Here is a 57,671-nt window from a genome sequence, read left to right on the forward strand (position 1 = left end):
CCCCCCCCCTTGACCCAGAATCACTATCAGCAGATTCATTAGACAGATTCTCCGAAGTCGTGTTTTGCTGAGGGTCATTATTCACTATTACGTCAGCAAATACGCTCGTAGGAATCGTATTAAACACGAACAAAAAAGAGACGAGCCAAACGAGAGCTCGCCTGCAGCGTGGCAATCTCACAAACCGCCCTTTCTACTCAACTGACATGAACCGGTAAAGGGCGACAAAATACCCAGAGGCAAAGGCATATATTTCACTCTTACTGAATGTACTGTCTGGCACATTGGTTTTAGTTTAATACCAGTGTTTTGTCTGACAAGAGAACGCGTTTATTGCCATGAAATAGAAACGACCAAAAATTAGTGTCACGACCAGCCAGAATTGATCGATGTGCATTAATTTCCTAAGACCTAATGAACAAACAATGAACAAACTCCACACCATAGCCATGGGGAAACTAGGAATTCGCCCGGAGAAGACGTTCGGCTTTTTTATTAATAATTTAATAGATTTCTAATTATCTCTTTAGATGTTCTTATATGCCGGTATAGCCCGTTACTTCGGGCTTTTCCGGCACTTTTCATATCGGAAGAACTTCACAAATCTTTTTATTACCCCTCATGTTTTCACTCTCAAAAGTAGTAAAAGTAGTAGTAAATTCTGCGTACTACTTATGCCGCCTTGGTTTCCTCGGCGTTTTCCGCCGCAGTTTCCGGCTTGGCCTCTGTGGTGGTTTTTGCCTTGGCTTGCAGCCGTTCCATTTCCTCCTGTGCGGAATGGAAAGTAGCGTGGGCGTAATAGTTCAGCGTCATTACAATGTTGGCGTGTCCCATGATGTACTGCAATGCTTTGGGGTTCATGCCCGCGTTTGCCATTCTGGTACAGAATGTATGCCGCATGGTGTGCGGCGTCATCACATCGGGCAGCGGCTCCTTGTGGCACTTGTTGTACTTCTTGGCAAGGCACTTGAACATGGCGTCATAGTTGACGGCGGTTTTGGGCAGGCCATCCCGGTTCAGGAACAGGAAGTCCTTATAACCATCAACCTTAATGCACCTGCCGTCCCTGCGCTTCTTCAACACGCGCTCAAACGCTTCATAGGCGGCTGCGCTCATCGGCACTTGACGGAATCCGCTTTCTGTTTTTGGCGCTTCGATATAGTAGCCGTCCTCGGTGCTTCTCAAAAGCTGGTGGTCTACATTCACAAAGCGCTTCTCAAAATTCAGGTCGGCTGGCGTCAGGCCGCAGAGTTCGGAAATACGAAGCCCGGTTTCCAGCAGGATCACCACCTCGTCATAATACTTGGCATAGACAGGATCGTTCTGCATGAAGTCCAAAAGCTCGTTTTCCTGTGTAGGGGTAAGCGGCACCTTTGGTACGGTATCGTCGTTGATAACCTCATTGATCTGGAAGTCAAAAGGATTCTTGCGGAGGCAATCGTCCTGTACGGCCATATAAAAGATGGCTTTTAAGGAACGCTTGCTGTTGCAGATGGTGTTGTAGGCAACGCCCTTTTCCTGCATACGCAAGGCCCATTCTTTTGCGTCGGACAGCTTCACGCTGTCAATGCTGGCCGCGCCCAGCTTATCTTCGGACAGAAGTTTCATTAACTGCTGGCGGCTCTTTTGGGTTCCTTTCCGCACATTCCCGCGCTGCCGGGTGTACTTTTCATAAAGCTGGCACACGGTCATTTTCTTGCCGATGGTGTCTATCCCGTCGTCAAGGTCTTTCTGTATCTGCTTGATCTTCTCGCGCAGGGAAAGACAGGGCCGTTTCCCGGCAGGTACTTTGTCGGTAGGTACTAACTTCCATGAGTAAACAAACTGGGTTTCTCCAAAGGTGTCAATGTATTTGTAAGCGTATCTTCCATCTGATCGCTGGCTCTCTCCAGACTTCAAAAGGCGGCCTTTGTTGTCCCGTCTTTTTTCATCTCGTTCTTTTCTTGGCATTTCGTCATGCTCCTTTCCATGACGGAAAGAGCCTTGACACGCTTATAACCTATTATAACACGAGCAAGGCCCTTTTTCACTATATTGTGTCAAGGGAATCAATAATTTTTTCAAACTGCTTCCGTTTGATCTGGATGCGGTTGCCGTTCAGGATCACCCAGCCAGCGGTGGGGTTTTCCTCGGCAAGCCGACGCAGTTTGTTTTCCCCGATCCGAAAATATTTAGACGCTTCCTCAATGGTGAGCGTGTATTTTTCCCAAATAGGCACATCGTTATTACTCATAACATGGCCCCCTTTCTTTTCAAAACAAAGGTTATTGTTGTGAAAGTGGGCAGAAAGTAACGGACGGCTGCTGGCACAGCTCCACGGGAATCTCACCCCTGCGTGGTTCTCACGCGGCCCTGCTCGTTGCCTGCGACGCTTCAAACGCTCGGACTACGACGGCAAGGGAGTATCATTGTCCTGTCTGCGCGTCGTCGCCCGCAGGCTGCCACACCTGCTTTACGGCCCGGTAAAATCGCTCCGCTTATCCCAATGAGGGAAAACCTCTTGGCGCACCTGCCGCCCGGCTCGGCGCAGACAGAATGTATCCGTCTGCCCTATGACGCGCCGCCATTGTCCTGCGGGCGTATTTGTCAAGGAGCAAAGGGGCCGCCGGGAAAACAGGCAGGCGGGGAAAGGGAAAGCCGCCTGTCTATGGCCGGGGCCTTAACCGTCAGTCGCCAATGGGACTAACGATGGAATGGATCAGCTTGATTTGCAATCGGCGCTTCATATACTCGTCAATGCAGATATGAGGCTGACCGCTGCCGTCATAGAGCGTCCGGGTACACAGCTTATTGATATAGCCGTCATAATGCTGCAAGACACGCTCCACGGCTTCGGCGTTACCGGCGCAGGCCGCGTCGATCACAAAATCAGGCAGAGGGCTTTTGCCCTTGTAACTGGATTGCTTCATCCGCGTTTAACCTCCCTCCGGCATGAACGCCATCAATTTTACACGCAGGTCTTTTAAGGTGCTTGTCCTGTGGCGCTGTACTGCGCTGCGGGACATTCCCATCAGGCGGCCAATTTCTTCGTCAGTCAAATCCAGAACAAAGCGGAGAATCAAAATACTCTGCTCGTCTTTTGGCAGGCTGGCAAACGCTTCGGCCACAAGCTCGTTGTCGATATGTAGGTCATAGCCATGCGAACTGAATGTAAAGCTGTCGCAGGAATACCGATCTACGGTCGAGAGCTTGTCCCAATCAGCCGGGGAAAGAGCGTCCAGCGACACTTCACGGTCGCGGCGGCACTTCATTTCCCGCAGATAATCTATCGCCTCATGGTACAGAACCAGCTTGCAGTAGCGGTCAAACTGGCCCCATTCACCGTATTTGTGGGGGATCGCTTCCATCTTCTCACCCCCTTTCTATGGGGGATGTGGTGGTTCTCTCCCTTTCCGCCAATAGAGCGAATGGAATCTCTCTGGCTGCCCGCTAAACGCCTCCTTTTTTCACTTTTTTGAAATTTCTTTTTGCGCCGGATAGCAGACCGCAGGAAATAACAAAATTCGCCCGGCAGATCAAAGACCCGCTGGGCGAAACAAAAAGCAATATGTTCTTTTCCTACATAGTATAGTACATACGCACAGCCGCTTGTCCCCGCTGCCGGGGGACGGCTTTTTTTGACAGGCTAACCCCTGTCGGAATTTGTCGAAGTAGTTTTCGTTGCATGGCGGCTCCCTCCTAAAGCCGCCATGCCAGAACACGGTGCAGGGGTCGTCGAAGCAAAAAGAAACGGCGGCCTTGATCTACTCAAAACCGCCGTATCCGTCAGTGATACAGGAAAGCGCACGAAATCCTCTGCCCGTCAGCGGTTTTTTTCTTTTCCCCGCTGTGGAGGCAGATGTTTGAATATGCAGGCATGTTTCATGCCGCAAAGGCCACAAAACATACCATGTTAGTCATTCAATTTGAATTAGAGTTCAATTCTTGCTTTCGATGGCTTATCTTCACAATAGATAACTTTAATCGTTGTTCCCTTGTCAGGGACTTTGTTTCCTGCGCCAATCCATTTTCGGCAGATGTAATCTTTGCCGTCTATCGTATATTTGACCTTGATAGTATGCGGAAAGGCTGCGCCATCCATCGCATGAACGCGGGCAGGTTTACGATTCACTTTTAACCACCATTGTTTTATAACTGAAATTACAGTTCCCATTGTTTCTTTTTCCATAAGTTATACCTCCAATGATATTTTTGATTGATGATACCTATTTTCTATTCAGCCTTTTCTTTGTTTGTAGTAAAAGCGGAACGCTGCTGCGCCGGTGGCCGCCAACTGTACCAGAATCAGCACAGCAAACAGACCGAAGCTCTCATAGTAGAACAGTTCATCCCAAAAATATAGTCTGTTCAAATGATGCCATTTATTGTATTCTAAATTTGTAGGTAAGCTGAACGGGTAACTTACCAAGGGATAGCGGCAACAGATGTCTATCTAACCATACTACCATTGAGATCGAAAAGTATGAATTGAAGAGTACAATAATAGGGTTGATTGAGGATCAACTTTTATTTTTTGTACCTTCATGTTAGAAGCCGTTGTGGACTATTACCTAAAAATAATAGATATAACACAAAGAGAATTATTCAATCTGTCCAAGCATAACAGGAAGGAAAAGATTGAAATTCCATAGGTAGTGGCTTCGTTGACGCGACTAAGTTCAATACGGAAAAATCGGTCTGCAGGTGTGTCAAACAGAAGACACTATTTTTTTATATCTGAGACCGATTGTTTCCGATACAATTTATGGAACATTCAGCACATCATGGACAAACCAAGTCTGAGCCGTGACCATAATGGCAAATGTGCAAATAGCAAAGAGAAGTACTTCAGCCACAGCATTGACACGGCTGGATTGAAGTTGCTTTTTCAGATTGGCAGGCAAGATTCTTGACAGCAGACAATAAACTAAAAATCCAATACAGGCTCCAGCGGTATTTGTCATCAAGTCATTGATGTCGGAAGAACCCCAGCCAAACATCTGGACAATTTCAACAGCCAAAGAAAACAGAAAGCCAGTCAATGCAACCGTCTTCATGTGATGATATTTCTTGTACAGCAGCGGCAGGAAAAATCCCAACGGGACAAACAGAATAATATTCAGAATGGTATCAATTGGCCCAGTTATCATACCGATAAATGGAGTCCAAGAAATGTTCGGGCGAAAGGTCATTGTGCTTGTAAAGCCGATGCCTGTGACGGTCAAAAGTCCGAATAAATAATAACCAAAAACAAACACTGCAGCGGTATGGAGAAAACTTTGTGTTCTCCCCAATTTTTTGAGCCACAAGAAATACAGTACGAAGACTGGAACCATAAACACATACCCACTAATTGAGCGGATGAGAATATCAGAAATTGGTATCATTATTATCTCCTTGTCAAATTCAAATTTATTGCCCATTCCAGCATTGAGCATTTTCTCATAAAGCAAACAGAATACTGTCATTAGTAACGACGGTATTCCCATAATGCTAATCGTAAGTCTAATTGTTCAATGTCGATTAGACATTCACTTTTACATTTTGGACAATAGTTAAAACGCTTCAGTTTATTGAAGCGTTTTAGTGTGCCTTTTACAGGAATCTTACCACTCACCGAATTATTTATTGCTATCATGCAAGACGTAGGGTAAATCTCCGATCGCAAGGAGACACAAATGGTGAAAAAGTCACCGGAAAACACTACTCCCGCAATTGTGGACAACGTAGAGGCGCTTGAGGCTAAGCTCGCTCAGATGCGAGAGGCCCAGGCGCTTTTTGCTACGTACACGCAGGAGCAGGTCGACAAGATCTTCTATGAGGCCGCCATGGCCGCCAACAAGGCTCGTATCCCGTTGGCGAAGATGGCCATCGAGGAGACCGGCCGCGGCGTTCTTGAGGACAAGGTCATCAAGAACCACTACGCCGCAGAGTACATCTACAACGCTTACAAGAACACCAAGACCTGTGGTGTCCTGGAGCGCGACGAGGCCTACGGCATCACCAAGATCGCCGAGCCCATCGGCATCGTGGGCGCCGTCATCCCGACGACCAACCCCACCTCCACTGCGATCTTCAAGACGCTGATCAGCCTGAAGACCCGCAACGCCATCATCATCTCCCCGCACCCGGCTGCCGCCAAGTGCACCATCGCCGCCGCTAAGCTCGTGCTTGACGCCGCCGTCAAGGCCGGCGCCCCCGAGGGCATCATCGGCTGGGTCGATGTCCCCTCCATCGAGCTGACCAACATGGTCATGCGCGACGTCGACATCATCCTCGCCACCGGTGGCCCGGGCATGGTCAAGGCCGCCTACTCCTCGGGCAAGCCCGCCCTGGGCGTTGGCGCCGGTAACACCCCGGTCGTCATCGACGACACCGCCGACGTGCTGCTCGCCGTCAACTCCATCATTCACTCCAAGACCTTCGACAACGGCATGATCTGCGCTTCCGAGCAGTCCGTGACCGTCATCGACACCATCTATGACCAGGTCAAGGCCGAGTTCCAGAAGCGCGGCTGCTACTTCGTCAAGCAGGGTGCCGAGATGGAGGCCCTGCGTGCCGCCATGTTCAAGAACGGCGCCCTCGATCACCGCATCCCCGGCATGGCTGCCGCCAAGATCGCCGAGCTCGCCGGCATCGAGGTTCCCGCCAAGACCAAGATCCTGATCGCCGAGGTCACCTCCACCGACCCCGCCAAGGAGGAGTTCTCCCACGAGAAGCTCTCCCCGGTCCTGGCCATGTACCACGCCAAGGACTTCCAGGAGGCCGTCGACAAGGCCGAGCACCTGGTGCTCGCCGGTGGCCCGGGCCACACCGCCTCTCTGTACGTGCACCCCGCCCAGGCCGAGAAGATCAGCCTGTTCGAGCACGTCATGAAGGCCTGCCGTATCGTCATCAACACCCCGTCTTCGCACGGCGGCATCGGTGACCTGTACAACTTTGGCATGAAGCCGTCTCTGACCCTGGGCTGCGGCTCCTGGGGCGGCAACTCCGTCTCCGAGAACGTTGGGGTGAAGCACTTGATCAACGTTAAGACTGTGGCCGAGCGCCGTGAGAACATGCTGTGGTTCCGCGCTCCCGAGAAGGTCTACTTCAAGAAGGGTTCCACGCCCGTCGCCCTCGACGAGCTTGGCAACGTCATGGGCAAGAAGCGCGCCTTCATCGTCACCGACCAGTTCCTCTTCAAGAATGGCAACACCCGCGCCATCGAGGCCAAGCTCGACGAGATGGGCATCGCCCACGACTGCTTCTACGACGTCGAGCCCGATCCGTCGCTGCAGTGCGCACGTCGCGGCGCCAAGCAGATGGCTCTCTTTGAGCCGGACGTCATCATCGCCGTCGGCGGTGGCTCCGCTATGGACGCCGGCAAGATCATGTGGATGATGTACGAGCACCCCGAGTGCAAGTTTGAGGACATGGCCATGGACTTCATGGACATCCGCAAGCGCATCTTCACCTTCCCCGAGATGGGCAAGAAGGCCTACTTCGTCGCCGTCCCGACCTCCTCGGGTACCGGCTCCGAGTGCACGCCGTTCGCCATCATCACGGACAAGGAGACCGGCATCAAGTGGCCGCTCGCCGACTACGCGCTGCTCCCCAACATGGCTATCGTCGACGCCGACAACTGCATGACCGCCCCGCGCGGCCTGACCGCCGCCTCCGGCATCGACGTCATGACCCACGCCATCGAGTCCTACGTCTCCATCATGGCTTCCGACTACACCAAGGGCCTCTCCGAGCGCGCTGCTAAGCTCGTCTTTGAGAACCTGCCCTCCAGCTTCACGAACGGCGCCAAGGACCCGCACGCCCGCGAGGAGATGCACAACGCCTCCTGCATGGCCGGTATGGCCTTCGCCAACGCCTTCCTGGGCCTCAACCACTCCATGGCCCACAAGCTCGGCGCTTTCCATCACCTGCCCCACGGCATCGCCAACGCCGTCATCCTGACCCGCGTTATGCGCTACAACGCCGCCGAGGCTCCCGTCAAGATGGGTACCTTCTCTCAGTATCCTTACCCCAACGCGCTGCACAACTACGCCGAGATGGCCAAGTACTGCGGCATCGAGGGCAAGGACGACAAGGAGGTCTTCGAGAACTTCATCACGAAGCTTGAGGAGCTCAAGGACTTCATCGGCGTCAAGAAGACCATCGCCGACTACGGTGTCGACGAGCAGTACTTCCTCGACACCCTCGACGAGATGACCGAGCAGGCATTCAACGACCAGTGCACCGGCGCTAACCCGCGCTACCCGCTCATGAGCGAGATCAAGGAGCTCTACCTGGACGCCTACTACGGCCGCGAGCCTCAGGATTACGCCGTCTGCTAGTTCTAGCACGGTTTTTAACGGCGGGGGTGCACGGGTGTTTCACACACCCCCGCCGTCGCTTCTATCGCATCGTTGAAAGGATGCAACCATGCTGCTACCCGATTCCAAGACCGAACTCGTCCGCCGTGGCAACAAGGTCGTTTACGACCTGGGCGACAAGATCGTCAAGGTCTTTAACGAGACCAAGCCCGTCTCCGACGTGTTCAACGAGGCTTTGAATCTTGCCCGCATCAATGAGTGCGGCATCCGCAGCCCCAAGGCTCTCGAGGTTTCCCAGCTCGAGAACGCCAACGGCTGGGCGCTCGTGACCGAGAAGGTCCCGGGTACCACCCTTGCCGAGAAGATGACTGCCGAGCCCCAGCGCTTCGGTGAGTACCTCGAGATGTTCGTCGACCTCCAGATCGAGATTCACGGCTACACCTCCCCGCTGCTCAACCGTCAGCGCGACAAGTTCGCCCGCATGATCGACAGCCTTGATCAGCTCAATGCCACCACGCGCTACAACCTTCAGGAGCGTCTGGACGGCATGACCAAGGAGTTCAAGGTCTGCCACGGCGACTTCAACCCCTCCAACGTCATCGTCGGCGACGACGGCCAGCTCTATGTGTGCGACTGGGCACACGCCGCCCAGGGCTCCCCTGCTGCCGACGTTGCCACCACCTACCTGCTCTTCGCCCTCAACAGCAAGGACCAGGCTGAGGCCTACCTGGAGCTCTACTGCGACCGCGCCGACATGCCCATGCAGGTCGTGCGTCAGTGGACGAGCATCGTCGCCGCTTCCGAGCTCGCTCGTAAGCGCAACGTGAACGATGAGTTCCTGAAGAACTGGATCGACGTCGTCGATTATCAGTAATATCTGAGCGATTTATTTCGCATCGGAGGCACAAGAAAACCCCGCAACTCATATGGGCTGTGGGGTTTTTCTTTCAGATATCGAGGATGCCACAAGATAAAAGGACGGCCCCACATCTCCCCGATCTGGAGAAATGCGGGGCCGTCCCGTATATCGAACTACAAGCGAAATCGTCGATTAACGGCGGGCCGCCTTAACAAGCTCAGCAACCTTGGCGACGACCTCGTCGATCGCCACGTCCTCACGCTCGCCCGTGGCACGGTCCTTGAGCTCCACAGTACCATTCTTGAGGCCACGCTTACCCAGAACGACCTGATACGGGAAGCCCATGAGGTCGTTATCGGCAAACTTAAAGCCGGGACGCTCGTCACGGTCATCGACGACAACCTCGATACCATCGGCGCACAGGCCCTCGACGATTTGGTCGCAAACGTTAGCGCACTCCTCCTTCTTGGGATCGAGCGGAATCACCGCGACCTCGTACGGGGCAACGGAGACCGGCCAGACGATGCCGTGTTCGTCGTTGTGCTGCTCCACGACGGCAGCAAGCGAGCGGGACACACCAACGCCGTAGCAACCCATGATGAGCGGCTTCTCCTTGCCGTCCTCGTCCATAAAGGTGGCACCCATGGCCTCGGAATACTTGGTGCCCAGCTGGAAGACCTGGGAGACCTCGATACCGCGAGCAGCAGAGAGCGGCTTGCCGCAGTGCGGGCAGGGATCGCCGGCAACGACGGTAACCAGATCGACCCACTCGTCAACGGTAAAGTCACGCTCGGGGCAGGCGCCGGTAAAGTGATAGTCAACCTCGTTGGCGCCGCAGGCCCACTGCTTAGACTCACGCAGGCTTTCGTCGCACACCAGACGGATGCCGTCGGGCAAGTAAACCGGTCCGATAAAGCCCTTATGCAGACCGTAGGTCTGGAGCTCCTCGTCGGTCATCATGCGATAACCCTTGCCAAAGACATGCTCGGCCTTGCAATCGTTGAGCTCGTGGTCGCCCGGGACAATAGCCACGACCGGCTTGCCCTCGGCGTCGATGAGCGCCAGCGACTTTCGCGTACCATTCTCGGGGAAACCGAAGAACTTGGCGACGGCCTCAATGGTGCCCATGCCCGGAGTCTCGACCTTGGTGAGCGTACCGTCGCCGGGGCCCTCAGTCACGACGACCTTGGTGCTTGCCGCCTCGTCATCGGCAGCAAAGCCGCAATCGTCGCAGTAGACCAGTGAAGCCTCACCAGCGTCAGCAAGAGCCATGTACTCGACGGAGGTGTCGCCGCCGATCTCGCCGGAGTCGGCGACAACGGGCAGAGCCTTGATGTAGCAGCGCTCGCAGATGTTGGCGTAGGCCTGCTTCATCTTGTCGTACTCCTCCTGCAGACTCTCCTGCGTGGCAGAGAAGCTGTAGGCGTCCTTCATGATGAACTCGCGGCCGCGCATCAGGCCAAAGCGGGGACGGAACTCGTCGCGGAACTTGTCCTGAATGTGGTACAGGTTGACGGGCAGCTGTTTGTAGGAGCGCAGCTCGTTGCGCACCAGGGCCGTGACGGTCTCCTCGTGCGTGGGGCCCAGGACGAACTCGCGACCGTGACGGTCGTCAAAGCGCACAAGCTCCTTGCCATAGGCGTCGATGCGGCCGGACTCACGCCACAGCTCGGCATCGACCATGATGGGCATCATAAGCTCCTGGGCGCCAGCGGCGTCCATCTCGTCTCGCACGATATTCTCGATCTTGCGAATCGAGCGCCAAGCAAGCGGCAGGTAGGAATAGAGACCGGCGGCCTCCTTGCGGATCATACCGGCACGAAGCAGCAGACGATGGCTTGCAAGCTCGGCGTCGGCCGGATCCTCTTTGAGCGTCGGCGCATAGAGCTTAGACATATACATTGCTCGGGTCATTTATTTCTCCTCTATTAGTTTGTCGACCTCGGCCATAAGCGCGTCGACAATTTGATCCTCAGCTACTTTACCAATGATCTTGCCATGCGAAAAGAGCAGGCCCTGACCACGTCCGCAGGCAACACCCAGGTCGGCGTCAGATGCCTCTCCGGGGCCGTTGACCGCACATCCCATCACGGCGATCGAAAGCGGCGCGGAATAGTTCTTAAGCCGCTCGGTGACCTCCTCGGCGATGGGAATCAGGTTAACCTGGCAGCGGGCGCACGTGGGGCACGAGACAATCTCGGGACCACGGCGACGCAGGCCCAGCGACTGTAGAATTCCCCAGGCGACCGGCGGCTCCTCAACCGGATCGGCCGTGAGCGACACACGCATGGTGTCACCGATGCCTTCGGAAAGCAAGATACCCAAGCCTACAGAGCTCTTGATGGTGCCCTGAAGCTTGGTCCCCGCCTCCGTCACGCCCAGGTGGAGCGGAACATGCGGTATCTCGCGCGACAGGGCGCGATAGGTATCAAGTGTCGTCTGTACGCTATGGGCCTTGGCGGATAGCACGATGTTGGTAAACCCACGGTCCTCAAAGTGCCGCACAAAGCGTTCGCTCGACATCACGAGCTTTTCGGGCTGCGTGAGGTCGTCGCGCTCGGCAATATCTTGCTCAAGCGAGCCCGCGTTCACGCCAATGCGAATCGCGCAGCCCGCGGCACCCGCGGCATCGATGACGGCATCGACCTTAGCCCAATCGCCGATATTGCCGGGGTTGATGCGCAGCTTAGAGGCGCCAGCCTCGACAGCGCCAATGGCAAGCTTATGGTTAAAATGGATATCGGCGACGATTGGCACCGGAGACTCGGCACAAATCGTGCGAAAGCCCTCGAGCGCAGCCTCGGTAGGCACGCTCACGCGCACGATATCGCAGCCAGCCTGCGCCAACGCGCACACTTGCGCAAGCGTTGCCTGGGCATCAGCAGTATCGGTGCAGGTCATAGACTGAACCACGACCGGAGCGCCACCACCGATCTGTACGCCGCCCACATGCACGGGGCGCGTCAACTCGCGAGGCAAAGGATGGGATAAAGACAATCCAAACACTCCCCTACAGAATAAATCGAAGGATGTCGGAACGAAGCATATAGACAAACAGCAGTGCAAAGAGCGCGATGCCGACATAGCTGACGATTGTCTGCACTTTGAGCGGCAGCTCGCGGCCCGCAATCTTTTGAATGATCTCGATGACCAGCTTGCCGCCATCGAGCGGTGGGATGGGCAGCAGGTTCATAAAGCCAAGCGAGAACGAAATGAGGGCGGCAAAGGAAAGGAACGTGGCAGGGCCGGCAGCAGCGGCCTGTGAGGACATAACGCTAATACCCACGATCGAAGAAGACTGATCGAGAATCTCCATCGTATGCTGCGGCTGGAGCAGGCGCATCACGCCATCCGCTGTCTGCACGACATAGGAGAACGACAGGCGAGCCGACGTGATGGGGTCTAAACGGACCACCTGCGTAGAGGCATACACACCTAGGCGCTCGTCCTCTTTGAGCGCAACCGTGGTCGAATGCTGCTTGCCGTCACGCTCGTACTCGATGGCGATATCGTCCTTACCGGCAGCCTTGCCGATGGCATCGTAGACATCCATCCAAGTGGAACATGAGACACCGTCAACCGAAAGGATCGCGTCACCGCCCTCGATACCCGCCTTGGCGGCAATAGACCCCTCGTCAACCTGACCGATCACGTTGGTATCCATCGGCACGGTGACACCCGCAATGGAATAGATGCTCATAAGGAGCAAAAAACCCGTCAAGATATTGACGATAATGCCCGCGAGCAGCATAAAGGCGCGCTTGAGAAAGCCTTGGCCAAGATAGGTGTGCGAGCGCTCTTGCGCAAGGAACTCGGCCTCGCCGCACGGCAGCTCCCACACATCGCCCTCGGCAGTCGCATGTTCGCGATCGAAACGGCGACCATCAAAGGTGGTATAGCCTGCCTTGTCTCGCGGCAACGTCTGATATTTGGTGGGATAGTAGCTCGGCGAGGGCTTCTCCCCTTCCTCATACCAGGGCGCGATGGAGCCCCAGCCCAGCAAAAGGGCGCATGCCTCGAGCACATCCTCCTCGGAAAGCTCGAGCTCGACAGCAAGGTCGGCCACGGTCACGCGACCATGACGATAGATAGCCGCGAGCACGCAGTCGGCGCACGAAACATCGGTCGGATCCATACCGCAGATGGCAGCGTAGCCACCCAGCAGCAGCGGGGTCACGCCAAACTTGGTTCCAATGCGACGCGACGTGTAATGGATGTCAAAGCGGCACGGCAGACCCAAAAAGAACTCGGTCACACGGACGCCGCAGGCGCGCGCCGCCAAAAAGTGGCCGCCCTCGTGCAAAAACACGAGGACGGAAAGCATCAGCAGGCCCCAAAAGACCGATGAGAGAACGCTCAGAACAGTATCCATAAAACGAAAAAGCAATCCTTATGGGTTAGGAACGGGTTGCGGCGAGCACCTGCGCAGCCTTTTCACGCGCCCACGCATCGATGTCGCGAAGCTGCTCAAACGAATCGACCACCTGCATATCGTGGGCGTCCATGCAGGATTCCACAATGCGATCGATATCGGTAAAGCTGCAGCCATCGTGCAGGAAGGCATCGACGGCGACCTCGTTGGCGGCATTGAGCACGCACGGCATGGTGCCACCCGTCTTGCCGGCACGCTCGGCCAGTGCCAGACAGCGGAAGGTATCCATGTCGGCAGCATCAAACGTGAGCTGCCCCAGCTCGCGGAAATCGATACGAGGCGCCGGAGTATCCCAACGCTCGGGATACGAGAACGCGAACTGGATGGGAATACGCATGTCGGATGCACCGAGATGCGCCATCACGGAGCCGTCGGCGAACTCGACCATAGAGTGAATCTTGGACTGACGCTGCACGACCACGTTAATGAAATCGAGGTCGCAGTTAAACAGATGCATGGCCTCAATGCGCTCCAGGCCCTTGTTCATGAGGGTGGCGGAGTCAATGGTGATCTTGGCACCCATGGCCCACGTGGGATGCGCGAGGGCATCGGCACGCGTCACGCGATCGAGCTCGTCGCGCGTGCAGCCAAAGAACGGACCGCCCGAGCAGGTGAGCCAAATGCAGTGGGCCTCGCGCGGGTTCTCCCCCAGATAGCACTGGTAGATGGCGGAATGCTCAGAGTCGACCGGAATAAGCTGGCCCGGTTGCGCCAACGGCATAAGCAAGTCGCCACCGACGACGAGGGACTCCTTGTTGGCAAGGGCAAGGCGCTTATTCGAGGTCAAGGCCGCATGGCTCGCCTCGAGACCGGCGGCGCCCACAATAGCGACGAGCACGCAGTCGACATCGTCGCGACGCGCGAGCTCGCAAACCGCCTGCGCGCCAACGCCGAGCTGTGTGCCCTCGGGCAACTCCTGCAGCACGGCGTCATCGCCATGAGCGACATCGGCAACGGCAACCGCCGGAACCGAGAACTCGCGGGCAGCGGCAACGAGCTCCGAGGTGCTGGAATTAACGGACAGCGCCGTCACCTGCAGGCGATCGGCATGCTGGCGGCACACATCGAGCGCCTGGGTGCCGATAGAGCCCGTACAACCCAGGATGGCAACGCGAAGGCGTCCATCGGGGCCATACGTCGTCTGGAAGGACATTACAGCACGCCTCCAATCATCAGCAACAGCTGTGCGGTGATGCAACCGAAGATAAGCGAATCGCTACGATCGAGCATTCCGCCGTGGCCCGGGATAAGGTTGCCGGAATCCTTGACGCCCACACCGCGCTTGATGCGCGACTCGATAAGGTCGCCGATAACGCCCAGAATGGACACGACCACGCCGCACAGCAGCGCATAGGGCAGGCTGAGCTTGTAGAAGTGCGTCGCCCACAGGATGAGCCAAATCAAAACCGAGCCCAAGATGCCGCCGGCAAACCCCTCCCAGCTCTTTTTGGGGGAGATCTTGGGAACCATCTTGTGCTTGCCGATACGGCTGCCCACGATGTAGGCAAACGAATCGGAGACCCAAAGGGACGCGCAAACGCCCACTGAAAGCAGGGCGCCGGCAAAACCGGGCACGGCATCGCGCAGCAGCACGATAGCCGACAGCATAAAGCCAGTGTAGATGGGACCCATGAGCGTCACGGCCACATCAGAGATGCGGGTACGCGGCGACCAGACATACCAAATGCCCACCGCGAGCATCAAGGCAAAAAGCAGGGCATTCAGCAACATCGAATCGCCCAACGCCGACAGCGGAAAGAGTACAGCGGCAGCGATACCCATGCGCTCGTTAGCCATCTTGCCATCGAGCCTTGTCATACGGAAAAACTCATAGCAGCACAGACCGCTCATGACAGAAACAAAGATGGCCGTGGGCACGATACCCAAAACCAGGCACAGGATAAAGACAACGGCGTAGACGATACCGGCGGCGGCACGGGTAATAAAGCCCGCCAGCCACGAACCGGTGCCGCTCTTCGCTGCAGGCGCTCCCGCAGTGGCAGCCTTGCGCGCAGGCGCCGCGGAAACTGGCGTCTTGGGAGCAGATGCCTTGGGACGATCGGACACGATTAAGCCTCCTCGGTCTTGCTCAGTCCACCAAACCTACGGTCACGGCCCTGATAGGCCAAAATGGCGTCGACAAGGCCCCAACGATCAAAGTCGGGCCAATAGGTATCGGTGACGTAGAATTCGGAATAAGCCACCTGCCACAGCAGATAGTTCGAAAGGCGCAGCTCACCAGAGGTGCGAATCACAAGTTCGGGATCGGGAAGACCGGCGGTATAGAGGTGGGAAGCCACCATGTCGTCATCAATTGCGGCAGGATCGATCTTACCGGCGGCAGCGTCGGATGCGATCTGACGGACAGCGCGGGTAATCTCGGCACGCGCGCCGTAGTTGACGGCAAGCGCCAGCGTCATACCGGTGTGATCGGCGCACTCGGCAAGACCGCGCTCAAAAACGTCGCGAGTCTTCTTGGGCAGCGCGGAAATGTCACCCAAAAAGACTACGCGCACATTTTCGCGCTTCAGAAGCGGCAGCTCGTCGATAAACGTCTTGGCAAACAGGTGCATCAGAACGTTGACTTCGTGCTGCGGTCGATTCCAGTTTTCAGTCGAAAATGCATAGGCCGAAAGCACGTCGACGCCCAGGCGCACGCAGGCGGTAATGATCTCGCGCAGCGAGACGATACCCGCCTTGTGGCCCTCGGTGCGTGCAAGACCGCGCGACGTGGCCCAACGACCGTTGCCGTCCATGATGCACGAGATATGGTGCGGAATGTTATTGAGGTCAAGGTCGGAAAAACCGACGCCCGCAGGGGCGTCGGCAAAGTACTCGACCAGTTTATGCTCGTCGTATTGCACCTTAGATCTCCATGACCTCGGCTTCTTTTTCCTTCAGAAGCTCCTCGACCTTGGCGACATACTCATCGGTATGCTTCTGGACCTTGGCCTGCTCGCGACGTACGTCGTCCTCGGTGAGCTCCTCATCGCGCTCGAGCTTGTTGTTGAAGTCGCGACGGATGTTACGGATAGACACCTTGGCCTGCTCGGCGTACTCGCGGCACTCCTTGACGAGCTCGCGACGGCGCTCCTCAGTGGGAGCCGGGAACGGAAGACGAACGACGGTGCCATCGGAGTTGGGGGTAATACCCAGATCGGAAGCGCCGATGGCCTTGACGATAGCATTGATGAGCGCCTTATCCCACGGCTCGATGAGCAGCATGTGAGCCTCGGGGGTCTTGACGGCGGCAACCTGCGTGACCGGCGTGGGGACACCGTAATAATCGACGGTGATGTCGGACAGAATGTTTGCGTTGGCACGACCGGTACGGACCTTGGAGAAGTTATGCTTGAGGGACTCGAGCGACTTGTCCATATGGGCGGTGATGTTCTCTGCCATGCTTAATCCTCCTGATAGACGAGCGTGCCGACGGGCTCACCCGCGAGCGCGCGCTTGACGGTGTCCTCGCCATCGATGTTGAGGACCAAAATAGGCATACGGTTATCCTGGCACAGTGCCGTAGCCGTGGAATCCATAACCTGCAGACCGCGGACGAGAACCTCGTGATAGGTAATCTTGTCAAAACGGACGGCATCGGCGCACTTGACGGGATCCTTGTCGTAGATGCCGTCAACCTTGGTGGCCTTAATCAGAATCTCCGCACCGATCTCGCAGGCGCGAAGGGCCGCGGCGGTGTCAGTCGTAAAGTACGGATTGCCCGAGCCGGCGGCGAAGATAACGACATTACCCTTGGACAGGTGGTTGATAGCACGACGACGAATATAGGGCTCGCAGATCTCGTTCATCTGGATAGCGCTCATCACGCGGCAGGGAACATCGTTATGCTCGAAGGCATCCTGCAGGGCGAGCGCGTTCATAACGGTTGCCAGCATGCCCATGTAGTCGGCCTGAGCACGCTCCATGCCACCGGCAGCGCCGGCCATGCCACGGAAAATATTGCCGCCGCCGACAACGACGCCGACCTCATGGCCAACGGCGAGCAGCTCCTTGACCTGCTTGGCAAGATGGTCGGTAACCTTGGGGTCAATGCCATATTGGCCGTCGCCCATCAGTGCTTCGCCGGAAAGCTTAAGAAGCACGCGTTTATATCGGATGTCGGACAAAGCGATCCTCCTTTAATTAGACTCTCAATATGATATCAAAGGCTCTGATAAGAGCCATGAAAAAGCAGGCTGTGAGTAAAACCCACAGCCTGCTCATTACCAGCTACAAGAGCTTATTTACTCGCCACGGACCAGACGGTCAAAGGCAACGACGGTAATGGTGTCGCCGAGCTCCTTGGAGACCTGCTCAGCGTACTTCTTGATGGTGAGGGAGCTGTCCTTGATGAACTCCTGCTCGGTGAGCACGGACTGCTTGTAGAACTTCTCCAGACGACCAACAGCCATCTTCTCCTGGATAGCCTCGGGCTTGCCGGACTCGGCAGCCTGGGCCATGTAGATCTGCTTCTCGTGCTCGACGGTCTCGGCCGGAACCTGATCGCGGGTGGCGCAGATCGGTGCGACGGCGGCAACCTGAAGGGCAACGTCGTGAGCGAAGGTCTTGAAGGACTCAGCCTGAGCGGTCTCGGCCTTCTCGAAGGCGAACTCGACGAGGACGCCGATCTTACCACCCATGTGGATGTAAGAAGCGAGCGCGCCGTTCTCGGCCTTGCGGGCAGCGAAGCGGGAGATCTTCATGTTCTCGCCCATGATGTGAATCATCTCGGTGAGCTCGGAGGAAACGGTCTCCTCGCCCATCGGCTTCTCGAGCAGAGCGTCGACGTCAGCAGGCTCGGTGGTAGCGACAACCTCAGCGACCTTGGAAGCAAAGCCAGTGAACTTGGCGTTGGAGCCAACGAAGTCGGTCTCGCAGGAGAGCTCGAGCAGAGCGCCGGTCTTGCCATCCTCGGAGACGAACGCGGCGACAGCGCCCTCGTTGGTCTCACGGCCAGCCTTCTTGGCAGCCTTGGCAAGGCCGTTCTTACGCAGAACGTCGACAGCGGCGTCCATGTCGCCGTCAGCCTCGACGAGAGCCTTCTTGCACTCCATCATCGGGGAGTCGGTCATCTCGCGGAGCTGCTTGACCATAGCGGCGGTAATCTGGGCCATTGTGGTTCCTTTCAAAGAGATGAAAAAGAATTAACTAAGACTGATTTACTCGGCCTTGGGCTCAGCGGCCATCTCGGCCTCGGAGACCTGCTCCTTGCCGGAGCCAGCGAGGCAGGCGTCAGCCATGAGCTCGCACATAAGGGTGACAGCAGAGATAGCGTCATCGTTGCAGGGGATGCCGTACTCGACCTCGTCGGGATCGGAGTTGGTGTCGATCAGAGCGACGACGGGGATGTTCAGGCGCTGAGCCTCCTTGATGGCGTTCTCCTCGCGCTTGGTGTCGATGACGAAGAGAGCCTGGGGCAGACCCTTCATGTCGCGGGCACCACCGAGGTTGGTCTGGAGCTTGGTGAGCTCCTTGCCGAGAACAGCCTGCTCCTTCTTGGGGAGCACTGCCATGCGGCCGTCCTCGACCATGGCCTCGAGCTCCTCCATGCGGTTGATGCGGGAGCGGATGGTGACGAAGTTGGTCAGCATGCCGCCGAGCCAACGCTGGTTGATGTAAGGCATGTTGGCGCGCTCAGCAGCGTTCTTGACGGCCTCCTGAGCCTGCTTCTTGGTGCCGACGAACAGCACATTGCCGCCCTTGGCGACGTTCTTGACGAAGGTGTAGGCCTGATCGGCGTCGAGGATGGTCTGCTTGAGGTCGAGGATGTAGATGCCGTTGCGCTCACCGAAGATGAACGGCTTCATCTTGGGGTTCCAGCGACGGGTCTGGTGACCGAAGTGGCAGCCGGCCTCGAGCAGGGTGCGGATATTAATCTTGGTAGCCATGTTAAACCTCCTGTGGTTTGCCTCCGCGCGGGGTCATCCTCCAAAACCAACCCGGACATGTGCTACCAAAGCCCGGGCACCACGGTATGAAGTAGCCGCGCGTGCGTGATAAAAACCTGTTGCCGTGAAGCAACCCGATGAATGATAGCAGGAATGCATCTTCCTGCCAACCCGCAATCAAAACCACACACCTGAGCGCGGCGCGGGACGTCCCAGCCACTATTCGCCGCGGGGATGGGCTTGAGCCACAGCCCGCTTAAGCCGATCGGGTGTGAGATGCGTGTAGATCTGCGTCGTGGACAGGCTCGCATGACCCAGCAGCTCTTGAACCGAGCGCAGGTCCGCGCCGCCCTCGAGCAAGTCGGTCGCAAAGGTATGGCGCATCGCATGCGGGGCGATGTCGGCCGGAATGCCGGCGAGCGTCGCCAGCGTATGGAACCGCCGCCTGAGCATGGCTGCACTCATGCGATTACCGCGCGCCGATATAAGCAGCGGATGCGGCCCGGTAGCGGGGTCACGACGCTTTGCCTGAGCGAGCAACTTCGGCCTCCCCTCCTCAATATAGAGACGCGTCGCCTCGAGCGCACGACGATACAGGGGGACGATACGTTCTTTGCTCCCCTTGCCCCACAGGCGCAGCGTGCGTTCGGACCACGCAATGGACTCCACATTGAGTGCTGCGAGCTCTGAGATACGGGCGCCCGAGGCATAGAGCAGCTCGAGCATCGCCGCATCGCGCAGTCCCGCGGGTGTTGAGGTATCAGGCGTCTTGAGCAGCGCATCGACCTGCTTGATCGTAAGGACGCCCGGCAGGTCACGCGGCAGCTTGGGCGATGCGATCGCCGAGACTGCATCGCCCTCGACAATCCCCTCGGCAGCCATCCAGCGATAGAGCGATCGGATAGCCGAAAGGTGCGCCGCAAGCGTTCGGGGAGCCACCTGTTCACGCGAAAGCTCGGCAAGATAGCGACGAATGGTGCGCACGTCGGCAGCGAAGGCATCGATATCCTCGCGCTCGCACCAGGCAGCAAAGCGCTCCAGCCTCGAGCCATAGGCCGTCACCGTGTTGGGAGAAAGTCCCTCGACACGTGCGATATAGGCGATAAACGAGTCGACGGCATCGTACAGGTCAAAGGCTATGACCGGTCGCCTCCAAACAGATCGGGGCGAGTGGCCAGATAGGCATCAAGAGCCTCGAGCGCACGGTCCGCATACGCCTGGTAGCGGTCGCGCTTGCTGCGACGCTTACCGTCCTCGAGCGGCGGCACCAGGCCAAAGTTGACATGCATGGGCTGGTAGCCCACGGTGGCAGGATCGGTCGCATAGCCCACGAGCGCGCCCAGGGCGCCCACGCGGGGCAACTCGACGCCCGCGGCGCCGATAGCCTCGGCATAGGTGTTGAGCGCCGCGAGCAGACCGGTCGCCACGGCTTCCATGTACCCCTCGGTGCCGGTGATCTGACCGGCCAGGCGCACGCCGGTACCAGGCACGGCAAAGGTGCCATCGAGCACGTGCGGGGCGTCGACAAAGGTATTACGGTGCATGACACCGTAGCGGAAGAACTCAGCGTTCTCCAGGCCCGGCACCATATGGAAGACGCGCTTCTGCTCGCCAAAGGTCAGGTTGGTCTGGAAGCCCACCAGGTTATAGGCGGTCTTCTCCTTATTCTCGGCACGCAGCTGAATCGCCGCCCAGGGACGACGACCGGTTCGCGGGTCGGTGAGGCCGACGGGCTTCATGGCGCCAAAGCGAATGGCGTCCTTGCCGGTGCGCGCAACTTCCTCGGCAGGCTGGCAGGCCTGGAACAGATCGCCGCCCTCAAAGTCCTTGAGCACCACGCGGTCTGCCGTGGTAAGCGCCTCGATAAAGGCCTCGTACTCCTCCTTGTTGAGCGGAGCGTTGAGATAGTCGCCGCTCCCCTGCTCCTCGTAGCGCGACTGCGAGAACAGCACGTCCATATCGAGCGTGGAGGCATCGACGATCGGCGCCGCGGCATCGAAGAACGCAAGGGCGTCGCCACCGACGAGCTTCATGACCTCTTCGCTCAGCGCCGGCGAGCACAAGGGGCCGGCGGCAATGACCACGTGACCTTCGGGAATCTGCGTGACCTCGCCGTGAATGATCTCGATATTGGGACGGGCGGCAACCTCGGCCTCGACAAGCTCGGAAAACTTGACGCGGTCGACCGCCAAGGCGCCACCGGCGGGAACAGCCGCGCGATGGGCGCAATCGAGCAGGACTGAACCCATGCGCTCAAGCTCGGCCTTTAACAAGCCCGCCGCAGAGTCCGGACGGGTCGATTTAAACGAATTGGAACAGACGAGCTCTGCCAGGTGATCGGTATGGTGGGCCGGGGAGCTCACCTGGGGGCGCATCTCGCGCAGCTTTACGGCAAACCCGCGGTCTGCCAGCTGAATCGCGCACTCCGAACCCGCCAGACCGCCACCGACAACCGTCACCTGATCAAACAGCATCTGCAAACACCTTTCTAATTGACATGTTTTCCATTGTGACCGAAGGGTGTCTGGGCGTGAAGAGCAAACTTGGAGGGCGCATACCTTCCATCCATCATGCGCTCGATAAGGCCCTCGAGCTCAAGCGAACCCAGGAGTTTAAGTACGCCGACGGCATCGAGCGAGACGAGCGCCGCGATGTCGTCGACTTTGAGCGGAGAGGCGATGAGCGCATGCATCACGGTCTGCTGCGTTGGATCCAGGTCGGCAATGCCGGGAGCATCGGGGCGCGAGTAGCGCAGGGTGCCGTAGATGCGTGAGATAGCTATCTCGATAGATTCCTCGTCGATGATGCAGCAGGCACCGTTCGCAATGAGGTAATTCGTGCCACGCGACTCGGGCGATAGGATCGACCCCGGCACGGCAAGAAGTTCTCGCCCCAAATCCATAGCAGCCTCGGCTGTAGAAAACGTCCCGGAAGGCATACCCGCCTCGGATACAAAGAGGGCTTGCGACAGGGCCGCGATCACGCGATTGCGGCGCGGAAAGGCAAACTTGCGCGGACCCATGCCCCACGGGGAGATCGACACGACCGCGCCGCCCGTATCGAGTGTGCGCGTGATGAGGCCAGCACTCGAGCGCGGATAGACCACGTCGGCGCCCGTCCCCAGCACCACGACGTGTTTGCCGCCGGCATTGACCGCAGCCCAACCCGAGGCCTGGTCACAACCGACCGCGCCGCCCGAAACTACCGTCACGCCCGCCTCGACCGCAACCTTTGCCGCAAGCTCTGCCACGGCAAGACCATACGGAGAGGCCTTGCGCGCGCCGATGATGGAGAGCGCGGGCGTCGAAAGCACCTCGGGGTTGCCGCGCACATAGAGTGTCTGGGGCACATCAGAAAGCTCCAAAACGGTCTCGGGATACAACGCGTCACCTGGATGCAGCTCGAAGGTCCCCTCGGCCATCATTGGTCCCTCCTTCCCTGGTACATCGCTGCCTCGAGCACGTGGTCCTGCGTCACTTGCTCGCTCTCGGCGACGTCAGCGATTGTACGCGCGATACGCACCAGGCGCACGATGCCGCGGCCCGTGAGATGCGTGCGCTTCGACAGGCCGAGCACACACTTCTCCGCCGCATCATCGAGCTCAAAGGTCGAAACGACGCCGTCAATGGACCGTGTCTCGTCATCCTCGGCCTCGGCATCCGCATCGTCCATACGGGATTCGCGCCAAGCGCGAAAAGCGCGACCGCGCACAACGTAGTCACGTAACTCAGCTGACGACATACCCTCCGCGCCCTCGATAATCACCTGAGGGTCGGGACGGGTCACATCGATCATCATGTCGATACGGTCGGCCAAAGGACCGCGCAGTTTAGACCGATAGCGCTCGACCATCGCCGCCGAGCAGCGACACGGTACCTCACGATCGCCCAAAAAGCCGCAGGGGCAGGGATTGCTCGCAGCCAGCAGCTGAAAGCGCGACGGGAAGGTAAAAGCCCCGTCGACGCGTACGATCCTGACGTAGCCGCGTTCGATGGGCTGACGCAGCGTCTGCAGCACACCCGTGGGAAACTCGGCAAGCTCGTCCAAAAAGAGCACGCCGCCATGAGCAAGGCTGATCTCACCCGGGTGCACCGGGCGCCCACCGCCAATGAGGCCAGCCGTTGATATGCTGTGATGGGGACTTCGAAATGGCCGATGACCTGCCAATAAGCCATCGATGTTCTCGCCCAAGACCGAATGGATGCACAGCGCCTCCTGCTGGTCCTCAACGGAAAGCTCGGGCAGGATGCCGGTCATACGACGGGCGAGCATCGTCTTGCCCGATCCCGGGGACCCGACCATAAGCAAACCGAGCTCACCCGCTGCCGCCAGCGCCATGCCGCGTTTGGCGACTTCCTGCCCCAGTACGTCGGCATAGTCGAGTTCGGGCTCAAAGGTCGCCTCGAGCACTTCAGAATCCAAGTAGTGCCGCGCGGCATCGCCCATGCCATGGGCAAGCTGAGACAAATGATCGATGAATCCACAATCCACGCCCGCGAGTGGCACATGCTGGTCTGACCTGCCGGCGATAAAAGACAGCCCCATGTCGCGAGCCAGCAGCTGAAACGCCACCTCGCCCTTGACGGGAAGCACCGTACCGTCCAAGCCGAGCTCGCCGGCGATAAGGCAGCGATCGAGGTTGTCACGGGGAATCTGCCCATCGGCCGCCAGAACCGCGATGGCGATGGGCAGATCAAAGCCGCTACCGGTCTTGCGAATATCGCCGGGCGCCAGATTGACCGTAATGCCCGAGCGCGGAATCTCGAACCCGGCGGAGCGCATCGCACAGCGAATACGACCGCGTGACTCCATCACCTCCATACTCGGGATGCCGAGCATCTGAATGCCCGGAACGCCACCGGCAAGCGAGACCTCGACCGTGACGTGAATCGCCTCGACGCCGCGGATGCAGGCCGCGTGAACGGCAAACGTCTCGAACGCCATCACGACACCTGCCAATCGAACGCGTTGTACTGATGCTCGATCTCGGCGATATGCCCGCCGCGAATGGTGACACCCACGGCATCGAAGCGAATCGCCTTGAGCGGATAATGCTCCATGAGATAGCAACTTGCGATGCGGCGGTAGCGGCGTTGCTTCTGGACGTCCACGGCCTCCTCGGGAAAGACCCGCGTGCTGCAATCCAGTGCGACGCGTCTGGTCTTGACCTCGGCCATCACCACGACATCGTCGAGCTCATCGAGCAGCACCAGATCGGCCTCGCCCTCGGTGCAACGATAACCCTGCTCCAGCAATGTGTAGCCGCGCTCGTTAAAGTAGTCGATGGTGATCAGCTCGCCCAGCATGCCCAGCTCGCGGGGACTGAGTCCCTTGATAAAGTCGGGCGTCATCGCCCCGCAGTCGAGCTCGCCGTTTTCCCAACGCTCCTTGAGTTGCTGCGTCTTGCTCTTTTTGCTTGCGGCACTCATGGGGTCTCCTTTCCCGCACACTGCATTGCCCCGATGATGAGGGCACCTTTCGTGCGGGTAAGTACCGGAAGCAAACCAAAAGCTGACCAAATGCCGTCAAAAAACGGGCCGTACACAGCAATGGTGTTGCATACGGCCCGCTACCAGCAGGTTTATAAAACCCCAAAGGTCCCTGTCTCCACAATTGACCTAGAAAAGGCGCTCAGTCTGCAGAAAGTTTCCGCAAAAGCTCACGCGGTGCAGTGGGCAAAGTCCATGTTTGCGAATGGCCTCGATGTGCTCGGGGCTCGCGTAGCCCTTCGACTCGGCCAGATGGTACTCGGGATACTCGGCGTCGTACTCGACCATCATCTCGTCACGCGTGACCTTGGCCATGATGGACGCCGCGGCGATGCAGGCAATTTTGGCATCACCCTTCACCACATCGCGCTCGTTAGGAACGGCGCCCAAGGGGTTGCCATCCATGAGGACGCAGTCGGGCTCAAGTCCCGTATCGGCCACGGCGCCCGCAACGGCGGTACGGATAGCACGGGCCATGCCCATTTCATCGATATCCTTCGGCGCGATATGGCAAAAACCGATTGCCGTCGCCACCTCGGCAATCTTCACCGAGAGCAACTCGCGGCGCGCGGGCGTGAGCTTTTTGGAATCATTGATGCCCCAGACGCGCGGCTCCATAGGAAGACAGACGGCGCATACTGTCAAAGGGCCGGCCACCGATCCGCGACCCACCTCGTCGACACCAACGACCACCCCATCGCCGCCAAGCTCGTGCATAAGCTCGTACATGTCATTGACGCGCTCGCGCTCGGCAAGCTCTTTGGCATGGCGTTTAAGGGCACGCTCGCAAGCCTTGATCACCTGCTGGCGCGGATCCTCGCGATAATGCTCCACGAGGGCAGGAATCTCCTCAAACGTAGCGCTCGCCAACTCACCGGCAACCTGCGATGCCGAAACCGAGCTCGTCATGTTGGCCATACCAGACCCTCCTTGCATGCAAATCAGATAAAAAGAAGGGCCACCCGAAGGTGACCCTTGTGTCCAAACGAGTGGACAGACGCTGCGATCTTCTTAGCGCTTCTCGGGGATGCGAGCAGCCTTGCCCACCTTGTCGCGGAGGTAGTACAGCTTGGCGCGACGGACGCGACCATGACGGACGACCTCGAGCTTGGCGATCTTGGGGCTGTGAAGCGGGAAGGTACGCTCAACACCGACACCGAAGGACATCTTGCGGACGGTGAAGGTCTCGCGGGCACCGGCGCCGGCCATGCGGATGACGTCGCCCTGGAAGACCTGGATGCGCTCGCGGTCGCCTTCCTTAATGCGGTAGTGAACCTTGACGTTGTCGGCGACGCGAACCTGAGGAATGTCCTCGCGGATCTGCTGACGCTCGATTGCGCGGATGTAATCCATGTGCAATTCCTTACTCTTCTAGAGGTGCCGTACCACCTTGGCCGGCACGTAGTTGAACAAACGCATTCGAGTATACACGCGCGGGTTTCTGCTGCAAGAACATTTTTTCACGCAGACAAAAAGACAAAACCCGCACATGATAACCGCCCGTCTCACGAATGAGACGGGCGGCATGAAGGGGGCTGCGCTAGGCGTCTAAACCCAAAACGTTAGGCGGAACGCTTGGCCTCGAGCTTGGCCTGAGCGGCAGCCAGGCGCGCGAGGGGCACGCGATAGGGCGAGCAGGACACGTAGTCCACGTCGGCCACGTTAAACAGGCCCTTGATGGACTTGGGGTCGCCGCCGTGCTCGCCGCACACGCCAAAGTGCATGTCGGGATTGGTGGCGCGGCCCTTCTCGACGGCCAAGCGCACGAGCTCCAGCACTGCCGCGTCGATGGTCTCGAAGGGGTTGTCTTTCAGGATCTTTTTATGCATGTACAGCGGGATGAACTTGGCCTCGGCGTCATCGCGCGAGAAGCCAAAGGTCGTCTGGGTGAGGTCGTTGGTGCCAAAGCAGAAGAAGTCGGCATGATGGGCGATCTCGTCAGCGACCATGCAGGCACGCGGCAGCTCGAGCATCGTGCCCACGGGAATATTGAGCTCGACGCCTTCCTCGGCGGAAACCTCGGCGATCACGCGCTCGATAACCTCGCGGGTCTGGACATGCTCGGCCGTGATGGAAACGAGCGGAACCATGATCTCGGGGCGCGGGTCGACACCCTCCTTGATAAGGCGGGCAGCGGCCGTGGCGACGGCGCGAACCTGCATGAGCGGCAGATCGCCAAAGACGACGGACAGGCGCACGCCGCGCAAGCCCAGCATGGGGTTGGACTCGACCATGCCGTCAATGCGACGCAGGCGGGCGCGCAGGGCAGTGAGCTCCTCCTCGGGAGCGCCGGCGGCCTCCTTCTTGGTGATGGCGACCTCGAGCTCGCGAGGATTATCCAGGAACTCATGAAGCGGCGGATCGAGCAGGCGGACGACCACATCGCGACCGGACATGGTCTTGAACATCGCCAGGAAGTCCTCGGTCTGAACCTTGAGCAAGTCGGTCAGGGCCTGCTGCTTCACGGCCTCATCGTCAGACAGGATAAAGCTCTGGATGATGTTCTTGCGATCGCCCAGGAACATGTGCTCGGTGCGGCACAGACCGATGGCCTCGGCGCCAAACTCGAGCGCGAGCTCGGCATCCTCGGGGTTGTCGGCGTTGACGCGCACGTGGTTGGCGTGACCGTCGGTCTCGTCCAAACGGATCTCATCGGCCCAAGACAGGATGGTGTCCAGGTCGCCGGTGAGCTCTGCAGAGACCAGGTCGACCGCGCCGTCGACGACGATACCCTGGGTGCCGTCGATGGAGATGACATCGCCCTCGCGCAGCACGCGGTCGCTGCCCTCGATGCGCACGACCTTCTCTGCCGCGTCAATGTGGAAGCGCTCAACGCCGCAAACGCAGGGCGTACCCATGCCGCGGGCGATAACGGCGGCATGGCTCGTCTTGCCACCGTGGCTGGTCAGGATGCCCTCGGCGGCGACCATGCCCTTCAGGTCGTCGGGGTTGGTCTCCCAGCGGACCAGAATGACCTTGTGGCCCTCGTTGGCGCGCGCGACGGCGTCATCACTCGAGAACACGACCTCGCCCACGGCGGCACCAGGGCTGGCGTTAAGGCCGCTGGCCAGGGCCTCGTACTTCTTGGAGGCGTCGAACTGCGGGTGCAGGAGCTGGTCGAGCTGCGCGGGATCGATGCGGCTCACAGCCTCCTCGCGGGTGATGAGGCCCTCCTCGACCATTTCGATGGCGATGCGCAGGGCGGCGGTGGCGGTACGCTTGCCCACGCGGGTCTGGAGCATCCAGAGCTTACCCTGCTCGATGGTGAACTCGATGTCGCACATGTCGCGGTAGTGGTCCTCAAGCGTCAGGAAGACACGCTCAAGCTCCTCACCTGCTGACTCGAGGCCCGGGGTGGTCTTGAGATCGGCGATGGGCTCGGTGTTGCGGATGCCGGCGACGACGTCCTCGCCTTGGGCGTTGACCAGAAAGTCACCGTAGAACTCCTTGGTTCCGTCGGCCGGGTTGCGCGTAAAGGCGACGCCAGTCGACGAGGTCTCGCCCTTATTGCCAAACGCCATAGCCTGGACGTTGACGGCGGTTCCAAGGTCATCGGAAATGCCATGCTGCTTGCGGTAGATGCAGGCGCGCTCGTTCATCCAGCTGCCAAAGACGGCCTGGATAGCAAGGCGCAGCTGAAGCTCCGGATCGTGCGGGAAGATGGGCTTGCCGTCCGCGACCTCGAGCTCGGGGTACAGGGCGGCCTCGACGTTATCGGAGAAAATGCCCTTAAAAGTCTCGACGAGCTCCTGCAGGTCCTCGGCCGAAAGATCGGAATCGACGCGAACGCCGGCGACCAGGCGTGCCTGGGTCAGGGCGTTCTCGAACAGGTCGGCATCGACACCCATGACGACATTGGAGAACATCTGGATAAAGCGGCGGTAGCTATCCCAGGCAAAGCGCGGGTTCTGCGTCTGGGCGATAAGGCCCTGGACGGAGTCGTCGTTGAGGCCCAGGTTGAGGACCGTGTCCATCATGCCGGGCATGGAAAACGGAGCACCCGAGCGCACCGAGACGAGCAGCGGATCGGAGGCATCGCCGAGCTTCTTGCCGCAACGAGCCTCGAGATCGGCCTCGGCGGCAACGATTTCGTCGAGCGCGCCCTCCGGCCACACGTTGCCGGCACCAGAGTACTCGACGCAGGTCTGGCAGGTAATGGTAAAGCCACCGGGAACCGGCAGGCCGATACGACTCATCTCGGCAAGGTTAGCGCCTTTGCCGCCAAGCACGAAGTTCATGGACTTGTCGCCCTCGGTGACACAAGTGCCCTGGGCATCGGTTCCAAAATGGTAAACCCTCTTGCAATCGCTCACGATACTTCCCCTTCCATGCGATCTCGCGCACGACCGTGGTAACGAATCGACCCGCCGGATGCGGGCCGTGAGGGAACTATACGGCGGGATTTGAACGGGCTTGAGCAGAGGATACGCGGTTTGGTAAACGTGCTAAAACTTGCGGTAAACGGTAGGTAAAGGTGGTTACCTTATGAAGATACCAATAGAATAAATTGGCAGGTTAAATGCAGGTTTCTTGCTAAATCGCTTTATCAATATCAAGCATATTTAGCTGGCCCAATGAGCTAACTTTGTTGGGCGCGACGGGCGGCACGACGGACCCTGGCTTCCTTGATCTCTTCGAGGTGGGCAATGATCTCGGAGGCACTCTCCTCGATCGCCTTGCCGTCGGTACGCACCACAAAGCAACCCAGGCGTTTCATGAGGGCACGAGCCTCCTCGAGCTCACTGCGTACACTCTCGGGCTCGGCATAGGAGCCGGCAACGGCACGGGCGTAGTCGTCGCCCAGGCGGCTATCGCGAATCTCGGAAATCACATCGACGGTCGAAATCAGACCGAAGAGACGCATCGGATCGACCTCGTAAATCGACTTGGGCGGCTCCATACCGTGCGCCAGCGGAACGTTGGCAACCTTGTAGCCCTGATAGGCCAAATACATCGAAAGCGGCGTCTTGGATGTGCGCGACACGCCCAACAGCACGATATCGGCACCCGACAGATCATCGCAGCCGCGCCCGTCATCGTGCTCGACGAAGTACTCCATGGCCTCGATGCGGTGGAAATACCGGTCATCGGTCTTATGGATCACACCCGCCACTCCTTTTGGTGGCACGCCAATAAGCGACGACAGGACTGCAAGCGTCGGGCCGATCAGGTCGACCGATCGAATGTGCAGCATACCCAAGTAGTCGAGCACGCGAGCACGAAGCGCCGGATCGACGATGGTATGGAACACGGCGATATCACGATGGTCGGCATCGACGCGCGGGCCCACAAACGATTTGACCTGCTCCACCGAGGTCACCTTAGGCAGACGTAAAACACGAAAAGCCCCTTCATCAAATTGCCCGGACGCCGCAAGCACCACCTCACAAGCGGTATCACCGAGCGAGTCGGAGATAACGATAACGGTGGAACGAGCGGTGACCGGGCAATCCATGCGGGGCTCCTTTTGCGCTTATGCGCAGGCTAGCTTACTTTTTGCGGGCAAGCTCACCAATGTTAGCGATGCCGGAGAAAACGGCCTCGAAGCGATTGAGCAGCTTAAGGCGATTATCGCGGAGCTGCTCGTCCTTGTCCATGACCATAACCTCGTCGAAGAAGCGGTCGATGGGCGCGCGCAGGGCGGCGAGCGCGGCAAACGCGGCAGGATAATCCTCGGCGGCAAGAGCGCCATCGACGGCGGTCTGAGCGGCCTCGGAGGCGTCGGCAAGCGCAAGCTCGACCTCGCCCATCAGGGCACGATCGTACTCCGCACCAAGCTCGGGCTTGGAGATATGCGCGGCGCGGGCGTAGGCAGTCGCCAGGTTGTCGAAGGTCTCGGCGTCGTTCTTGCGAGCCTCGTCGAGGGCAGCGCAGCGGGCGAAGAAGACCGACGGGGCAATGATGTGCACCGCGGAAACGGCGGCAACGGTGTCGGCCGGGATCTTCTCGTCGCGGGCCATACTCACCAAACGACCGTGGAAGAAGTCGCGTACCTGCTGGGTGACCTCGGCGGCGTCGAACTCAATACCCTGCTCGCTATAGAGCTGGAGGGCAAAGTCGATGAGCGACGTGGGGTCGATCGGCAGGCGGTCGCGCAGGATGTTGATGATGCCGATGGCGGCACGACGCAGCGCGTACGGGTCGGAAGAGCCGGTCGGGGGCTCGCCGATGGCAAAGATGCCGGCAATGGTATCGAGCTTATCGGCGCAGGCCACGATGCAGCCAGCGGTGCCCTCGGGCAGCTCGTCGCCGGCAAAGCGGGGACGATAGTGATCGCGGATAGCATGAGCGACCTCGTCGTTCTCCCCCATCGCGATGGCGTAGTAACCGCCCATCACGCCCTGCTGGCTCGTGAACTCGACGACGGCGTTGGACACCAGGTCGGCCTTGCACAGATGCGCGGCACGGCCGGCATCGGCGGCAAGGTGGGCACCCAGGTGAGCCTCGCGGGCAATAGCGAGCGCGAGCTGCTCAATACGCTCGGACTTGGCGAGCACGCTGCCGAGCTTCTCCTGGAAAGCGACCTTGGCCAGGCGCTCACGAAACTCGTCGAGAGAGATCTTCAGATCCTCCTCGTAGAAGAACTTGGCGTCATCCAGGCGTGCGCGCACGACGCGCTCGTTGCCGTCGATCACGCGCTCGGCATTCTCGGGCTTGCTGTTGGAGACGACCACGAACTCACGCGTAAGCTTGCCCTCGCCGTCATAGATCGGGAAGTAGCGCTGGTTGGTGAGCATGGACTCGCAGATGATCTCGTGCGGGACCTTGAGGAACTCCTCGTCGAAGGTACCGACGAGCACCGTCGGCCACTCGCAGAGGTTAATGACCTCCTCAAAGACCTTCTTGGGCGTGTCGACATGGCAGCCGGGGCGAGCGGCCTCGACCTCGGCGATACCGGCAAGGATGGCCTCACGACGACGCTCGGCAGAAAGCACGCCGGCGTCCTCGAGCACCTGCTCGTAGACGGCGGGGCTGGCAACAACGTGGTCACCGGGGCCAAGCACGCGATGGCCACGCGTGGTGTTGCCGCTCGTCACGTCGGCAAACGACACAGGCACAATATCCTCGCCCAGAAGGCAGCAAATCCAGCGGACCGGACGCACGAACGTCGCGTGCTCGTGCCCCCAGCGCTGGCTGCGGTAGTTGGGCCACTGCAGGCCGGCGATAGTCTTCTCGCACAGGGCCGTCAGGATCGGGGTAGCCGGTGCGGAGGGAATGTTCTTCTCGGCGAACACATACTCGCGGCCGTCGGTGTCCTCACGACGGACCAAGTCCTCGGCAGCCACACCGAACTTACGGGCGAAGCCCTGTGCGGCCTTGGTGGCGTTGCCGTCGGCATCAAAGGCAATGTTTGCCGCGGGGCCGCGCTTGACCTCGTGAACCTCATCGGTCGCAGTGGCGACGTTGGCCACGAGCGCAGCCAGACGACGCGGACTCGAGATCACGCGGACCTCGCCATGGGCCAGACCGGCCTCGTCGAGGCCCTTGGCGATCATGGTGCCAAGCTGCTTGACAGCATTGTTCAGCGGTGCGGAGGGCATTTCCTCCGTACCGATCTCAAACAGGAAATCCTTAGCGTCTGCCATGGCTTACGCCACCTCGCCTTCCTGGTCGGCATTCTCGTTGACTCCGGCGACCTCGGCCATGTAGGCCTCGCAGCACGCCTTGGCGACGGCACGGACGCGCAGGATGTAGTTGGCACGCTCGACCGCGGACAGGGCGCCACGGGCATCGAGCAGGTTGAAGGCATGGCTGCACTTCATGACGCAGTCGTACGCCGGCAGCGGCAGTTTGCGCTCCAGGCAGGAATGGCACTCGGCCTCGTAGTCGTCAAACTTCTGACGCATCATCTCGACGTTGGCGACCTCAAAGTTATAGGCACTGAACTCGCGCTCGTTCTCGAGGAACACGTCGCCGTAGGTCATGGGCGTGCCATCGGGCAGGTAGCTCCACACCAGATCGTAGACCGAGTTGACGCCCTGGGCGTACATGGCGATACGCTCCAGGCCATAGGTAATCTCGACGGGCACGGGGTCGACCTCGATACCGCCCACCTGCTGGAAGTACGTAAACTGCGTGACCTCCATGCCGTTGAGCCAGACCTCCCAGCCAAGGCCCCAGGCGCCCAGGGTCGGGCTCTCCCAGTCGTCCTCGACAAAGCGGACGTCATGGTCGTTGGGGTCCAGGCCAATGGCAGCAAGAGACCCCAGGTAAAGCTCCTGAGCATTAACCGGAGAGGGCTTAATGAGCACCTGGAACTGATAGTAGTGCTGCATGCGGTTAGGGTTCTCGCCGTAGCGGCCGTCGGCGGGACGGCGGCAGGGCTGCGCATAGCAGGTGCGCCATTCGGAGGGACCGAGCGAGCGCAGCGTGGTCGCGGTATGGAAGGTACCGGCACCGACCTCGGAGTCATAGGGCTGCATAATGACGCAGCCCTGCTCGCCCCAGTACTGCTGGAGGCGCAGGATGATGTCTTGGAAGGAAAGCGATGAAGCGTTCATGCCTCTAATATCCCCTCGTCGAAACGATTACACGGTTAGGTACTGTACTATAGCGGTTTTTAGTCGATAGCGCCGATGCGGTTGAGCGGCCAGTAGCGCACAAGCGCCACAGCGATCAAATCAGAGCGATCGACGGGACCAAAGTAGCGCGAGTCGGCAGAGTTTTCGCGGTTGTCGCCCATCACCCACACGCACCCGTCGGGAACGGTGTAGGGATAACTCACCTGGGCGCCAGGCGCTTGGACCGAAAGCGGCCAACTCATGCCGGTCGTATAGTCCTCATCGAGCGCCTGGCCGTCGACGACGACCTTGCCGTCCTGCAGGTCGACCGTCTGGCCAGCCGTGGCAATAACACGCTTGACAAGAACATCATGCTCGGAAGTGGCATCGGGGTTGTGGAACACCACGATATCACCCTGTTTGACGGGCTGACCGAGCTCGAGGCTCACCTTTTGTGCCAGGATCTGGTCGCCAATCTCGATCGTGTCCTCCATGGAGCCGGTGGGTACCACAAAGGGCTCGACCACAAAGGTGCGGATCAGGAAGGTGGCCACAAGCGCGATCGCGATGACCGCGACCCACTCAAAAGCGCCCCTCAACGCGGAATGCTGCGATGGAACCATTCTCACTCCTCGCTCTGCGAATACGAAGCGTCCAGAATCTCCTGCGCGTATGCGCGCTCCTGGGGCGTAAGCCGTGCCGTCTCGATCAGGTCGGGACGCCAGCGGCAGGTGCGCTCGATGGCATTCTTACGGCGCCAGGCATCGACCTTGGCATGGTCACCGCTCACGAGCACCGGCGGCACGCCCTCGCCGTTGAATTCAGCAGGGCGAGTGTACTGCGCATACTCGAGCAGGCCTCCGTCCTCGGCGGTCGAGAACGACTCGTCGACGTTGCTCATCTCGTCACCAAGGGCGCCGGGAATCAGGCGTACGACAGCATCGGCAACGACCATAGCGGGAAGCTCGCCGCCCGTGAGCACGTAATCGCCGATCGACAGGCGCTCGTCGGCATACGCATAGGCACGCTCGTCGACACCCTCGTAACGGCTGCACACAAACAGCAAGCGCTCGCTTTTGAGCAGGCGCTCGGCCACATGCTGCGTAAAAGGCTCGCCGCACGGGGTGAAGAACACCACCGTCGGCTTGGGGCCCTCCGCGCTAATGGCCTCGATGGCCTCGGCGATAGGCTCGACCTTCATGAGCATGCCCTGCCCGCCGCCGTACGGCTCGTCATCGACGGTACGATGGCGGTCGTGCGTCCAGTCGCGCAGGTTATACGCCTTAAAATCAAAAAGGCCGGCCTTGCGGGCGCGGCCCAAAATCGATGTGGACATGACGGGCTCAAACATCTCGGGAAAGACCGAAAGGGTCTCAATCAGCATGTTGTCCTCCCTACTTGTCCATATCGATCAGGCCGTCCATAACGTGGACGGAAATTGTTCCTGTGTCGGGAAGATCGAGCACAACCTGCTCGATCACGGGAATCAGTACCTCGCCGTACCGATCGCCCTCGACATCCCAAACATCGTTAGCGGGCGTCGACATGATCTCGACAATCGTGCCGAGCGAACCGAAGCGCTCGTCAACCACCTCGCGACCCATCAGGTCGGTATAGGCGGCGTCGAGTGAATCGAGCTCAAAATCGTCACGATTTGCCAACACATAGCATCCCGTGATGCCCTCGGCGGCCGTCAAGTCGTCAATGCCCTCAAACGAGACCAGATCGCCATCGCCCGTATCGGTGACGGACACGACCGTGCAAAAGCGGTCGCGCTTGAGCGCCGGCGGCGTCAGGGCGACGCGCATACCCGGCTCTAATACAGAAGGAAGCCCCCGCAGCGGCTGCGCGAGGACCTCCCCCTTCCTTCCGTGCGGCTTGACCACACGGGCGATGTTTTTGTACTGGGACCTCAAGGTCCTAGCCCAGAACCTCTACCTCGACAGCAGTGTCGAGGCGAGCGGCCAGTGCACGGGCGAGCGTGCGAATGGCCTTGATGGTACGGCCACGACGGCCGATGACCTTAGCGACGTCATCCTCGGCGACAGAAACCTCGATCGTAGAGGCGTCGTCACCATCGATGACCTCAAGGCTCACGGAATCCGGGTCGTCGACGATCTGAACAACGAGATATTCGACGAGATCGGCGATGCGATCTGAGAGCATTGCCTCACCCTCGAGCTGTGCAGCGTCAACCTCAGGCACGATTTACTCCTCGGCGCCCTCAGCGGCCTCAGCGGCAGCCTTAGCGGCCTCGGCCTCTTTGGCGAGCTGCTTCTTGGACTTCTTGACGACGGTCTCGGTCTTCTCGCCCTCGTTGGCGGCCTTGACCAGAGCGGCGACGGCGTCGGTGAGCTGAGCGCCCTTGGACTGCCAGTCGGCGATCTTCTCGAGGTCGAGGTTGATGGTCTTGGGGGCGGTCATCGGGTTGTAGCGGCCAACCTCCTCGATGATACGACCGTCACGCGGGGCGCGGGAATCGGCGACGACGACACGGTAGTACGGACGCTTCTTAGCGCCGTGACGAGCAAGGCGAATCTTGACTGCCAAAGGAAACTCCTCCAACCAAGCAGCTTTAGGCTGCAACTACAAACAAACAGTTGAACATAATACGCCATCGACGCGGGCAGGTGAAGTCCGTGAGACCAACTTCTTCGGTGTAGTCGAGGGCAAATCCATATCTTAGACAAGAATTCGGGATTTGCAAGCACATACACGCACCCCACATGAGCTGCGCGGTATACTCATGACATGGAAAGACGCGAACATACATACGGTTATGAGGATGCCATGGGCGTCACGCCGCCCCCCTGGACGGGTCCGGCGGTGGGCCTCATGGACCTCGATGCGTTTTTTGCGAGCGTGGAGATGCTCGACCACCCCGAGTGGCGCGGAAAGCCGCTCATCGTGGGCGGAGACGCCGATTCGCGTGGCGTCGTGTCCACGTGTTCGTATGAGGCGCGTCGCTTTGGCGTGCACTCTGCCATGGCCTCGGCCGAGGCGCGGCGCTTGTGCCCGCAAGCCATTTGGACGCACGGGCACTTTGATCGCTACCGCGAGGTGAGCGCGCAGGTCATGGCAATTCTTGCCGAGGAGACGCCGCGCGTTGAGCGCGTATCCATCGACGAAGCCTTTATCGATATCACACCGGGTCGCTTTGCGCCCGAAGACCCGCTACTGGTTGCGCGGCGTATAAGCGACCGCGTGGCAGCGCTGGGAGTGACCTGCTCCATTGGCGTGGGCTGCAACAAGACGGTCGCAAAGATCGCAAGCGAGCGTGATAAGCCGTTTGGGCTGACCATCGTGCGCCCCGGAACCGAGCAGCGCTTTTTGGCCGCGCTGCCGGTATCTGCCATGAGCGGCATCGGGCGCTCGGCCGAGGAGCGACTGCGCCGTATGCGCATCTACACGCTCGGCGAGCTGTCACGCGCGCCGGAATCCACCTTGGCCTCTATTTTTGGCGTCAACGGCGAACGTATGCGTCAGCGTGCGCTGGGACTTGAAATCTCCGAAGTCACGAGTCTCGATGAAGAGCGCGAGGTTAAATCGGTGAGCAATGAGCGCACCTTTGCGAAAGATTTGACTGAGCGCGGGGACATCGAAGCGGCGATTGCGCTGTTGGGCGAGTCAGTGGGACGCCGCCTGCGCCGTCAGGGACTGACGGGCGCCACGGTGACGCTCAAGCTCAAGTATTCGTATGGAAGCGGTCGCTCGGCACAGCGCCGGCTTCCCCACCCCACCGACGATGAGAACATCTTTGTGGCGGTTGCGCTCGAACTGCTCGACAACATCTGGCAGGAAGGCATGCATGTGCGTCTGGCGGGTATCGGGATGAGCGACTTTGACCATCAGGGCGGCATCCAGACCGACCTGTTCTGCGAAGTCGACGACCGCGGAGCCCAATCAAGCGACCGTCGCGACCTCTCAGTCGCGATCGATGCCGTCCGAGACAAGTTCGGCGACACCGCCCTATCCTTCGGCCGCCAATCCCGCTTCAACGATTAACCGCCTTTAGGCAAAAAGAAAGCCGGGCAGGTGCGGAAAACCGCAACTGCCCGGCGAAATGCGCGAAGCTAGCTAAAAATCCCCGTATCAAATGAGCTACTAGAGGAGATTGAGGGGGAGCTGGGGGGCGTCACCCCAGAGCTTTTCTAGGCGGTAGAAGTCGCGGGCTTCGGGAGTGAAGACGTGGACGACAACCGAACCGTAGTCCATGAGCATCCAGGTCTTCTGCTCACGGCCCTCGATGGAGAACGGATGCTCGCCGCAAGCCTCGGCGACCTTCTCCTCGATCTCGTCGACGATCGAATCGACCTGACGGTTATTGGTACCGGTGGCGAGCACAAAGTAATCGCACACGTCGGAGAGCTCGGTCAGATCGAGCACCTGCACGTCCTCGCCTTTCTTGTCGTAGGCGGCCTGCGCGGCGGCGCGGGCGACATCCTCGGCGGCGACACCGCTCGTGGACAGCGAGGCAGCGGTGCGGTCGGACGTGGCAACGAAGCTCTTGTGCTCCACACCTTCAAGAATCTGCTCGTCGGTCATGGTCTCATCGGCCATGGAATACCTCTTTCTAGACACACCCGAGCTAGCGCAGCTGGGCGTAATGGTTGTAAATCGTAATAGCCGTGGGATAAAGATAGCGCCCGGACTGGATCACATAGACCAGACCCTGCGCAAAACAGGAGAAGAACAACTCGTCAAGCGTCGACTCCCCCACCATCTTGCGCAGCGCATGGGCATAGTCGCCGTGACGGTTGGGCTCGATGGCATCTGCCACAAAGACCACCATATCGAGCGGCGTCATGTCGCAGGCACCCACGGTGTGACGGTCGACAGCCTGGAAAACAGCCGGCGACAGCTCGGGAAAAAGCTGCGGAAGCTCATGGGCGGCAACAGGGCCATGCAAAAGCGGCGTCGCAGCGGAAGGAGAGCCGGCAACCTTGATGCCATAGTGAAGCGCGCGGGCCACGAGCTCGTCATCGGAAAGAACCTTGTCCCAATCGTGAATTAAGCCGGCGGCAGCCGCATCAAAGCGGTCAACGCCGTAGACCTCGGCCAGATGAAGTGCGGTCTCGGCAACACCCAGCGAATGCACATAGCGCTTGCGCTTATCTTTCATGCGAACATCGAGCAGTTCTTGAATGCGCTTGAGCAGCGCGCGCTCATCGCCCTCAAACTGATCCTCTACCGACAACGTAGCCCCCATCACTCAAAATCTTCTTGGCCCAAATCGGCATATAGCCTGCGCTTGCGAATGTAGCCGAGCACGGACTCGCTCGTAAGATAGCGCACGCTCATGCCGCGGGCAACTCGCTTACGAATGTTCGTCGAGCTGATCGCTAGCGCCGGAATCTGAATATAGCGCACGTCGAACGGCAGCCCCGACTCTTTGATTCGGGCACGCGCCGTATCGATATCAAAGCCCGGTCGCGTCGCCGCAATAAAGGTAGCAAGCTCAGCGATTCGTTCGGCATCATGCCAGGTCACAATATCGATAATCGCATCGGCGCCCGTAATAAAGTAGAGCTTTACCTGCGGCGGGTAAAAGTCGCGAAGGGCATGAAGCGTATCGGCCGTATAGGTTACGCCCGGACGGTCAATCTCGAACCGGCTCGCCAAAAAGGCCGGGTTCGCGGCGGTGGCGAGGACCGTCATGGCATAACGGTCCTCGGCAGGCGTAACCGGCTTGTCAAGCTTAAAGGCGGGAGAGCCCGCCGGCATAAAGAGCACGGCGTCCAAGTCGAGCGACTCGCGCGCCTGCTCGGCAGTCACCAGGTGCCCGTAATGAATCGGGTCGAAGGTGCCGCCCATAATGCCAAGCCGAAACTCTTTGCCCTCTTTTATGGGCAGCTCGGGCAAACCGATTCCACCGCGCAGCGACATGGCTTACTCGCCCTCCGAGGTCTCGGCATCGTCCGCGGCATCAGCCGCATCGATAGCCTCGACGCCCTCATCCGCAGCATCGGCCACGTCAATGGCCTCAACGGCAACGTCCTCACCAGCGTCCTCGAGCTCCTCGTACTCCAAGAAGTCCTCAGCGCCCTCAAAGTCAAAGGCGCGCTGGCAAATGCGGACCTCGTCGCCCGCACGGCAACCGGCCTTCTCGAGCGCGTCGTCAACACCCATACGCGCAAACTTGTGCTGCAGATAAATGACAGCTTCCTCGTTTTCCCAATCGGTCTGGATGACCATGCGCTCAATCGCGCGACCAACCACACGGAAGGCACCGGGCTCTTCCTGGACAATGCGGAAACGCTTCTCGCGCTGCAGACGGCGGCGCTCCCACTCCTCGTCGCGCAGATCGACTGGCTCAGCGGAGACCACCAACTCGGCACGCAGCTTAGCCACCTGCTCGCCCACGGCAAGCATCAGCGTGTTGAGGCCGGCGCCCGTCACGGCGGACACGGCAAAGAACATATGTCCATCGTCGAGCGCGGCGCGCTTGAGGTCGGCAATCATGTCGGCCGTGCCCGGCGCATCGCACTTGTTGGCGACGACGATCTGCGGACGCTCCGAAAGCTCGGCGCCATACTGCTCGAGCTCACGGTTGATGATACGGTAATCCTCGACCGGATCGCGATCCTCAAACCCGCCCGTCATGTCAACGACATGCATGATGAGCGCCGTGCGCTCAATGTGGCGCAGGAACTGGTGGCCCAGGCCCTTGCCCTCGCTCGCGCCCTCGATCAAACCAGGAACGTCGGCAACGACGTAAGAATACTCACCGGCACGCACCATGCCGAGGTTCGGCACGAGCGTTGTAAACGGATAGTCGGCGATCTTGGGACGGGCGGCACTCATGCGCGCGATAAGCGAGGACTTGCCCACCGAGGGGAAACCCACGAGCGCAGCATCGGCCATAAGCTTCATCTCAAGCTCAATCCAGTGCTCCTCGGCCGGTTCGCCCAGCTGAGCGAACGCGGGCGCGCGACGCACCGACGTCACAAAGTGCGTGTTGCCCAGGCCACCGGCACCGCCGGGCGCCACGACAACGCGCTCGCCATCGTGCACCAGGTCAGCAATCTCGAACATCGGGGTCTGCGTCTCGGGGTCGAGCTCGCGCACCACGGTGCCCATGGGAACCTTCAGGATCAGGTCCTCGCCGCTCTTACCGTTACGACGGGCACCCTGCCCATGCGTGCCGCGCTCGGCGCGGAAGTGATGCTTGAAGCGGTAATCGATCAGCGAAGACAGCTGAGCATCGGCCTGAATGACAACATTGCCGCCACGACCGCCGTCGCCGCCATCGGGGCCGCCCTTGGGGACAAATGCCTCGCGCCTAAACGACATGCATCCGGCTCCGCCGTCGCCGCCGCACACGTTAATGCGGCTGATATCGGTGAACTGTGACAACAGAATCGCCTCCTACAAAAAGAGGGAGACCCTTGAATCCTAAAACTCAAGTGCCTCCCACATATGTGCTCTATGAAGGGTAAATTACGCGTTCGCGAGCGGGCGTACGCTGACCCTGTGCTTGATACCCTTGTGGAACTCAACGGTACCGTCGACCAGCGCGAACAGCGTGTCGTCCTTGCCACGGCCAACGTTCTCACCCGGGTGGATGTGCGTGCCGTGCTGGCGGACGAGAATCGTGCCCGTGGTTACCGTCTGGCCGGCATAGCGCTTCGTGCCAAGGCGCTGACCGCGGGAGTCACGGCCATTACGGGAGGAACCGAGTCCTTTTTTGTGTGCCATTGTGTATACCTACTCTTTCGTTACGAGTGTAATCTACTCGGCGACGGGAGCCTCGGCAACAGCCTCGGCCTCTGCCTTGACAGCCTTCTTGGCGCGGGACGTAGCCTGGACCTTCACGATCTTCAGCTTGGTGAGCTGCTGACGGTGACCCTTCAGACGACGATAGCGCTTACGCTTGTGGAACTTGAAGACCAGCTGCTTCTCGCCCTTGAACTGCTCAACGATCTGAGCGGTAACCTTGGCCTTGGCCAGCTTGTCGGGATCGGTGACGATCTTCTTACCATCGTTGAGGAAGATGACCGGCAGGGTGACCTTGTCGCCCTCATTGCCCTCGATCTTCTCGACGGTGATGACATCGTCGGTGGCGACCTTGTACTGCTTGCCGCCCGTGTTAACGATTGCGTACATGTTTACTTGCCCTTCATGCATCAGTTAGTGCAACAGCCGAATATAGTAGCAGGCGAAAATACCCCCGTCAACGAGTATGTGGAGCAAATCCACAAGTTCGCACAGGTATGGGGCTGACGAGTCGGCCCTCGTCGTCCTCGCATGCTTGATTCTGACGCTCGACATCGTAGGAGCAGATGGTCACGAGGTCTTGCATACCGGTGGAAACAATAGGTGCATCGACGCCCGGGGTCAAGCCCTGCAACAAAACATCAGCAGCAGAAAGCAAAATCTCCGGACGCATGGAGCCCTCGTTGTCGGCATGGGTGTCGAGCATGAGCACCAGATGGTCCGGACGCTCCCCCGCCGTGATCTCATAGCCCACCAGTGTGTGGTCAAGGTCTAAGCGCTTGCTCTTTTTGCCGCGCGCATAGTCAATACCATGACCCGCGCGCAGCGTGTCAATCGCAGCGCGCACCTCGTCGGCGCTCACGGGGGCTTCGGGGTCCAGGTGCAAGTCGATACGGTACGACAGACGCGTAAGCTGAGCCGTGAGCGCCGGCGTGCGCACGTCGATGTACGCCGCCTCGATGGGCGCCAGATCGGCCGGAGAGGCCGCAGCCAGGCGCCCAAACGCCTCGTCGAGCGCCACGAACTCGGTCATAAACAGGTCATACCACTCGCAGGTCGACGACGTACCCACCGGTAGCGCCGAAGAGAAGCCCACGCGCATGTGCGGAGAGAAGCCCTGCGTGACGGCATAGGGAAGTCCCGCACGGCGCACGATGCGCTCAATGGTATGGATTACTTCGAGATGGCCCAGGTACTTAAGGCGATCGCGCTTGCCATAGCGAACACGAAGTCTAAAGAGCGTGGGGTTGTCGGTCAGGCGCTCACTCATGCGCGATCACCCATCAATACATTCTTGGCGTGGAGCGTGGGGCAGATTCCGCAGCCGGTGCACGACGTGCGAGTGCAGTCGGGAGTCGTGACACCCTCGAGCGAGCGACGGTACTCGCGCTCGAGGAAGCCGCGCGTGCAGCCGGGGCTCACATGCTCCCACGGCAGACGCCAGTCCAACTCGTAGGGCAGGTGCACAAGCTCATTGAGGTCGATGCCGTTTTTGGCAGCAGCCTCCTTCCAGTTATCGAGCGAGAAATGCTCTACCCAGGCGTCAAAGCGAGACCCCGAGCGCCAAGCATCGATGATGACGGGCGTCATGTCACGACCGGCGCGGGAGAGCGCGGCCTCGATGAGCGAGGTCTCGGCATCGTGGTAATGCACGCGGACGGCACGGTTGCGAACGCTCGTGATAAGCAGCTTCTGGCGACGCTTGACGTCGTCGTAGTCGAGCTGCGGGCACCACTGGAACGGCGTGGCAGCCTTGGGGATAAACACCGAAACCGAGATGGACACCGAGATCGAGCCGCGACGAGCCTTGGGCACCACGGAACGACCGAGCTCCAGCACGTGATCGGCCAGATTGGCGATGGCCACGATGTCCTCGTCGCGCTCGCCGGGAAGGCCCATCATAAAGTAGAGCTTCATGCGGTTCCAGCCGGCCTCGAAGGCCGCCTTGGCCGCACGGTCCAGGTCCTCCTCGGTCACGTTCTTGTTAATGATGTCGCGCATGCGCTGGCTGCCGGCCTCGGGCGCGAACGTCAGGCCGCCCTTCTTTTCGCCGGCGACCGACTCGGCCATATCCACGCCAAACGAATCCAAGCGCTGCGACGGAATAGACACGCGAATACCCGTATCCTCCAGGCGACGGTTGAGCCTGCCAAGCACGTCACGAATGCAGGAGTGGTCGGTCGTGGAGAGCGAGGTCAGCGACACCTCGTCATAGCCGGTCTTTTCCAGACCCTGAATCACCGACGAGACGATCTGGTCGGCCGAACGCTCACGCACCGGGCGATACGTCATGCCGGCCTGGCAAAAACGACAGCCGCGAGCGCAGCCGCGCAGAATCTCGATAGACAGGCGGTCGTGAACCAGCTGCGCATAGGGCACGCACGACTGCGACAGCGGATTCGTGGCGCCGAAATCCTCGACGACGCGTTTGTAGACCACGGTCGGCGCATCCTTGCCCTCGCGCGGCACGGTGTAGCCATGCGGCGAGCAGGGCTCGTCGTGACGAACCTCATAGAGCGACGGCACGTAGTTGCCGGCAATGGATGCAAACTGCTCAACAATCTGCGCGCGCGGGACTCCTTCGTCGCGCAGGCGACGATGCAGCTGGCAGGTCTCGAGCAGCGATTCCTCGCCCTCGCCGATGAGGATGGCATCGAAGAAGGCCGCGTACGGCTCGGGGTTGTACACCGAGGGGCCGCCGGCGATGATGATGGGGTCGTCTTCACCTCGGTCGGCCGCTAACAGCGGAATGCCAGCGAGGTCGAGTGCCTCAAGGAAGTTCGTCACCGCCATCTCGTGCGGCACATGCAGACCGACGATATCAAACGAAGCGACGGGGGCGGCACCCTCGAGCGACAGCAGCGGAATACCCGCCTCGCGCATGGCGTCACCCATATCGGGCCACGGCACATAGCCACGCTCGCAGGAGATGCCCTCGGCCTGGTTAAGGATGTTGTAGAGGATGGCGATACCATGGTTGGGCAGACCGACCTCGTACACATCCGGGTAGATCAGGCAGCAACGGTAGTCGGCATCGGCCTTTGAAAGCGTGCCCCACTCGTGATCGATATAGCGACTCGGCTTTTCGACCTTGGCGAGCAGCGGCTCAATTAAATGAAAACAGTCTTGATACGGAACGCGCAACGGAAAACCCCTAAGCAGCGAGATCGGATGCGTCCTCGTAGGACGCCATAGGACGGGTAGCGCCCGCGACCGTGGTCACCAGATCGCGAACGCGGGAGAACGTGGCAGTGACCACCTCGTTGGCACGGCTGTAGTCGACATCGCGCTCGTAGAGCGAAACGAGCGCACGGCCCATGCCATAGGTGCCCGCGGCGGCAGTAAGCGCCTTGACGGCAAACCCAATATGTGGCGTCTGCTTGACGAGCGCGCTGGTGACCGCGCGGATCACAAGACCGCCGGCAAGCACGCCCGCGACCTCGTAGCCGCGCTCAGGCTTAATGCCGCGTCCAAAGACGGCAGCGAGCTCAAAGAGCATGCCCACCTGCGCCAGCGCCATCACGGGATAATCGGCGCCCGGCAAAAACACCAGCGCACCGGTCGCCATATTGGTGAGCGCGCACGAGGTGATGATACGATTGGCCGCCGCGATGCGCATGAAGGCAAAGTTCGCCGCAAAAGCCGTTTCCTTGTCGGTGCGATCGAGAATCCAGCGGGCAAGCGTCTCGAGCAGATACGTCTTATCGGTTGCCGCTACCACGCCGAGCATAGGCGTGGACTCCTCGATAAACGGCACCTCCACAGCAGACTCGGCAAGCACGCACACGGGCGCGCCGGCGATCACGAGCTCCTGCACGGCACTCTCCAAGCGGTCGGAACCGCACGAGAGCACCAGTACCACATCGGTATCGGTCTTTGGAGCAATTCGCTCCTCCCCCAAACGCTCGACGCGCACAATGCCCGAGGTCGTCTGCGGCACAAAGGCGTCACGCACCGTCTCGGCCAGAAAGCGCGAGGCGGACGAATCCAAATAGACCGAGACGCGCACCGGCGTATCGGAATCCTTCTTAACGGACGCGCCCATCTTAAAAGCGCGGGTCAGCTTATCTACGGGAATTTTCATAGCAAACCCCTCAAGCGGTTACGCGGCGCCCGAACGATGCCGCCATATGGATTGTACGATACCCACCGTCAGCAGCTGAATCATCATCGAAGACGAACCAAAGCTAATAAACGGTAGCGGAATACCGGTAATCGGCATCATGCCGATGCACATGCCGATGTTTTCGAAGGTCTGGAACGCCCACATGCCAACGATGCCCACACACGAAAGGCGCAAGAACAGCGACTCGCACTTAAAGGCGACGCGAATCGTCGAAAAGATCAGCAGCACGTAGAGGCACAGGAGCAAAAAGGAACCGCAAAAGCCAAAGGTCTCGGACAGGAAGGCGAAGACGAAGTCGGTGTGGAACTCAGGCAGAAAGCCGCCGGCCGACTGCGTCGCATGGCCTAAACCCTTACCAAAGAAGCCGCCCGAGCCAACGGCGATAAGCGACTGCTGCAGGTTGTAGGCATCGTCCGAATCGGCATTATCGGGGTCGATAAAGACCGTTAGGCGGTTCATCTGATACTGCTTGATGAGCACATCGTGGCCGAGCAACGAATCAAAGACCGAATCGAGCGCCAGAACGAGGGCCACCAGGCCCACAAGCAGGGCCAGGGTCGACAGCACCCATTCGCGGCGCGCACCGCTCATGCAGATGACGATGGCGCCCGAGACCAGCACGACCAGGCCCGAGCCCAGGTCGCCCATGGCAACGACGGCCAAAAACGGGATGGACAGCATGCCGCAGAGCTTGACGTAGTCGCGAACGGTATCGATGCGGCCGTTATACTGCGAGCCAAGCGTGGCGATAAAGAAGATGGTGATGAGCTTGGCAAGCTCAACGGGCTGGAATGTCAAACCGATACCGGGAATCTTGATCCAGCCCGTCATGCCCAGACCGCCCGTATAGGACAGACCCGGAATCTTGGGCGAGAAGATCACGATCAGGTCGATGACGAGCAACGCCGTCGAAAAATTGGAAATACCGCGCAGGTCGGTACGCCAGACCAGCACCGCCAGCAACGCCCCGATACCAATTCCCAGCAGGTGGCGCGAGAATGAGGCGTCGGCCTTAAACTGTGACGCCGACCAAATAATGATGGCGCCATAGGCAACGAGCGCGACGGTAGCCAGCAGCACACCGATATGCACCTTTTGGCGAAACGTACCGCGCGAGGCCGAAAGTTGCTTGTTGACGCGGTCCAGGCTGCTGCGAGAGCCGGTCTTGGTTGAACGGAACAGATCCGCCGGAGAAAAATCCATCGCAACCTCCTATCGAACCGAAGAATCGCCCGAGGCCGAAGAGGTATCGGGCTCGTCATAAATCACGCCGAGCACGTCGCGCACGACATGCATCGCGGTATCCGAACCACCGCCGCCCTGCTCCAGGACAGTAGCGATGACATACTTGGGATCATCGGCCGGTGCATAGGCGCAGAACCACGCGTATTCGTCCTCGCCGCTTTTCTCGCCCGTGCCCGACTTGCCGTACACCTGCGGCGTCAGGGTGCCAAAGTGAGCCGCCAGGGACGTCGATGCCGTGTAAATCACGTCGTGCATGCCGTTGCGAACAAGAGTCAAATCCGAATCGCTGTTGATCTTGGCCTCCAGGCGCTTCTTCTTGCCCTTGCCGTTGTACTTATAGGCATCGCCGTCGCCATCGCGCGACACGGCAGACAAAAACACGTGAGGCACGTACTGTTTGCCGCCGTTGGCAAGACCCATATAGGCGCACGCCATCTGCAGGGGCGTCACCAAAATGTCGCCCTGGCCGATGGCAATGTTGGTCATATCGCCGGCATTCCACTTGCGGTCCTCGGCAGAGGCGTCGGTAAAGTACGACTCTTTCCACTCGGCATCGGGAATACGGCCCGCGCCCTCACTCGGCAGATCGATACCGCAGGTCTTGCCTAGGCCCCAGCGACGAAAGACCTCCTGCAGGCCCTCGGAATGTTGCTCGTCATAAAAGAAGGCCTTGCCCATGTCGTAGAAGACGGGGTCGCACGAGTTGGCGATACCCGACTGCAGCGTCATGGTGCCGTGGCCAGACGTCAGCCAGCAGCGCTTGCCCCAAGCCTTGCCCAGGCCCGTCCAATAGCCCGTGCAGTTGGTTGTCTGCGTTGAAGTGTAGGTTCCAAACTCAAGACCGGCCAGTGCCGAGAGCGGCTTGATGGTCGAGGCCGACATGTACTGTCCGCTAATGGCGCGGTTGAGCAGCGGGTGCGAACCCTTGTCATCATTGAGCTCGGTCCACACGTCATTTGAGATGCCGCCGATAAAGACGGACGGATCGAACTTGGGCTCGCTCGCCATGCCCAGAATCTCGCCGTTGTTGGGATCGAGGCACACCACGGCGCCGTTGCCGGCGTTGCTGTAGCCCGTGGTCTTGGCGAGTTCGATAGCGCTCGCCAACGCCGTCTCGCAGGCTTGCTGAATCTTGAGGTCAAGCGTGAGCTTAATGTCGGAGCCGGCCTTGGCGGGCACGGCGCCGGCCTGACCAGTCACGTTGCCCGAGGCATCGACCTTGACGGTCTGCTCGCCACGAATACCCTGCAGCAGGTTTTCGTAGTAGCTCTCAACACCCGCCTGGCCCACGATATCGCCCGACTGGTACGTAATCCGGCCAGCAGAAGCATCATCATCGCCAGAGGTTTTCTTATTCTGGGCCTCGAGCTGCTCGGAGGTAATGGTGCCGGTATAGCCCAAGATATGGCATGCCGTCTCGCCATATGGATACTGGCGCTCGGTGCGCTCGGCAATCTTCACGCCAGGGAACTCGCCGGCGTGCTCCTGAATATAGGCAACCGTGGAGCGGCGCACGTCCGTCGCGATGGTATGCAGGCTCTGGGCGCCCTCGGAATTGTCCTGGATATTGCGCAGCACCGCGACGTAGGGCATACCGAGCACGTTGGCAAGATGGCGAACCAGCACAGTGTCATCGGCCAGGTCGCGATAGGCGACAACGGCAAGTGAGGGACGGTTTTGCACAAGTGCCACGCCATTGCGATCAAGGATTCGCCCGCGCACAGCCGGCGTGGTGACAGTACGGGTCTGGTTGCTCTTGGCCTGCTTGTCGTAGTAGTCCGACGAGACCATCTGCATACCCCACAGCTTGACGGCGAGCGCGGCAAACATCGCGCCCACGCCGGCGGTGAGGATAGAGAAGCGACCCTTGAAGGCGGTAGCGGCGGTATTGCCCTCGCCCTCGGTGGCACGCGGGGCCGTTCCATGCTGTGTGTCGTAGGTAAAACGGGAATCGCCGCGGCGCATGATGACCAGCGCGACCACAATGGCCACGACCAGCACGATACCGGCGATGATGACCGTCATCTGGGAAGACATCTACGGGCCTCCCCTATTTGAGTTTGCGGGTCTTGGGCTTGAAGCGCATGCCCGTCTGACGACCACCGCGTGCGGAGAATCCGTAACCGGACTGCGGCACGACACCGGACATCAAAAACGGAATGGCAACCAGACCCGTCAGGATCGAAGACGGCAGTGCGTGGCCAAAAATAGCCACCACAAAGCTCGTCTCCAGACCCATAAACAGCAAGATGATGCTGTAGACCACGTTGATGGCAAGCGCGAAGGCGCCCACGGTAATACCGCGCGCGCTCGGGGAGCCGCCCGTCTGACCGGCAGAGCTGTGCACCAGGGCAAAACTGCCCACCGTCAGCAGCAGCGACATAACGCCCACCGGCACGGCAGCGGACAGGTCATAGAACAAGCCGCTGCAAAACCCGCACGCGACGGCACGGGTCGGGTCGCCCGAGAACACGCTTAGGCACACCAGGATAATCATGAAGTTGACGCGACCGCCCGCAATGGAGATCTGCGGTGCGAGGCCTGCCTGCAGCAGCACGCACACGATGGCGGCGATTGCAAACGTGCGGGAGCTCATCCCCTGCTCGTGTAGATCCATGGACATGCCCCCCTATTCGCTCGAGCCGGAATCGGTCGTCTCGGACGTGTCGGAACTGTCATCCGAGCTCTCGTCCTTCGTCTTGGTCGCAGCATCGCGCGACGTTCCCTGCGGCGTGCTATTAGCGGTGCTCACGTCCTCATCCGAGGCCGACTGTTCGTCGGTCAGCGAGGTAATGACCAGCACTTCCTCGTTGTTCTCGGCCGTTGTCTGAGCGCGCACCACAATGGTGTAGTACACGTCGTTTGCAGATTTCTCAACCGACGAGACGGTGCCGAGCGGTAGGCCCTTGGGGAACACGCCACCGATGCCAGAAGTAACGATGATGTCGCCAACCTTAACATCGGAGTCAACGCTCACGTACTCAAGACGCAGCGTGCCGTCAGCCTGACCCTGCAGCATGCCCTGGGCGCGAGTGTCCTGCACCATGGCGGACACGCCCGAGTTCTCGTCGCCAATCAGGCGCACGGTCGATGTCTTGGCCGAAACTTCGATGATCTGGCCGATAACACCGGCAGAACTCGTCACGGGCATGTTGATGGTAAGGCCGTCGGCAGAGCCCTTGTCGATGGTTACGGTCGAAGTCCAGGCATCGCCCGAGGCACCAACGATACGAGCTGCGGTCGATTTGAGGTTGTAGGTCGACTGCAGGCCGACCAGGCCCTCCAGGCGCTCGGCAGTCTTTTGAGCCTCGGAGAGCTCAGCAACCTTAGAGGTCAGTTCCTCGTTTTGCTTCTTAAGCTCGTCAAGCGTGTCCTGCGACGCCGTAAGGTTAGAGAACACGTTTCCGATCGCATTGAAGGGAGCCGCCACAGCCGAGCCCACAAAGCGCACCGGCGAGGTAATCGTCGTCACGCCCGAGCGCACGGCATGAATCGGTCCTGCTTCGCCCTCCCGGATGTAAAACGTGAGCAGCAACACCGAAATCAGGCTGAAAACAATCAACGGGCGCATACCCGTTGATTGTCGCTTGGTATTCAGATTTGTGGAGAAACCCGAAGATCGTGCCAAATGGAATCCACCTTTTGGAAATTAAGCATTGGTCTGGACGAAGCCGCCATCAAACGCATTGGCCTCGAGCACGCGGGCACAGCCGTTAACAACGTTATCGAGCGCCGTGGGGCTGACGTTGACCGAAACGCCGGTCTCATCGCGCAGGCGCACATCGAGACCGCGCAGCAGCGCGCCGCCACCGGTCAGCAAAATGCCATAGTACATAAGGTCCGAGGCAAGATCGGGAGGCGTAGCGTCGAGTGCGTCCTTGACGGCCTTGGCCATCTCGTCGAGCGGCTTGTTGAGTGCGCGACGAATCTCCTCGCTCTCGATGCGCACGGTCTTGGGCAGACCGGTGATCACGTCGCGGCCGTTGACCTCGACGTCGAGCTCATCCTTGAGCGGCACGGCGGAGCCGACCTTGATCTTGATGTCCTCTGCCGTACGCTCGCCGATGGCCAGGTTGTAGGCATCACGAACGTGCGTGAGGATGGCCTGATCGAACTCGTCGCCGGCAATACGGATGGACTGCGAGACGACGATGCCGCCCATAGCGATAACGGCAACCTCGGTGGTACCGCCACCGATGTCGATGACCATGGAGCCGGTGGGTTCCTCGACGGGCAGGTCGGCGCCGATGGCAGCCGCCATGGGCTCTTCGATCAGATAGGCCTGGCGGGCACCGGCCTGGATCGTGGCCTCAAAGACAGCGCGCTTCTCGACCGACGTGACACCGGAGGGAACGCAGACGACAACACGCGGACGCGGAGTCCACGGATAGCGCTTCTCGGACGCCTTGTCGATAAAGTAGCGAAGCATGGCCTCGGTAACATCGAAGTCGGCGATGACGCCGTCCTTCAGGGGACGAACGGCCACGATGTTGCCGGGCGTACGGCCGAGCATGCGCTTTGCCTCGATACCGACCGCCAAGATGCGCTCGTCGTTCTTGTCGATGGCGACAACAGAGGGCTCGCGAATGACGATGCCCTTGCCGCGCACGGAGACAAGCGTATTGGCGGTGCCGAGGTCGATGGCAAGATCGCCCGCATAGCTACCGAAGAACATATCCATCAAAGAAAACAACGCAACTCCTGATGTGTTGGATGATTGCTGGAAAACTACTAGCTCATCATACTAGCGCAAGCCCGGCGCCTCACTTGCGGTGAAGCGCCGGGCAAAGCTAAATCCCATAAGGTCACTACTGGTTGTCAGCAGCCGAGAAATCCATATCAAGCGAAGAAACGGCCCAGCCGATATGGTTGTCGGAGCGCACGAATTTGACGGTGTACTCCTGCTCGCCGCCCTTGGACAGCGATGCCTTCACCTTGGCGGTCGTCTCGGTCATGGACTGATCCATGCCCTCGACGGACACGGTGGCACCCTGCGGAATCGAGGAGATGATCATCGACTTAGCGTCCTCGGACAGGCTCGAGGCCAGGCAAGACTCGGCCTTTGCGGCGTCACCGTCGCCGGCAGCCTGGAACAGATCGGTAACGACAGACTCCTGAGACGGGAAGCCGAAGCCGCGCGTGTAGGCAAAGCCCAGACCGCCCGCGGCGATCAAAATGAGCAGAAGCAGCACGATGAAGACTTTAAGACCCGTGTGGCGATGGCGACGACGGACCTTGGCCTGCTTACGATCCTGACGGTCCTGCTGGACCATCTCGGACTCGGACAGCGTAAAGAAGCCGGTGTCCGAGGGATCGGGCATAAACTGACCGGTCGCGCCCGTAGGATCGAGCGGATCGACGGCAGGAGCGTCCATCGCGGGCGCCGGAGCCGTGGCCATAGCCGTCTGGGCAGACAGCGCGGCAAGCGAATCGTGCACGCGGGCAAGCTCATCGGCCTGCTCGGAGGTGAGCTGGTAGATGCCATCGGCAGTAGCGGCGTTAAAGGCGTCGAGTGCGTCGGAGGGACGGCCGGCGGCAGAAAGCGCCTGACCCATGCCGGCGTTGAGCGCACGCGTGTCGTCGCGGGGGCCGGCAAAGTCGATAGCCGTGCGGTAGGTCTCCACGGCATCCGCCGGACGGCCGAGCTTAATGAAGCAACGACCGAGCTCGCCGAGTGCGGCGGCAGGAGCCGGATTGGCGCCGTCGATGGCAGCCTGACGGAAGGCGGTTCCTGCGTTGGCATAGTCGCCCGACTGGAACAGCGCATTGCCCAGGCCCAGATAGGCCTTGAACGGCGTGGCATAGGAAGCATCCTGCGTAGCAGCAGAGAACGCCTGAGCGGCCGTCGTGTAGTCGCCCACGGCGGCAAGCGCCTTGCCGCGGTTGGTGAGCAGCGCGCCGCGCTTGCCGTAGGTGCCGTCGTTGAGGGCGGCGGCATAGGCCTCGGCGGCCTCGGCATACATGCCCAGGTGCATCAAGGCGTTGCCACGAAGGTGATCTGCCTCGCCCATAATCTCATCGGGAGTCTTTGCCGCCCCAAGCATCTGGGCTGCAGCGGAAAAATCACCCGCGCGGTAAGCGGCGCGGCCCTGTTGGATCAGCTGGCTATTCAAGGAAGTCCCCTTTACTCGTGAACGATCTCGACATGGACGATCTCGTCGCCGGCACGCAGCTGCGAAATCACATCGAGACCCTCGACCGTGGTACCAAAGACGGTGTAACCGGAATCGAGGTTATGCTGGGCGCCCAGGCAGAAGTAGAACTGCGAACCCGCGGAATCGGGGTCCATGGAGCGTGCCATGGCAAGGGCGCCATCGACATGGCTGTTGCGCGGATTGGTGGCGAACTCGCCCTTGATGCAGTAGCCGGGGCCACCGGTACCGGGCATGCCGTCGGGGCCCTCAAGACCGGCGGCGACGTCGGCGCCGGACATGTCGCGGGTATTGGGGTCGCCACCTTGGATAACAAAACCGGGCACATAGCGATGGAACTTAAGGCCATCATAGAAACCCATCGTGGAAAGCTCGCAGAAGTTCGCGACATGAATGGGAGCGCCCTCGCCGTCAAACTTGACCTTGATGGTACCCTTCGACGTCTCGATTACGGCGCACTCGTCGCCGACAAGCTGATACTCGGGCGTGTAGAGCTCTTTCTTAAAACCAAACATGTGGTTCCTTCCTCGTGCGTTTAAAGCATATTTGTACGAATTGTAGCAATAAGCACGGGCTTACATCAATTGCGTACGTAGGTTATGCCGACTATGGCGAACTAGTTTTAGGAACGCTGCTGCGGCTTCCAGGAACCCACATTGGCATCGTACTGGTTCAGCGCGCTATTGCCGCCCTGCGCGATGGGCGCCAGGATCTCGCTTTGGTGGGAACTCATCGACTCGCCATCGGGAATGGCCAGCGAAATATCCCAGCTCTGGCAGATCACGTCGACGCGCTCATACATCCACTCGGCAAGCTGCTTTAAGTGGGCGATGTCATCCGCATAGACCGAATCGTCCTGGTACTTAAGGTTGTTGAGCTCATCTTGCGTCTTTTTGATCTGGTCGCGCAGGGCGTAGGCACTCTGCGACAGCTCCTGACGGGTGGACAGCGGCGTTCGGAGATAGCCGTTGTTAAAGGAATCGATGACCTCGCCGATCTGGTCTTCGTCAGCGTAGGACACGATGGTCTGATACAGACCGTCGAGCCTGGTATAGAGCTGATCATCGGTGAGCACGGTTTCTTCCTGGACCACCTCGGCAGAATCGCCCTGCTTGGTATCGTCCTCAGTCGCCTCGCCCTTTTGGCGCGTGGGGAAGGTGGTTTGTGCAGCTTGGCCAAACTGGTCGTAGAAGTCGGGCATAACACCCATGGGATCGGTCGTCACGAACCAATAGGCACCGCCGCAAACGACGGCAAGGACCGCGATGACGATAAGCGGCTTGGGAATATGACGCTTGTGCTTGTGATAGGCGTCCTCGTCGGGGTGCACCTTGCGCTTGGGTTTTTGAGCATCGTCATGCAGGGAAACGGGCATGGGAATATCGACCTTGGGGATACCGAAATCCTTATCGAAAGCCGGCAGCACGCAGGTCTCATTGGGGTCGGCGGCGTCCGAAAGCACCGCAGCGGCAGAGGCCGGCGCATGCGGCACCTCGGTATCGATCTGCTCTTGCGTTAGGCGCGGAAAGCCCGCCGTGCGGCCCGCTGCCAGGTCGGATGCGGCCGCGTCCTCGGAGAGGATACCCGGAGCGGGGCGTCCGCATTTTGGGCACGTACGATCATGCGGAGAAAGACGGGCACCGCAGCCCTCACAGAACACGAACTCGGTGTGCTCCGGACCATCGCCCGGACCCACATAGGCGTTGCAGTAGGGGCAGAACGAGGCGCCGTCCTCGATAGTCTTAAGGCAATGCGGACAGATCACGGCATCCTCTTTTCGAAGCAATTCAAACAATCGAGGTTAGAGCATAACATCGCCACGGCCCCACAGGAGCAAGGCACCAATTCAACATCGCCAGGGCGCGTAGTTACTTCTTCTTTTTGCTCGGCATCGAGACTTTGATGCCTTGGGCGGACTTGGTTACGCGAGAGCGCTTGGCTCCGCTACCCTTCTTTTTCTTGGGCTGGGCCTGGGCCACGCCCTCGAGTGCGCGGACCTCGGCCTCGCGAACGGTGCGAGCTTCGCGGCGCTGTGCCATGTCGGCGGCGACGCGCTTGGCAAAACGCTCCGCCGTCGAACCCGTCGAGCTCACCTTGCCGCCACCGCGACCCAGGCGGACGCGAACACCGCGGCCAAAACCAGTTGCGGCATGACGACGACGCGGCTTGAGCGAATCCATCATCGTGGCGAGCTTAAAAAACACCGAGCAGGTAAAGACCACGACGGCAGCCAAGATAACCATCTGGCCCATTGTCAGGTTGGCAATAGACAGCAGCTCCGGGAATCCGATAACGCCCACCAGGATGCCGGCGACTACAAACACAAAGAGCACCACACGTAAGGGCGTGAGAGGCTGCGAGATGCGCCAGATCAGGCTGACGCTCGCCGCGCACGACGTAAGCAGGCACATCGTAGACAGCGTGAGCTGGCTAAAGCCAAACACCCGCGCCACAAAGATATCGAGCGCCGCAGCCAAAATGACCGCAATCGACGCCGGCAGTGCCCGCTTGAGCACGTTCGTCAGGAACGATCCCTTCACGCGAGCATTGTTGGGCTCCAGGCCCAACACAAAGCCCGGCGCGCCAATACAGAAGAAGTTAATGAGCGTCATCTGGATGGGCTCGAAGGGGTACGGCGGCAGCGCGATGCACAGCGCCGCCAAGCCCATCGAGAACAGCGTTTTGGTCAGGAACAGCGCCGCGGAGCGCTGCAGGTTGTTGATGGAGCGACGGCCCTCGGCCACCACGGCGGGCATCGAGGCAAAGTCGTTGTCGACGAGTACGATCTCGGCCACGTTACGCGCGGCGTCGGAGCCAGCCGCCATGGCGACGGAGCAGTCAGCCTCCTTGAGCGCTAGCACATCGTTAACGCCGTCGCCCGTCATGGCCACGGTGTGCTCGCGGCGCTTGAGTGCCTGCACGAGCTCGCGCTTCTGCTGCGGGGTCACACGACCAAAGACATGGTAGCGGTCCACTGCGGCATCGAGCTTGGCCGGCGTATCGAGCGTCGTGGCGTCCACATAAGCGTCCGCCCCCGGCACGCCCACCACGCGCGCAATCGACGACACCGTACGCGGGTCGTCGCCACTGATCACGTTGAGGGTCACGCCCTGCTCGTTAAAGTACCCGATGGTCTCGGCGGCCGAGGTGCGGATCTCGTCGCGAATGGTCACAAAGCCCACGGGCTCGGCCTCGCCCACCATATCGCCATCGGGCGTAAAGCCGTCCACGCAGGCCACCACAAGCACGCGGCAGGTGTCGGCAAGTTCGGCCACGCGGTTCTCGACCTGCGAAAAGGCGCGCTCTGAAAGCACAAATTGCGCCGCGCCCATCACATAGGAGCCCTGCGCAAACGAGGCACCGCTCCACTTTTTGGACGACGAGAACGGAATGACCGACAGCGGCTCAGACACCTCGACCGGGCGGTCGGCGTAGTAGTTGAGCAGCGCCTGGCAGGTCTCGTTGGCATCGGCCGAGGTCGCACGTGCGACGTTAGCCAGCGCAAAATCGAGCACCGTGGTATCGACGGGAACGGCGGCGTCGCCCTCCCCCGCACCCATACCCTCGACCGGCAGCGGATAGGTACCCTCGACCTCCATGCGGCCCGACGTGATGGTGCCCGTCTTGTCCAGGCACAGCACGTCGACGCGCGCGATCGTCTCAATGCAGTAGAGCTGCTGCGCGAGTACCTTGCGGCGGGCCAGGCGCACCGTGGCGATGGCGAGCACCGACGAGGTCAGCAGCACCAGGCCTTGCGGGATCATGCCCAGCAGGGCGCCCACCGTGGACAGCAGCGCCGACGAAGGCACATGACCAGCCAACAGCTCGGAGAAGCACCACGAAAGCGCGCTATCGCCCGGGGTTCCCGCGGCATCCCACAGCTCGCTCACACTCGAGGCAAACAACGCCAAACCGAGCGGGATCATGATGATGCTCGCAAAGCGCACGATGGCGTTAAGCGCGTTCATGATCTCGGAATTGACCTTTTTGACGTACTTCGCCTCGTTATTAATTTTGGCCACGTAGTTGTCGGCGCCGACATGGATCACGCGGGCGCGCAGCAAGCCCGAGTCGATAAAGCTGCCGCTCATGAGCTCGGAACCGGGCTGTTTCTTAATGAGGTCGCTCTCACCCGTCAGCAGGCTCTCGTTCACGAGCGCCTCGCCCGAAACCACCACGGCGTCAGCGGGAATCTGGTCGCCGCGCCCCAGGCGGATGATATCGTCGAGCACGATCTGGTCCAGGTCGAGCTCCACCTCGGCGCCGTCGCGCACCGCAATGGCCTTCTTGGAGGTCAGCAGCGTGAGCTTATCGACCATCTTCTTGGAACGCATGGACTGGATGACGCCGATGGCGGTATTGAGAAACACCACGAACAGGAACGTCAGATTCTTAAACGAACCGGTCAAAATGACTAGGAACGCCAAAATCACGTTGATCAAATTGAACAGCGTGCAGAGGTTCTCGATGATGAGCTCTTTGACCGACTTGGTCTTGAGCTCCATGTTGCGGTTGATCTTACCGGCGGCGATGCGCTCCTCGACCTCGGCGGTCGAGAGTCCGCGCTCGATATCCGTTGCTGCCATACCACGTCCCATCACGTCGCGTCGGTATAAGAAAAACCGCCCGGACCATGCGAGGTTCGGACGGTCTCACGTTCGATGGTGCCCCATGTTGGATTCGAACCAACGGCCTTCTGCTCCGGAGGCAGACGCTCTAATCCCCTGAGCTAATAGGGCCAACGTTTGGCATTATACCCAAGTGCACCACGGGCTATCAAAATAAAAGAAAAAGCTTTGCAATTCCGGGGAAGACGCGGCGCAACGGCTCACTTTAGAAGGCAAAAGCGAATCAGATAGTATAAACTCTCATGCACCATATATACACGGCTCGCGATGCGGGCCGTTTTTGCAAGGGTTATCCATCGAGGTGAGAGGCACACCATGATTGCAATTTTAAAGCAGAGCGCCAGCGACGA

General features: G+C 59.7%; 54 protein-coding genes and 1 tRNA gene (1 of these 55 running past the window's edge). 4 read left to right on the forward strand and 51 right to left on the reverse strand.

The window, feature by feature from the left end:
• Window positions 1–672: 672 nt before the first annotated feature.
• From DXC18_RS06030 to DXC18_RS06060, 6 genes are all read right to left on the reverse strand, one after another.
• On the reverse strand, window positions 673–1,950 hold the full coding sequence (locus DXC18_RS06030; RefSeq protein ID WP_071441245.1) for a tyrosine-type recombinase/integrase: 1,278 nt from the start codon (window positions 1,948–1,950) through the stop codon (window positions 673–675).
• Window positions 1,951–2,029: 79 nt separating this feature from the next.
• Entirely contained in the window at window positions 2,030–2,233 is a 204-nt protein-coding gene (locus DXC18_RS06035; RefSeq protein ID WP_009296579.1) for an excisionase, read from the reverse strand.
• Between the two features lie 433 nt (window positions 2,234–2,666).
• Window positions 2,667–2,909, reverse strand: coding sequence for a helix-turn-helix domain-containing protein (locus tag DXC18_RS06045; RefSeq protein WP_004611627.1), 243 nt, complete (start codon window positions 2,907–2,909; stop codon window positions 2,667–2,669).
• A gap of 6 nt (window positions 2,910–2,915) precedes the next feature.
• Complete coding sequence (locus DXC18_RS06050) at window positions 2,916–3,347, reverse strand: sigma-70 family RNA polymerase sigma factor (protein ID WP_117716640.1); 432 nt, start codon at window positions 3,345–3,347, stop codon at window positions 2,916–2,918.
• A 563-nt stretch (window positions 3,348–3,910) separates the two neighbouring features.
• Window positions 3,911–4,168: a sugar ABC transporter permease gene (locus tag DXC18_RS06055; RefSeq protein WP_071441246.1), complete on the reverse strand. Its 258-nt coding sequence runs from the start codon at window positions 4,166–4,168 to the stop codon at window positions 3,911–3,913.
• Between the two features lie 574 nt (window positions 4,169–4,742).
• Entirely contained in the window at window positions 4,743–5,447 is a 705-nt protein-coding gene (locus DXC18_RS06060) for a VanZ family protein (RefSeq protein ID WP_015564336.1), read from the reverse strand.
• A gap of 210 nt (window positions 5,448–5,657) precedes the next feature.
• On the opposite strand from DXC18_RS06060, the gene adhE reads away from it, so the two are divergent.
• Together adhE and DXC18_RS06070 are read left to right on the forward strand one after the other, a co-directional pair.
• On the forward strand, window positions 5,658–8,306 hold the full coding sequence (gene adhE / locus DXC18_RS06065; RefSeq protein ID WP_117716641.1) for a bifunctional acetaldehyde-CoA/alcohol dehydrogenase: 2,649 nt from the start codon (window positions 5,658–5,660) through the stop codon (window positions 8,304–8,306).
• Window positions 8,307–8,394: 88 nt separating this feature from the next.
• The gene (locus DXC18_RS06070; protein WP_117716642.1) at window positions 8,395–9,159 is read left to right on the forward strand and encodes an aminoglycoside phosphotransferase family protein; all 765 of its coding nucleotides are present in this window, start codon (window positions 8,395–8,397) and stop codon (window positions 9,157–9,159) included.
• Between the two features lie 177 nt (window positions 9,160–9,336).
• Here the strand turns inward: DXC18_RS06070 and DXC18_RS06075 are convergent, their stop codons facing one another.
• The 26 genes from DXC18_RS06075 to rpsP form a co-directional block, all read right to left on the reverse strand.
• Window positions 9,337–11,058, reverse strand: a complete 1,722-nt coding sequence (locus DXC18_RS06075; RefSeq protein WP_233509026.1) for a proline--tRNA ligase — start codon at window positions 11,056–11,058, stop codon at window positions 9,337–9,339.
• Window positions 11,059–12,123 carry a flavodoxin-dependent (E)-4-hydroxy-3-methylbut-2-enyl-diphosphate synthase gene (gene ispG / locus DXC18_RS06080; protein WP_233509027.1) on the reverse strand — a complete coding sequence of 355 codons (1,065 nt, stop codon included), beginning with the start codon at window positions 12,121–12,123 and terminating at the stop codon, window positions 11,059–11,061. It abuts the gene before it with no gap.
• 31 nt (window positions 12,124–12,154) lie between these two features.
• A complete protein-coding gene (locus DXC18_RS06085) occupies window positions 12,155–13,516 on the reverse strand; it encodes an RIP metalloprotease (protein ID WP_117716644.1) in 1,362 nt (453 codons plus the stop codon).
• 25 nt (window positions 13,517–13,541) lie between these two features.
• A complete protein-coding gene (dxr, locus tag DXC18_RS06090) occupies window positions 13,542–14,729 on the reverse strand; it encodes a 1-deoxy-D-xylulose-5-phosphate reductoisomerase (protein WP_117716645.1) in 1,188 nt (395 codons plus the stop codon).
• Window positions 14,729–15,643, reverse strand: a complete 915-nt coding sequence (locus DXC18_RS06095; RefSeq protein WP_233502344.1) for a phosphatidate cytidylyltransferase — start codon at window positions 15,641–15,643, stop codon at window positions 14,729–14,731. The genes dxr and DXC18_RS06095 overlap by 1 nt, the downstream gene beginning before the upstream one ends.
• A 2-nt stretch (window positions 15,644–15,645) precedes the next feature.
• Complete coding sequence (locus DXC18_RS06100; protein ID WP_117637242.1) at window positions 15,646–16,440, reverse strand: isoprenyl transferase; 795 nt, start codon at window positions 16,438–16,440, stop codon at window positions 15,646–15,648.
• A 1-nt stretch (window position 16,441) separates the two neighbouring features.
• Window positions 16,442–16,978, reverse strand: coding sequence for a ribosome recycling factor (gene frr, locus DXC18_RS06105; RefSeq protein WP_006236112.1), 537 nt, complete (start codon window positions 16,976–16,978; stop codon window positions 16,442–16,444).
• 2 nt (window positions 16,979–16,980) lie between these two features.
• A complete protein-coding gene (gene pyrH, locus DXC18_RS06110; RefSeq protein WP_040359955.1) occupies window positions 16,981–17,703 on the reverse strand; it encodes a UMP kinase in 723 nt (240 codons plus the stop codon).
• Window positions 17,704–17,820: 117 nt separating this feature from the next.
• Window positions 17,821–18,690 carry a translation elongation factor Ts gene (tsf, locus tag DXC18_RS06115; RefSeq protein ID WP_022094736.1) on the reverse strand — a complete coding sequence of 290 codons (870 nt, stop codon included), beginning with the start codon at window positions 18,688–18,690 and terminating at the stop codon, window positions 17,821–17,823.
• A 45-nt stretch (window positions 18,691–18,735) separates the two neighbouring features.
• Window positions 18,736–19,464 carry a 30S ribosomal protein S2 gene (gene rpsB, locus DXC18_RS06120; protein ID WP_006236109.1) on the reverse strand — a complete coding sequence of 243 codons (729 nt, stop codon included), beginning with the start codon at window positions 19,462–19,464 and terminating at the stop codon, window positions 18,736–18,738.
• Window positions 19,465–19,683: 219 nt separating this feature from the next.
• On the reverse strand, window positions 19,684–20,604 hold the full coding sequence (locus tag DXC18_RS06125; protein WP_117716646.1) for a tyrosine recombinase XerC: 921 nt from the start codon (window positions 20,602–20,604) through the stop codon (window positions 19,684–19,686).
• A complete protein-coding gene (gene trmFO, locus DXC18_RS06130) occupies window positions 20,601–21,938 on the reverse strand; it encodes a methylenetetrahydrofolate--tRNA-(uracil(54)-C(5))-methyltransferase (FADH(2)-oxidizing) TrmFO (RefSeq protein WP_117716647.1) in 1,338 nt (445 codons plus the stop codon). The genes DXC18_RS06125 and trmFO overlap by 4 nt, the downstream gene beginning before the upstream one ends.
• Before the next feature lie 14 nt (window positions 21,939–21,952).
• Window positions 21,953–22,888 (reverse strand): DNA-processing protein DprA, encoded by a 936-nt coding sequence (locus DXC18_RS06135; RefSeq protein ID WP_370445788.1) that lies wholly within the window; start codon window positions 22,886–22,888, stop codon window positions 21,953–21,955.
• Entirely contained in the window at window positions 22,885–24,408 is a 1,524-nt protein-coding gene (locus DXC18_RS06140; RefSeq protein WP_117716648.1) for a YifB family Mg chelatase-like AAA ATPase, read from the reverse strand. The genes DXC18_RS06135 and DXC18_RS06140 overlap by 4 nt, the downstream gene beginning before the upstream one ends.
• Entirely contained in the window at window positions 24,408–24,893 is a 486-nt protein-coding gene (locus DXC18_RS06145; RefSeq protein WP_117716649.1) for a YraN family protein, read from the reverse strand. The genes DXC18_RS06140 and DXC18_RS06145 overlap by 1 nt, the downstream gene beginning before the upstream one ends.
• Window positions 24,894–25,082: 189 nt before the next feature.
• Entirely contained in the window at window positions 25,083–25,871 is a 789-nt protein-coding gene (locus tag DXC18_RS06150) for a ribonuclease HII (RefSeq protein ID WP_055250018.1), read from the reverse strand.
• A gap of 93 nt (window positions 25,872–25,964) precedes the next feature.
• Entirely contained in the window at window positions 25,965–26,306 is a 342-nt protein-coding gene (rplS, locus tag DXC18_RS06155; protein WP_006236098.1) for a 50S ribosomal protein L19, read from the reverse strand.
• Window positions 26,307–26,515: 209 nt separating this feature from the next.
• Window positions 26,516–29,266 (reverse strand): pyruvate, phosphate dikinase, encoded by a 2,751-nt coding sequence (gene ppdK, locus DXC18_RS06160; RefSeq protein ID WP_117716650.1) that lies wholly within the window; start codon window positions 29,264–29,266, stop codon window positions 26,516–26,518.
• A 266-nt stretch (window positions 29,267–29,532) separates the two neighbouring features.
• Window positions 29,533–30,408 carry a pyruvate, water dikinase regulatory protein gene (locus tag DXC18_RS06165; RefSeq protein ID WP_117716651.1) on the reverse strand — a complete coding sequence of 292 codons (876 nt, stop codon included), beginning with the start codon at window positions 30,406–30,408 and terminating at the stop codon, window positions 29,533–29,535.
• A gap of 34 nt (window positions 30,409–30,442) precedes the next feature.
• On the reverse strand, window positions 30,443–32,539 hold the full coding sequence (gene glyS / locus DXC18_RS06170; protein WP_117716652.1) for a glycine--tRNA ligase subunit beta: 2,097 nt from the start codon (window positions 32,537–32,539) through the stop codon (window positions 30,443–30,445).
• 3 nt (window positions 32,540–32,542) lie between these two features.
• Window positions 32,543–33,454: a glycine--tRNA ligase subunit alpha gene (locus DXC18_RS06175; protein ID WP_117716653.1), complete on the reverse strand. Its 912-nt coding sequence runs from the start codon at window positions 33,452–33,454 to the stop codon at window positions 32,543–32,545.
• 59 nt (window positions 33,455–33,513) lie between these two features.
• Complete coding sequence (gene lepB / locus DXC18_RS06180; protein ID WP_055250011.1) at window positions 33,514–34,077, reverse strand: signal peptidase I; 564 nt, start codon at window positions 34,075–34,077, stop codon at window positions 33,514–33,516.
• A 2-nt stretch (window positions 34,078–34,079) separates the two neighbouring features.
• Window positions 34,080–34,838, reverse strand: coding sequence for a tRNA (guanosine(37)-N1)-methyltransferase TrmD (gene trmD, locus DXC18_RS06185; RefSeq protein ID WP_117654832.1), 759 nt, complete (start codon window positions 34,836–34,838; stop codon window positions 34,080–34,082).
• Between the two features lie 10 nt (window positions 34,839–34,848).
• The gene (gene rimM / locus DXC18_RS06190; protein WP_233502560.1) at window positions 34,849–35,340 is read right to left on the reverse strand and encodes a ribosome maturation factor RimM; all 492 of its coding nucleotides are present in this window, start codon (window positions 35,338–35,340) and stop codon (window positions 34,849–34,851) included.
• A 34-nt stretch (window positions 35,341–35,374) separates the two neighbouring features.
• Window positions 35,375–35,620, reverse strand: coding sequence for a KH domain-containing protein (locus DXC18_RS06195; RefSeq protein WP_171021534.1), 246 nt, complete (start codon window positions 35,618–35,620; stop codon window positions 35,375–35,377).
• 42 nt (window positions 35,621–35,662) lie between these two features.
• Window positions 35,663–36,004: a 30S ribosomal protein S16 gene (gene rpsP / locus DXC18_RS06200; RefSeq protein ID WP_022094749.1), complete on the reverse strand. Its 342-nt coding sequence runs from the start codon at window positions 36,002–36,004 to the stop codon at window positions 35,663–35,665.
• A gap of 201 nt (window positions 36,005–36,205) precedes the next feature.
• Between rpsP and dinB the strand changes: the two genes are divergently transcribed.
• Complete coding sequence (dinB, locus tag DXC18_RS06205) at window positions 36,206–37,459, forward strand: DNA polymerase IV (RefSeq protein WP_199412224.1); 1,254 nt, start codon at window positions 36,206–36,208, stop codon at window positions 37,457–37,459.
• 99 nt (window positions 37,460–37,558) lie between these two features.
• On the opposite strand, the gene rsfS is transcribed toward dinB, so the two are convergent.
• The 19 genes from rsfS to DXC18_RS06300 all read right to left on the reverse strand — a co-directional run bounded on the left by rsfS (window position 37,559) and on the right by DXC18_RS06300 (window position 57,432).
• Window positions 37,559–38,014 carry a ribosome silencing factor gene (gene rsfS, locus DXC18_RS06210; RefSeq protein ID WP_117629161.1) on the reverse strand — a complete coding sequence of 152 codons (456 nt, stop codon included), beginning with the start codon at window positions 38,012–38,014 and terminating at the stop codon, window positions 37,559–37,561.
• Window positions 38,015–38,042: 28 nt separating this feature from the next.
• Entirely contained in the window at window positions 38,043–38,576 is a 534-nt protein-coding gene (yqeK, locus tag DXC18_RS06215; RefSeq protein ID WP_199412228.1) for a bis(5'-nucleosyl)-tetraphosphatase (symmetrical) YqeK, read from the reverse strand.
• Between the two features lie 86 nt (window positions 38,577–38,662).
• On the reverse strand, window positions 38,663–39,340 hold the full coding sequence (nadD, locus tag DXC18_RS06220; protein ID WP_117637231.1) for a nicotinate-nucleotide adenylyltransferase: 678 nt from the start codon (window positions 39,338–39,340) through the stop codon (window positions 38,663–38,665).
• Window positions 39,341–39,343: 3 nt separating this feature from the next.
• Window positions 39,344–40,810 carry a GTPase ObgE gene (obgE, locus tag DXC18_RS06225; protein WP_199412225.1) on the reverse strand — a complete coding sequence of 489 codons (1,467 nt, stop codon included), beginning with the start codon at window positions 40,808–40,810 and terminating at the stop codon, window positions 39,344–39,346.
• Window positions 40,811–40,894: 84 nt separating this feature from the next.
• The gene (rpmA, locus tag DXC18_RS06230; RefSeq protein ID WP_006236075.1) at window positions 40,895–41,152 is read right to left on the reverse strand and encodes a 50S ribosomal protein L27; all 258 of its coding nucleotides are present in this window, start codon (window positions 41,150–41,152) and stop codon (window positions 40,895–40,897) included.
• A 33-nt stretch (window positions 41,153–41,185) separates the two neighbouring features.
• The gene (rplU, locus tag DXC18_RS06235; protein WP_035138585.1) at window positions 41,186–41,560 is read right to left on the reverse strand and encodes a 50S ribosomal protein L21; all 375 of its coding nucleotides are present in this window, start codon (window positions 41,558–41,560) and stop codon (window positions 41,186–41,188) included.
• A gap of 67 nt (window positions 41,561–41,627) precedes the next feature.
• On the reverse strand, window positions 41,628–42,440 hold the full coding sequence (locus DXC18_RS06240; RefSeq protein ID WP_117716657.1) for a TIGR03936 family radical SAM-associated protein: 813 nt from the start codon (window positions 42,438–42,440) through the stop codon (window positions 41,628–41,630).
• Entirely contained in the window at window positions 42,437–44,314 is a 1,878-nt protein-coding gene (locus DXC18_RS06245) for a TIGR03960 family B12-binding radical SAM protein (RefSeq protein ID WP_117716658.1), read from the reverse strand. Before DXC18_RS06245 ends, DXC18_RS06240 begins: the two co-directional genes overlap by 4 nt.
• Before the next feature lie 10 nt (window positions 44,315–44,324).
• The gene (locus tag DXC18_RS06250; protein ID WP_117716659.1) at window positions 44,325–45,254 is read right to left on the reverse strand and encodes a YcjF family protein; all 930 of its coding nucleotides are present in this window, start codon (window positions 45,252–45,254) and stop codon (window positions 44,325–44,327) included.
• A gap of 18 nt (window positions 45,255–45,272) precedes the next feature.
• Window positions 45,273–46,499, reverse strand: a complete 1,227-nt coding sequence (locus DXC18_RS06255) for an FtsW/RodA/SpoVE family cell cycle protein (protein WP_117716660.1) — start codon at window positions 46,497–46,499, stop codon at window positions 45,273–45,275.
• Window positions 46,500–46,508: 9 nt separating this feature from the next.
• Window positions 46,509–48,578, reverse strand: a complete 2,070-nt coding sequence (mrdA, locus tag DXC18_RS06260) for a penicillin-binding protein 2 (protein ID WP_117716661.1) — start codon at window positions 48,576–48,578, stop codon at window positions 46,509–46,511.
• Window positions 48,579–48,591: 13 nt separating this feature from the next.
• On the reverse strand, window positions 48,592–49,158 hold the full coding sequence (locus DXC18_RS06265) for a hypothetical protein (RefSeq protein WP_117716662.1): 567 nt from the start codon (window positions 49,156–49,158) through the stop codon (window positions 48,592–48,594).
• 12 nt (window positions 49,159–49,170) lie between these two features.
• Entirely contained in the window at window positions 49,171–50,112 is a 942-nt protein-coding gene (mreC, locus tag DXC18_RS06270; protein WP_082421788.1) for a rod shape-determining protein MreC, read from the reverse strand.
• A 78-nt stretch (window positions 50,113–50,190) separates the two neighbouring features.
• On the reverse strand, window positions 50,191–51,222 hold the full coding sequence (locus DXC18_RS06275; protein WP_006236061.1) for a rod shape-determining protein: 1,032 nt from the start codon (window positions 51,220–51,222) through the stop codon (window positions 50,191–50,193).
• A gap of 127 nt (window positions 51,223–51,349) precedes the next feature.
• Window positions 51,350–52,654: a tetratricopeptide repeat protein gene (locus DXC18_RS06280; protein ID WP_231500813.1), complete on the reverse strand. Its 1,305-nt coding sequence runs from the start codon at window positions 52,652–52,654 to the stop codon at window positions 51,350–51,352.
• Window positions 52,655–52,665: 11 nt separating this feature from the next.
• Window positions 52,666–53,208, reverse strand: a complete 543-nt coding sequence (locus DXC18_RS06285; RefSeq protein WP_055249980.1) for a peptidylprolyl isomerase — start codon at window positions 53,206–53,208, stop codon at window positions 52,666–52,668.
• A gap of 107 nt (window positions 53,209–53,315) precedes the next feature.
• Entirely contained in the window at window positions 53,316–54,458 is a 1,143-nt protein-coding gene (locus DXC18_RS06290; RefSeq protein WP_158551990.1) for a zinc ribbon domain-containing protein, read from the reverse strand.
• A 103-nt stretch (window positions 54,459–54,561) separates the two neighbouring features.
• Window positions 54,562–57,279 carry an HAD-IC family P-type ATPase gene (locus DXC18_RS06295; protein WP_117716664.1) on the reverse strand — a complete coding sequence of 906 codons (2,718 nt, stop codon included), beginning with the start codon at window positions 57,277–57,279 and terminating at the stop codon, window positions 54,562–54,564.
• A gap of 76 nt (window positions 57,280–57,355) precedes the next feature.
• A tRNA-Arg gene (locus DXC18_RS06300) sits at window positions 57,356–57,432 on the reverse strand.
• A gap of 204 nt (window positions 57,433–57,636) precedes the next feature.
• Between DXC18_RS06300 and aroF the strand changes: the two genes are divergently transcribed.
• Window positions 57,637–57,671: the beginning of a 3-deoxy-7-phosphoheptulonate synthase gene (gene aroF, locus DXC18_RS06305; protein WP_117716665.1), read on the forward strand. Its footprint extends 991 nt past the window's final position; 35 of the gene's 1,026 nt are visible here — the first part of the coding sequence; it begins with the start codon at window positions 57,637–57,639; its stop codon lies off the right edge, out of view.

The organism is Collinsella sp. OM08-14AT, from assembly GCF_003438115.1.
Classification (GTDB): domain Bacteria; phylum Actinomycetota; class Coriobacteriia; order Coriobacteriales; family Coriobacteriaceae; genus Collinsella.

Coding starts and splice junctions, on each gene's coding strand:
- tsf (WP_022094736.1), bottom strand. CDS start 18,690: ATGGCCCAGATTACCGCCGCTATGGTCAAGCAGCTCCGCGAGATGACC.
- rplU (WP_035138585.1), bottom strand. CDS start 41,560: ATGTACGCAATCGTTAACACGGGCGGCAAGCAGTACAAGGTCGCCACC.
- dxr (WP_117716645.1), bottom strand. CDS start 14,729: ATGTCCTTCCAGACGACGTATGGCCCCGATGGACGCCTTCGCGTTGCC.
- frr (WP_006236112.1), bottom strand. CDS start 16,978: ATGGCAGAGAACATCACCGCCCATATGGACAAGTCGCTCGAGTCCCTC.
- DXC18_RS06045 (WP_004611627.1), bottom strand. CDS start 2,909: ATGAAGCAATCCAGTTACAAGGGCAAAAGCCCTCTGCCTGATTTTGTG.
- DXC18_RS06030 (WP_071441245.1), bottom strand. CDS start 1,950: ATGCCAAGAAAAGAACGAGATGAAAAAAGACGGGACAACAAAGGCCGC.
- DXC18_RS06145 (WP_117716649.1), bottom strand. CDS start 24,893: ATGAGTGCCGCAAGCAAAAAGAGCAAGACGCAGCAACTCAAGGAGCGT.
- mrdA (WP_117716661.1), bottom strand. CDS start 48,578: ATGTCTTCCCAGATGACGGTCATCATCGCCGGTATCGTGCTGGTCGTG.
- DXC18_RS06055 (WP_071441246.1), bottom strand. CDS start 4,168: ATGGAAAAAGAAACAATGGGAACTGTAATTTCAGTTATAAAACAATGG.
- DXC18_RS06165 (WP_117716651.1), bottom strand. CDS start 30,408: ATGGATTGCCCGGTCACCGCTCGTTCCACCGTTATCGTTATCTCCGAC.
- DXC18_RS06085 (WP_117716644.1), bottom strand. CDS start 13,516: ATGGATACTGTTCTGAGCGTTCTCTCATCGGTCTTTTGGGGCCTGCTG.
- DXC18_RS06050 (WP_117716640.1), bottom strand. CDS start 3,347: ATGGAAGCGATCCCCCACAAATACGGTGAATGGGGCCAGTTTGACCGC.
- DXC18_RS06265 (WP_117716662.1), bottom strand. CDS start 49,158: ATGGATCTACACGAGCAGGGGATGAGCTCCCGCACGTTTGCAATCGCC.
- DXC18_RS06060 (WP_015564336.1), bottom strand. CDS start 5,447: ATGACAGTATTCTGTTTGCTTTATGAGAAAATGCTCAATGCTGGAATG.
- DXC18_RS06240 (WP_117716657.1), bottom strand. CDS start 42,440: ATGAGTGAGCGCCTGACCGACAACCCCACGCTCTTTAGACTTCGTGTT.
- DXC18_RS06295 (WP_117716664.1), bottom strand. CDS start 57,279: ATGGCAGCAACGGATATCGAGCGCGGACTCTCGACCGCCGAGGTCGAG.
- dinB (WP_199412224.1), top strand. CDS start 36,206: ATGGAAAGACGCGAACATACATACGGTTATGAGGATGCCATGGGCGTC.
- rpsB (WP_006236109.1), bottom strand. CDS start 19,464: ATGGCTACCAAGATTAATATCCGCACCCTGCTCGAGGCCGGCTGCCAC.
- rplS (WP_006236098.1), bottom strand. CDS start 26,306: ATGGATTACATCCGCGCAATCGAGCGTCAGCAGATCCGCGAGGACATT.
- nadD (WP_117637231.1), bottom strand. CDS start 39,340: ATGTCGCTGCGCGGTGGAATCGGTTTGCCCGAGCTGCCCATAAAAGAG.
- DXC18_RS06150 (WP_055250018.1), bottom strand. CDS start 25,871: ATGGCCAACATGACGAGCTCGGTTTCGGCATCGCAGGTTGCCGGTGAG.
- DXC18_RS06140 (WP_117716648.1), bottom strand. CDS start 24,408: ATGGCGTTCGAGACGTTTGCCGTTCACGCGGCCTGCATCCGCGGCGTC.
- trmD (WP_117654832.1), bottom strand. CDS start 34,838: ATGCTGATTGAGACCCTTTCGGTCTTTCCCGAGATGTTTGAGCCCGTC.
- glyS (WP_117716652.1), bottom strand. CDS start 32,539: ATGGCAGACGCTAAGGATTTCCTGTTTGAGATCGGTACGGAGGAAATG.
- DXC18_RS06175 (WP_117716653.1), bottom strand. CDS start 33,454: ATGAACGCTTCATCGCTTTCCTTCCAAGACATCATCCTGCGCCTCCAG.
- DXC18_RS06285 (WP_055249980.1), bottom strand. CDS start 53,208: ATGTTTGGTTTTAAGAAAGAGCTCTACACGCCCGAGTATCAGCTTGTC.
- rsfS (WP_117629161.1), bottom strand. CDS start 38,014: ATGGCCGATGAGACCATGACCGACGAGCAGATTCTTGAAGGTGTGGAG.
- DXC18_RS06070 (WP_117716642.1), top strand. CDS start 8,395: ATGCTGCTACCCGATTCCAAGACCGAACTCGTCCGCCGTGGCAACAAG.
- rpmA (WP_006236075.1), bottom strand. CDS start 41,152: ATGGCACACAAAAAAGGACTCGGTTCCTCCCGTAATGGCCGTGACTCC.
- DXC18_RS06195 (WP_171021534.1), bottom strand. CDS start 35,620: ATGCTCTCAGATCGCATCGCCGATCTCGTCGAATATCTCGTTGTTCAG.
- DXC18_RS06275 (WP_006236061.1), bottom strand. CDS start 51,222: ATGGATATGTTCTTCGGTAGCTATGCGGGCGATCTTGCCATCGACCTC.
- adhE (WP_117716641.1), top strand. CDS start 5,658: ATGGTGAAAAAGTCACCGGAAAACACTACTCCCGCAATTGTGGACAAC.
- DXC18_RS06255 (WP_117716660.1), bottom strand. CDS start 46,499: ATGGATTTTTCTCCGGCGGATCTGTTCCGTTCAACCAAGACCGGCTCT.
- DXC18_RS06250 (WP_117716659.1), bottom strand. CDS start 45,254: ATGAAAATTCCCGTAGATAAGCTGACCCGCGCTTTTAAGATGGGCGCG.
- trmFO (WP_117716647.1), bottom strand. CDS start 21,938: ATGCTGTTTGATCAGGTGACGGTTGTCGGTGGCGGTCTGGCGGGTTCG.
- mreC (WP_082421788.1), bottom strand. CDS start 50,112: ATGCGCCCGTTGATTGTTTTCAGCCTGATTTCGGTGTTGCTGCTCACG.
- DXC18_RS06035 (WP_009296579.1), bottom strand. CDS start 2,233: ATGAGTAATAACGATGTGCCTATTTGGGAAAAATACACGCTCACCATT.
- DXC18_RS06135 (WP_370445788.1), bottom strand. CDS start 22,888: ATGATGGCCGAGGGGACCTTCGAGCTGCATCCAGGTGACGCGTTGTAT.
- DXC18_RS06075 (WP_233509026.1), bottom strand. CDS start 11,058: ATGACCCGAGCAATGTATATGTCTAAGCTCTATGCGCCGACGCTCAAA.
- lepB (WP_055250011.1), bottom strand. CDS start 34,077: ATGGTTCCATCGCAGCATTCCGCGTTGAGGGGCGCTTTTGAGTGGGTC.
- yqeK (WP_199412228.1), bottom strand. CDS start 38,576: ATGAAAGATAAGCGCAAGCGCTATGTGCATTCGCTGGGTGTTGCCGAG.